This window comes from Pseudomonas sp. A-R-19, from assembly GCF_019956575.1.
Classification (GTDB): Bacteria; Pseudomonadota; Gammaproteobacteria; order Pseudomonadales; family Pseudomonadaceae; genus Aquipseudomonas.
Map to the genome: position 1 here is coordinate 1 of NZ_JAHBDR010000070.1, position 51,749 is coordinate 51,749.

A 51,749-nucleotide genomic window follows, 5' to 3' on the forward strand; every position below is an offset into this window, starting at 1 on the left:
TCGACATGCAAGGGCGCTACCGGGTCAAGTTCCTCTTCGACCGCGACACCTGGCCCGCCGGCCGCGAAAGCAAATGGCTGCGCCAGGCCCGCGCCTACGCCGGCGACACCTACGGCCTGCACCTGCCGCTGATCGCCGGCACCGAAGTGGCCATCGCCTTCGAACAAGGCGACCCGGACCGCCCCTACATCGCCCACGCCCTGCACGATGACCAGCACCCGGACCTGGTGACCCAACGCAATGACCATCGCAACGTGCTGCGTACGCCGGCCAACAACAAGTTGCGCCTGGACGATACGCGGGGGCAGGAGCACGTCAAGCTCAGTACCGAGTATGGGGGCAAGAGCCAGTTGAATCTGGGGCATCTGGTGGATGGCCAGCGGAAGAAGCGGGGGGAAGGGTTTGAGCTGAGGACGGATGATTGGGGCAGTTTGCGTGCAGGCAAAGGCGTATTCATCAGTGCCGACGCGCAGCCCAAGGCGCAGGGCGCGGTGCTGGACATGGACGCCGCCGTGGCCCGTTTGCAACAGGCCGGTGAACAGCTGCAACAGCTCTCGACCGACGCCCAAACCGCTAACGCCGACCCAGCGGACGTGGCCGCGCAGATAAACCTGTTGCGCCAGGACCTGGAACAGCTCAAGTCCCAGGTCCTGCTGCTCAGCGCCCCGCAAGGCATCGGCCTCACCAGCGGCCAGCACCTGCAACTGGCGGCCAAGGACAACCTGATGCTCAACGCCGGTGGCGAAGCCGACCTCAGCGTGGTCAAGCGCCTGTTCATCGGTGTCGGCCAGGGGGTGAGCCTGTTCGTACGCAAGCTCGGCCTCAAGCTGATCGCCAACCAGGGTCCGGTGAGTGTGCAGGCGCAGAACGACAAACTGGAGCTGATCGCCCGGCACGGCCTGGACATCACCAGCACCGAAGACGAAATCCACATCACAGCGAAAAAGAAAATCGTCCTCAACGGCGGCGGCAGCTACCTCAACCTGGAAGCGAGCGGCATCGAATCGGGTACGGCCGGCGATCACAAGGTCAAGTCGGCGCACTTCGAGTACAGCGGTGCAGCGAAACAAATACTCGAAATACCTCAGCTATCCCCATTGACCGAGCACGACCATGAGTCCCTGGGACTTACGGATTTCTCAGGCTGACCCCTGTGCCATTCAAGGAGTGAAAACACATCATGCGCGATTTACTTGTTAGGTTTTTTGGGACTCAGGCGTTTGACCGCCACCCACAATCAGAGCCCCCCGTTACTCCCGCCCAACCACGGCCGACTCAAGCAGCCCCAACGCCAGAACCAGAGCGTGAAGCACTGCAACCGTTGAAAAACTGGAGCCATCCGTTCAAGGACAAACGCGACCCGCTGATGCAACTGACCCACATGGCCAGGGCGAAAGCGGGCTTCTACCCATTGGGTCGAAACGGTCTCTGGCACGGCGGCGTGCATTTTGACAGCGGCACCGCCGGCCCCCTGGATCAATCCAGCGTGCAGTGCCTGGCCGACGGTGAAGTGGTGGCGTACCGCATCGACACCCATTCGCCGACCACACCCTACATCGTCAACAAACAGTCCGTTGAGAAGCCATTCTCGCGCAACTTCGTGCTGGTGCGTCACCGCCTTCAGCCGCCGAAAATCGAAGGCAGCCCGGACACCCCACCCAGCCTGACGTTCTACAGCCTGTACATGCACCTGCGGGATTGGGCGAGTTATGAAGCAGACGCTGCGCTGCAACGTCCAGCCTTTTGGCCAGAACGTAATCTAAGGGTCAGAGCGGACGTCTCCAACACTCGCGTAGGCACCTCGACACCCAAAGGGTTGATAGTGCTCACCAAACCGGCTGAAGGCGGCCATATGCTTCACCTCGACCTGCTGCCACCCGGCACGCCGGTGGTGGTCAGTGGCGAGGGCAAATACCGCAAGCTGGAACACTCCCGGGGCCCGGCTTCACTGTGTAACGCCGATGGCTCTCTGCAAGGCTATGTTGCCTTCCGCAACCTGGAACACGTCAGCGGCGCGACCTATCGGGTCAGTTCTTCCGGTGACCATACGAATGTTCGGTCCCGCTTCGATCTCAACGGTCGTGATTTGCTCATATTGAGGCAAGGAACAGAAATCACCATCAGTGGTGAAGGCGAGTTCCGCAAGCTGGAAAGCATCAGCCAGTACGTGCTGGCCGCGTCGTTGCAGGGTGAACCGGCAGCGTTGACGGATCAGGTGGTGGTGCTCGACCAGCCGGTGCCAATCAAGGCCGGGAATCTGATAGGCCATTTCGGTCGATATCACGAATGCCGTGCCGAGCACCCGGAAGAGAAACTGCACCTGGAAGTGTTCAGTGGCGATGACGTCGATATTTTCATCGAGGCCAGTCGTGCCTGGGCCAAGCGTCTGCCGGATAAAGACAAGACCTGGCTGAAGCTGGCCAAGGGCACCGCGGTCGTGCCTCATGAAGAATATGCCACACCCGCTCGCCTGCAGATGTCGAGTGTCTCCAGCCCACTCAGCGCCGCCGACCTGTTGCTCCCCAAAAGTGTGCTGGATGCTCTGCCGGCTGACCGAAAAATCCAGGTGCCGGCCAGCCCGAGCCACAACGCCCGCACCTGGTATCGCCTGGACGGGCTGCTACACGACGCGGACAACAACCTGCTCGACGGCTGGGTGCGCGAAGAAGTCGGTGTCACACCATGGCTCAGCCCATGGTCCTGGGAAGGCTACGACATCATCTACGACCACGGCACGCCCCGACATGCCCTCGCCTCGTTCTTCAGCAACATCCGCCAATTCAACGAAACGCAACTCGAACACTACCGCCCCATGGCCGACGCTGAAGACAAGGGACCGGTCAAGAGCCGACTGTTCGACATCATCGACCGCAACCGCGACGGCAAAATGACCGCCGAAGAGCTGCAGGCAGCCATCAGCCTGCCGGCCCATGCGCAATCGATCTCGCAACTGATCATCCACAAGGAAAGCGAGTGGTATCACCAGTCACAGAAGTGGGACGCGCTGGATGAGTTGCTCGGCCATAGCGGCTCGACGCCGCATTTGAACTGGTTGGCGGAGAAACAGCGGATCAAGCAGATAAGTTGGTGGAGCGAGGTGGCGGAGAAAGTGGGGTTGCCGTCATGGGGGAAGGTGTATCACTTTCATCCGGTGGGGGTGAGTGGGTTGTTCAAAACTACTGATCGAAGAATTACAGTCGAACTGTTAGAAAAAGTCACGGGGAAATCTGGTAATTGGTTTACTGGACGAGGAGGTGGACGCACCTTTATTGATGAATTTAAGGCGAGACATCCATTAATATATAAACATGATAAGCATGAGTTTGTTGCTAGTTTAAATAAAGCTCTTGAGAGATATAAAATTATAAGCCCGCACCAACAAGCACATTTTATTGCTCAGTGTTTTCACGAATCTGCTGCCTTTGAAACGACTGTCGAATTTGCGTCAGGTGAGCAGTACGACCCTGGCAGGCATGTCAATGCTGTAGCCAGCGGGAATACAGAAATCGGTGATGGTCCTAGATATAAAGGAAAAGGTCTAATCCAGCTCACTTGGAAAAACAATTATGTGGCCTACTCGAGTTACAGAGGAGTTGACTTTGTACGCTCGCCGAACTTAATTGCCGAGAACATGTTTAATGCCATTGATGTCTCGTGTTGGTATTGGCGGCACAACGGGGCGGTTAGCAGAAGGCACAATGCACGCGGGGATATTAATATTCTGATAGATAACGAACCGGATAACGTCAGGCTCGTTACGTTGGCGGTAAATGGTGGTGATAATGGACTGCATGAGCGAGTAAAAATATACGAAGCAATTAGAGACGAGTGGGAACTGAATAGATGAGCATCATGAAATTGATATCGACTACTGGATTTTCATTAGTATTTTGCTTTTTTTCTTTTGAGGTTAGCGCAGAGTCATCTCTACCTGTTATAAAAATTGATGCTCGTACCCCTCTTGCCATTTCGGTTTCCCTACAAGAAAACTCTTATTCGTTGCCATTGCCTGCCGATTTCACAAGGCAAATCGAAGGGCTATATAGCGATGTTTATATTGAGGATATAAATGGCGATGGAATAGGAGAGGTGATTTTTCGTCTGGAAGGAGGAGACGTGAATACTTGCTCCAAGGTACTGCATTACAGGACCGACAGTAACTCCTTAACTGAAATGGACTTCGGCGATGGGGCTTTGTGTAATTTCAAAATTGAAAACGGTTACATCCTTGGATCCTATAGGTACGGTTCGACATGGAGCGAGTATGTATATCGCATTAGAGATGGAATAGTGAAACTTGAAATCCTAGATAGTTGTGTAGGATGTGGAGAAATAAAGAGAAAGGTGTATCACTCGGACGGTTCAGTTACTCGGCTTTTGGTCTCCGATAGCCTTGACCATGAACGAAGAATGCCATTGAGCGCTACAATTTCATCAGCTAGAGCCGTTATTTTTTCCTCGCCAGAAACTTCAAAACATACAAAAAAATATTTAACTCAAGGAGACGAAGTCACACTGCTTGACTTCCTCAAAGACAATGACGACAGGGACTGGATTGAATTTAGATATTCGGGAGCGGCAGTGACCGAAGGCTGGTTGAAGTGTAGTGATCTCGAGAATTGCGATGGGCGTTAAGTAAGCAATGCTATTCCGAACGCCGAGAAAACCTCGAAAGAATACGAAGAGAAAAATGGCTTATCCAATAGAAAAACAACAGGCTTTTTTCTTCGCGAAACTGAGCAACATACCCAAAAATCTGCTTACCTTTAAACATCAGACACTCTACGCCTTTTTCCGAGAGGCAGAAACTCGCTTATTGCGATAACTTTTCTATTAACATCAATTAATATTCGCGCGGACTGGTATGTAATTGACAATTACAAAGGCAGCATTGGACCTTATCAGATTCATATCTCTCTTCAGAAATACGACGATTATGGCAGTGATCAAAATATAAGGGGAGCTATTATTATGACAAGCATCTCGCTTCAATCCCTTTGTACGGGCGATACAATTCATCATCGATTGAGCTATGTGAGATTCACAACAATAAAGAATATGAAACATACCTGAATCTAGGGCGAAATGACGAATTTAACATGCATTCCTGTTCGTTCAAATTGACAAAAAAAAGGAGATGATCTTGTCGGTGTCTGGCAAGGCGAAAAAAAAGCTACGAAGTACTATTAAAACACACCAGTTTATTCGATAGCGAACGCAAGCAGAAAATCACTACAGAAAAAATCGAAATTCCTTTCCGGGGTCAAACTTCCGCACATGGCTTTATTGGTATTTACCAAGAAGATGAAAGCGGAGCTTATATAAACAAAGCAAATATCATAGACAAAACTACCGGAGAGATCGTGCAGACTTTCAATCCACAGTTACACGGATGTGATTTTGGATTCTTCATGACCAGCACATATCAGAATATCGAAAGTAAAAAGGAGCACTCGCAGGTTCGACTTAACTGCCACAGCACTAAATCCGATATTTTTTCGGATTACAGATATGACAGTGAAAATCATCGATATTTATTTATCGACAATCAGTAATGCTAACTAAATATCGATAATACTGCACTCGTGAATTGAAACTCCAAGACGCCATGAAAAGACAGTTAGTACAAACAACAATTTCGCCCCATCATTAATGCTATTGTTTTTCATTGATGACTGGTGCGAATCTTCACTATAGAAGCCTGAAGTATAAATCATGAAACGCTGCCTCGTAATATTACTAGCAATTTCGCTTAACCCCGGAAACTTTGGATACGCTTCAGCTGAATGTATCGAAGTAAAAAAAACATCGTGCATTGAGCGTCTTCAGTATAGCGACCCGATTGGCAAACGATATCGCACCCTGACGATACTTAACAACGACAAAACCATACGAGAACTTCGTGGAGAAATAGACAATGGTGGGACATTTGAAAAAATAGATCCCCCCGAATTGTCACCAGACGGTAATTTCGTGTTACTGAGCCAAATCGAATCCGGCGAAGTAGAAACCTCAAACGGCTCAGTAATACACCACGAGGTCGCCTACTGCGAGCTGGTGGATTTACGCAGTGGTTGCATTATGGCAAGAGAAACTGGTGAATTTTGCGGTGGCACGTTTACGCGGGATGGCAGGTGGGAAAACCAACTCTATCCTGAATTTCACTTAACCGCTGAGATTCCTAGAGCAAAAAAATATGTGGAAGGTATCTTGAAATTTGCAGATTCTCCCGCGTCCTCATTTGACAATCTTCTAATTTGCGACCCGCCTGACGCTAATAACAAAAAAGACTATCGCACTATAATTGAGAACAACACCTTCAATCTGGACAACATTCAGCGTGAGTTCTTAAGACGAAATCTGAATGACAACTAGTGCTTTACGAAGTTTTCACAGCGACATCCTCGCAAAACTGTCGACTGGCGCGAAAGCCAAGCTAAGCGGAGAAGTCAATTACCACAAATCGGGCGCCAATCAACACTTGAATTTTGCGTCGCTCCAAGGCGTGCTGGCCGCTTCGTTGCAGGGTGAGCCGGCAGCGTTGACGGATTAGGTGGTGGTGCTCGACCAGCCGGTGCCAATCAAGGCCGGGAATCTGATAGGCCATATCGGTCGATATCACGAATGCCGTGCCGAGCACCCGGAAGAGAAACTGCACCTGGAAGTGTTCAGTGGCGATGACGTCGATATTTTCATCGAGGCCAGTCGTGCCTGGGCTCAGCGCCTGCCAGATAAAGACAAGACCTGGCTGAAGCTGGCCAAGGGCACGGCCGTGGTGACTCATGAAGACAATACCACTGCCGCCCGCCTGCAGATGGCGAGTGCCTCCAGCCCGCTCAGCGCCGCCGACCTGTTGCTCCCCAAAAGTGTGCTGGATGCTCTGCCGGCCGACCGAAAAATCCAGGTGCCGGCCAGCCCGAGCCACAACGCCCGCACCTGGTATCGCCTGGACGGCCTGCTGCACGACGCGGACAACAACCTGCTCGACGGCTGGGTGCGCGAAGAAGTCGGTGTCACACCATGGCTCAGCCCATGGTCCTGGGAAGGCTACGACATCATCTACGACCACGGCACGCCTCGACATGCCCTCGCCTCGTTCTTCAGCAACATCCGCCAATTCAACGCAACGCAACGCAACTCGAACGCTACCGCCCCATGGCCAACGCTGAAGACAAGGGGCCGATCAAGAGCCGACTGTTCGACATCATCGACTTCAACTATCTGAGCTGCCGCAGGCTTCGATCCATTGGTCTTGATTCTCGGCAATCCCGAGCAAATCTAGAAAAGGTCACAGCTTTCGGCAGCTCAGGTCGCGGCTACCCTGGTGGGTCTAGTTGATCTAGTGCGCGGTTTACCGCCAGTTCACCCAGCATGATCACCTGCGCGATGCCCAACAGCGCATTGCGACTCGACCCTTCCAGATGATCCACCAGATCGTTGGCCATGACATTGGCCGACGCCAGTGATTCACAGGCATGCACCAGCAAGGTTTCAGTGTTGAGTTCAGGATTGACAATGAACATCGTGCCAGGCTTGCGCGGCGTCGCCATGATGTGGGGGCCGGGGTTGAGGTCGAGACTTTCGTACGGAGATGCCGGATCAGTGTCCGGGGGATTGGGTGTGACTTTGAACATAGTGAAACTCCTTGTACCGTAAAAAGGAGCCATCACTCTCACGCTACCAAACGTTGGGTGGTGGCCATACGCAGGTTGGTAGACCGGGTACAAGGAAACCGGCGCGCCCGAAGGCGCCCTGTGCATGGCCACCATGTAGCAGAGCAGAAAAACGCTGCTGATAGTGACGCATTGCACCTTGTTACACCGGGCTACCAAACCCGATCACTGTTGTTTTCCAGCGACCGGCAAACGATAAAACCCAGCCCCAAGGCGCGCAAGCCGGCGGATTCTGGCGTACCTGTAGGCAACGACGCAAGGTGTTGTAGCTTGCGGGAAGTAACGCTGACAGCGCTTAAACACGTACGCCTGAAGGAGGACTCCCGTGTCTTGTTTTCGTTGAAAGCACTCACGAAGAAGCAGGAAATATCCGACGTGTTTTTAGGGTTGGCCTGCGCAAGTGCAAGGTTTATTTTGCAGCTCCTGGCAAGAACTTGAGATGGCAAAGGAGCCTGAATCGGTGCATCTAAACCAGCAGAAAAAAACAGTCCGACATGCCCAAACCTTGGAGCACGCCGTCAACGTGTTTGGCAGCCAGCAATTGGCCGAGGACTGGCTGAAGAAACCTTGCAAGTATTTAGACGACCAAATCCCGCTGGAACTGATCGGCAATTTGCATGGATTCCAGAAGGTAGAAAATTATCTGAACCGGATTGAGCATGGGGTTTATCAATGATCGTTATGCCATACGTCTACTGAAACACCTCAACGACTCCCCTCCTATCCCCCAAGGGATATATACACCGCAAAACCCCCATTGCTAGTTTGGCCCCCGACGCACTGATTCATCACTGCAAGGGAGCCCGCCTCGTGAACAACACCCCGCCAAGCGATATCGAATTCTGCAATGTGGTCAAACGCTATGGCGAGGTGCAGGCCGTCAGTGGTCTGGATTTTGCGGTGCGGCGTGGCTCGTTTCATTCCTTTCTCGGTGGTTCGGGCTGTGGCAAGACCACCACCCTGCGCATGATCGCCGGCTTCGAACAGCCCACCAGCGGCGAGGTGCGTCTGGCCGGTAAAAACGTGGCTGGTGTGCCGGCTTTCGAGCGGCCGGTGAACATGGTGTTCCAGCATTACGCGCTGTTCCCGCATTTGACCGTGGCGCAGAACATTGCCTACGGCCTGCGCTATCGCACCCCGCGCCCGGACAAGAAACAGCAACTGCGCATGGCCGATGAGGCGCTGGAGATGGTGCGCCTGAGCGGCTTCGGCCAGCGCAAGCCGAGTGAACTGTCCGGCGGCCAGCAACAGCGTGTCGCCCTCGCCCGCGCACTGGTCAACAAGCCGACGGTGTTGCTGCTCGACGAGCCCCTGGCCGCGCTGGATCGCAAACTGCGCAAGGAGATGCAATCGGAATTGCTGCGTTTGCAGCGCGAGGTCGGCATCACCTTCGTGCTGGTCACCCACGACCAGGAAGAAGCCCTGTCGATGAGCGACAGCATCAGCGTGATGCACAACGGATCGATCATCCAGACCGCCACCCCGGAGCAACTCTACGAAGCCCCGGCCAGTCGCTACGTGGCTGACTTCATCGGCGAGTCCAACCTGTTCGACGGCACCGTGCGCCAGCTCAACGGCAATTCGGTGGTGCTGCGTACCGAGCAGGGTCTGGAGCTGACCAGCCCCCTCACCCCTACCGGCAAGGGCCTGAGCGCCAACGCCGCCGGGTGCATCGCGGTGCGCCCGGAGCTGATCAGCATCGCCGGCGCCAATGCCGAGTTGAGCCGCGAAGTGAAGCTGCCGGGCTGCGTCGAAGACCGCATCTACCTGGGCAACTCCACCGAATACCGCGTGCGCACCCAGGCCTTCGGCGTGGTCTGCGTGCGGGTGCCGCGCCAGCAGGATCACGGCGCCAATGCATTCGAACACGGCGCAGCGGTTCGCGTCGGCTGGGATCACGCCAATGGCTTGGCCATGGCGTTGTAAATCATCGATTCGTTTCATCAACCGGATGTGGAGCGTGCTATGGACCAGAAGACTTTTATAAAAACCCTGCGCAGCTGGCAGAACGGCTCGATCAGCCGCCGCGAGTTCCTTGGCCGCACCGGCCTTGGGATTGCCGCCGCCGTGGTCGCGACCAACATGCCCGGCCTGCTGACCTCCAGCGCAGAGGCTGCCGAACAGGCCAAGCTGGGTGATCGCCTGTCGCTGGCGACCTGGCCGAACTACCACAGCCAGGAAAACCTCGACGCTTTCGCCAAGACCACCGGCGCCCGGGTGTCGATGAGCGTGTTTGGTTCCAACGAAGAAATGCTCGCTAAACTGCAGGCCGGCGGCAGTGGCTGGGACGTGCTGGTGCCGACCAACTACACCATCAGCACCTACGTCGGCTTGGGGCTGATCGAACCGCTGGACCTGTCGCGCATTCCCAACTTCGACGCCTCGGCGTTCCAGCAGAAGTTCATGGCCCAGGGCACGGTGGACGGCAAGGTCTACGCGGTGCCGAAAAACTGGGGCACCACCGGCATGCTCTACGACACCGGCAAACTGAAAAACGGCCCGACCAGCTGGAAGGAGTTCTGGGCCGCCGCCCAAGGCCCCGCCAGTGGCCGCACGATGGTTCACGACTACCAGTTGACCGCCATCGGCAACGCCCTGAAAAGCTTCGGCTACAGCTTCAACTCCCTTGATCCGAAAGAACTGGCCGACGCGGAAAAGCTGCTGATCGAGGTCAAGCCGCACCTGTTCGCGATCAACTCCGACATCCAGCCGTCGATGCGCAGCGGCGATGCCTGGCTGGCGATGTCGTGGACCGGCGACGCCTCGCAACTGCACCGCGACAACGCGCAAATGCAGTTCGAACTGGGCAAGGAAGGTGGCGAGCTGTGGAGCGACTTCTTCGCGATTCCGAAAAGCTCGGAGCACAAGGACGCCGCCTACGCCTTCATCAACTACCTGCTCGACCCGCAGCACAACAAGCTGGAAGTGCTGAGCCACGGTTACCCGAGCGGCGACAAGCGTGTCGACGCGCTGCTGCCGGTGGCGATGCTCGACGATCCGATCATGTACCCGGCCGCCGAGGCCCTGAGCCCGCTGGAGTTCGGTGCCGCCGCGACGCTGACCAGCCCGGCGCGCGCCGAACTGATGGCGCGTTTCAAGTCCGCCTGATCGCCTGACCATGGCCAATGAGGAGTCACCCATGAATGCCGCCGCCCACCCGCAAACGGTGCAGCCGGGCCATGCCCTGGCGGTCGAGGTTCGCCAGCGGCGCAGCCTCGGCCGACGCATCACCCTGCTGATGCTCTTGCCTTCGACCCTGTGGTTCCTGCTGCTGTTGTTGATGCCGCTGGTGATCATCATGGTTTTCAGTTTCGGCGAGCGCAGCGCCGTGGGTGGTTACGCCGGTGGCTTCACCCTGGCCAACTACCTGAACCTCGGCTCTCGCGGCGCGGCGTTCAGCAACACGCTGATGCTCGCGCCGCTGGGCACCCTGGTATGCCTGGTGGCGGCGTATCCGCTGGCGTACTTTCTTGCGGTCAAGGTCAGCAGGAATCGCTCGCTGCTGCTGACGCTGGTGATCGTGCCGTTCTGGACCAGTTTCCTGATCCGCACCTATGCGTGGATTTTCATCCTCAGCGGCAAAGGCATCCCGGCGCTGCTGGCCAGCCTGGGTCTGGAGGATGTGCGATTGATCAACACGCCGTGGGCGGTGCTGATCGGCATCGTCTACGGCTATCTGCCGCTGATGGTGTTCCCGATCTACGTCAGCCTGGAAAAACTCGACAAGCGCCTGCTCGAAGCCTCGGCGGACCTGGGTGCCAGCGCCTTCGAAAGCTTCCGCCGGATCACCTTGCCGTTGTCCGCGCCGGGGATCATCACCGGGGTAATGCTGGTGTTCATCCTGCTGATGGGCGAGTTCCTGATCCCGGCCATTCTCGGCGGCGGCAAGGTGTTCTTTGTCGGCAACGCGCTGGTCGACCTGTTCCTGCAATCGCGCAACTGGCCGTTCGGCAGTGCGCTGGCCATGACGCTGGTGGCGATGATGCTGCTGATCATCGGCGTGTATCTGAAACTGGTGGCGCGCTACGGCGGCCGCCCTGCCGACGGAGGCCTGTGACATGTGGCTGCGCAGCTATTCGACTTCGCTGTACCTGTTCCTCTATGCGCCGATTGCCTTGATCGTGCTGTTCAGCTTCAACGCCGGGCGCAGTGGCCTGGCGTTCCAGTGCTGCTCGGTGCAATGGTTCGGCACCGCGTTCGGCAACCCGTTCATCATGGAAGCCCTGGGCAACAGTGCGCTGATCGCTTTCAGTTCGGCGGTGATTGCCACGTTGTTCGGCACCCTCGCGGTGTTCGGTTTGCAGCGCTGTGGCGCCAAAGTGCGCCTGCTGTTCGATGCACTGACCTATTGCGCGATCATCGTGCCGGGCATCGTCATCGGCATCTCGACACTGATCGCCTTTATCAGCCTGTTCGACCTGATCAATCCGCTGCTGGCAAGCTGGCTGCCGACGGTGCCGAAGTTGAACATGGGGTTCTTCACGGTGATCGCCGCGCACTCGCTGTTTACCATGGCCCTGGTCATGGTGATCGTGGGCAGCCGCGTCGATTCGCTGGACAAGGCCCTGCTGGAAGCCTCGGCGGACCTGTACGCGCCACCGATGGACACCTTCTGGCGGGTGACCCTGCCGCAGATCAGCCCGGCGATCATGGCCGGGTTCCTGCTGGCCTTCACCTTCAGCTTCGACGATTTCATCATCGCGTTTTTCGTCGCCGGCTCCGAAACGACGCTGCCAATCTACATCTTTTCCTCCATCCGCCGCGGCGTGACGCCGGAGATCAACGCGATTTCCACGGTGATCATCTGCGTGTCGCTGGCCCTGCTGTTCACTTCCCGCCATCTGCAAAACCGCCGCACCGGCGTCCAGGAGTCGCACCATGCGTGATCAGCTCTACATCAACGGCGAATGGGTCAGCCCGGACCTGGGTGGCTATCTGGACGTGATCGACCCCGCGACCGAACAGGTCTTCCACCGGGTGGCGGCCGGCACTGAAGAAGACGTCGATCATGCCGTGCGTGCGGCCCGTCGCGCCTTCGACAATGGCTGGGGCCAGACCAGCGGCGCCGAGCGCGCGCAGTGGCTGGAGGCATTGGCCGATGAACTGGAAACCGGCAAACAGGCACTCTCGGAACTGGAAGTGCGCGACAACGGCAAACCCTTGCCAGAGGCGCAGTGGGACATCGGCGATGCCATCGCCTGCTTCCGTTACTACGCCGGTCTGGCCCGCGATCTGGACCAGCAGCAGGATCAGCCGCTGGCCTTGCCGGATGAGCGTTTCCGTTGCCGCATCCGCCACGAACCGATTGGCGTGGCCGGGCAGATCATCCCCTGGAACTATCCGCTGCTGATGGCCGCGTGGAAGGTCGCGCCAGCCTTGGCCGCCGGGGCCACCGTGGTGTTGAAACCGTCCGAGCTGACGCCGCTGACCGCCCTGGAACTGGCGGCTGCCGCCGATCGTATCGGCTTGCCGGCCGGGGTGTTGAACGTGATCACCGGCCTTGGCGCTGACGCCGGCAGCCCGCTCACAGAACACCCGGGCGTGGACAAGCTGGCCTTCACCGGCAGCGTGCCCACCGGGGCGAAAATCATGTCGGCGGCGGCGCGGGACATCAAGAACATCAGCCTTGAACTGGGCGGAAAGTCGGCCTTCATCGTGTTTGATGATGCTGATGTCGAGGCCGCCGTGGAGTGGATTCTGTTCGGGATTTTCTGGAACCAGGGCCAGGTGTGCAGCGCCACCTCACGCCTGCTGGTGCAGGAAAGCATCGCCCCGCGCCTGATCGAGCGGTTGGTGGAAGAAACCCGCAAGATCAGCATCGGCCCCGGTATGCAGCACGGGGTTCTGCTCGGTCCGCTGGTCAGCCAGGGCCAGTACGACAAGGTGCTCGGTTTCATCGACCAAGGCCTGGCCAGCGGCGCCCGCTTGCTCACCGGCGGACGACGCCCGGCGCACTTGCGCGAAGGTTACTTTGTCGAGCCGGCGATTTTCGATGAGCCGGGGCACAGCAGCATTCTGTGGCGCGAGGAAGTGTTCGGCCCGGTGCTGTGCATCAAGCGCTTCAAGACCGAAGAACAAGCGGTGCAAATGGCCAACGCCAGCCGGTTCGGCCTGGCTGCTGCGGTGATGAGCGCGGACCTGCAACGCACCACCCGGGTCGCCAACCAACTGCGCGCCGGGATCGTCTGGGTCAACTGCTCGCAACCGACCTTCGTCGAAGCGCCCTGGGGCGGCATGAAACATAGCGGCATCGGCCGGGAGCTGGGGCAATGGGGGCTGCACAATTACCTGGAGGTCAAGCAGGTGACTGAGTACGTCAGTGACCAGCCTTGGGGGTGGTACTTGAAGTAAAGGCCTGTCTGGCAGACCGTGGCGCCTGCATCGCCAGCAAGCCGGCTCCTACAAAAGCGATGCCAGCAAACCTGTAGGAGCTGGCTTGCCAGCGATGGGGCCATCACATCCAGAATGAATGGCGCCTGACCCACCGCTTTCGCGAGCAAGCCCGCTCCCACAGGGATTGTGGCCGGCCGCAGGATTGGCATTCACTGAAGATCAAAACTGTGGGAGCAGGCTTGTGACAACAGGTTATCAACGGGTAATTTGAACGGTCTGCCCTTCAAGACACGCCGGAGTCGACCCATGCGCATCGCCTTGCTGTCCGACATGCACCTGTCCGTCAACGCGGTCCCTTTCCCCGCCGTGGAGGCCGATATCGTCGTGCTCGCCGGGGACATCGCCCGGCCGGCCAAGGCCATCGAGTGGGCCAGTGCGTGTCCGGTTCCACTGTTGTACGTGGCGGGCAATCACGAGTTTTATGGCAGCGACCTGGTCTCCACCTACGAACAGTTGAACAGCCTGGCGCAAGGCACCCGGATCCACGTTCTGGAACGTTCGGAGTACGTCCACAATGGCGTACGTTTTCTCGGCTGCACCTTGTGGTCCGACTACCGCCTGCTCGACAGCCCCGAGGATCGGACGCTGGGCATCGACCTGGCGACCCAACTGATCCGAGACTTCAGCCACATCAGGATCGCCCCCGATTTCCCCGACCTGTTCACGCCGGCGATTTCCCAGATGATTTTTCTGCAAACGGTCGCCTGGCTGGAAGACTGCTTCACCCGCGACAACAGCACACCTACGGTAGTGATCTCTCATTTCGCCCCGACCCGGTCGAGCATCAGCCCGACCTTTGCCGGTTCGCCGATCAACTCAAGCTTTGTCTCGGACCTCGAAGCACGTATCAAACATTGGCAGCCGACACTGTGGCTGCATGGCCACACCCACGGCAGCTTCGATTATCGGGTGGGCAACACCCGCGTGGTCTGCAACCCCCGGGGCTATGCCAAGAACGGCATCAATGAAAATCCTGATTTCGATGCGGCCTTCGTCATCGATCTGGATTTCTGAGGTAACTCTCGGGTCAACAGCACCGCGTATTGCACTTGCCCCGACCAAATCGCGCTTCCTGGCGCTCGCGGAAAAACACCTCATAGCTCATGACCGGCTCACCCGGACGGTTGCGGGCCATTTGCGCCACGTAGTTGTCGTATTCGGGAACGCCGACCATCAATCGGGCGCTCTGGCTGAACAATCTGACGAACTGCTGCAGTTTGCGGAACATGGCTGATCTCTCTGTGAGCGTGGGACCTGGCCCATGAAAACGCGCACATGTATCTACAATGTGTCCACATTTGGCGCCTTTGTATGCTCAAGTATCCAGGCTCGCGCCCGATGCAACGCTGGCAACCCGCTACACTTTCCTCGCTCCGCCGCTGCACCCGAGCGGCCATGACCCCTGACTTCTGATCTGGAGGTATCCCATGAGCGACAGCAGCGAACTCACCACTTTTACCGGCTGGGCCGCCACGGCGGCAGGCGCGCCACTGGAGCGCTACAGCTACGATCCCGGTCCGTTGGGCAACGATGAGGTCGAAGTCGCCGTGGAGTATTGCGGCGTCTGCCACTCCGACCAGTCGCTGATCGACAACGATTGGGGCATCAGCCACTACCCGTTCATTCCCGGCCACGAGGTGGTCGGCCGTATCGTGCGGATGGGCGACCAGGTGCGCGGCCTGGAAATGGGCCAACGGGTGGGCATTGGTTGGTACAAGGGCAGTTGCATGCATTGCACGTCGTGCATCGAGGGCTCGCATAACCTGTGTCGCACCGTGCAACCGACCATTATTGGCAGCAACGGCGGCTTTGCCGACCGCATTCGCTCGCACTGGGCCTGGGCCCTGCCGATCCCGGCCGGGCTCGATCCGGCGATGGCCGGGCCGTTATTCTGTGCCGGCTCGACCGTGTTCAACCCGCTGGTGGAATTCGGCATCAAGCCCACCGACCGGGTCGGTGTGGTGGGCATCGGCGGTCTCGGTCACCTGGCGCTGCGCTTCCTCAACGCCTGGGGCTGCGACGTCACGGCCTTCACCTCATCGCTGAGCAAACAGGACGAAGCCAAGCGCCTGGGTGCGCACAAGGTGGTCGCCTCGACCGACACCGATGCGCTCAATGCCATTGCCGGTACCCTGGACTTTCTCCTGGTCACCGCCAACGCCAACCTCGACTGGACGGCCATGCTCGCCACCCTGCGCGGCAAGGGGCGCCTGCACTTTGTCGGCGTCGTGCCCGACGCCATACCGGTGCACGTGTTCAACCTGATTCCCCAGCAGAAAGTCATGTCTGCCTCACCGGTCGGCTCACCGGCCAACACTGCGATGATGCTGGAGTTCTGCGCCCGCCATCAGATTGTGCCGCAGGTCGAGATGTTTCCCATGAGCCGGATCAACGAAGCCGTCGATCACTTGCGCAGCGGCAAGGCGCGCTACCGGGTGGTGCTGGACGCGAGTCAGTGACAGTCGACGAACGCGGCGAGGGTCGTCAACGATAACGTGTGTGAACCGGATAAACGCGGCGCATTCGAATCCATCGCCAGCAAGCCGGCTCCTACAGCTCCCCGGGAAGTACGCGATCACCTGTAGGAGCCGGCTCGCTGGCGATGGTCGTCAACGATAACGCGTCTGAACTGGATAAACACGGCGCATTCGAGTCCATCGCCAGCAAGCCGGCTCCTACAGCTCCCCGGGAAGTACGCGATCACCTGTAGGAGCCGGCTCGCTGGCGATGGTCGTCAACGATAACGCGCCTGAACTGGATAAACACGGCGCATTCGAGTCCATCGCCGGCAAGCCGGCTCCTACAGTTCCCCTCAGGGATTGGCTGCCTGCACTGGCGCCGATGGCATATGCGGGTCATTCCAGCTGAACCGGTAGGCTTTGCCGGTCTCTTGCGGCAGGCATTTGCCGTTGTCGGCATCCACCCCCACGATCGACCAGTTCGCCCTGGCGTTTTCCCCCAGTTCACGGGCCGCTTCGGGTTTGAAGCACTGGTTCAGCACTTCATCCGGCACCAGTGCGTAGGCCTTGGGGTGTTCGCGCAGGTACTGCGCGGCCTTTTCGATGGTCGAATAGTCCATGCCGAAATGCACGATCGGCTGCCGGGCAAACAGCCAGTGCCCCTCCTCCCAGTTGACCAGCACCAGATCGGCACCCTGGGTCATGGTCGCGGCCTTCGCCATGAGCACCTGATCAATGTTGGTGCCGTCCTTGAGCGGTTCGATGAAACCACGGGCGAACCACAGCACGAACCAGGTCGCTACCAGTGCCGGGAACGCCCGACGCAAACGCGGGTGCCGTTTGAACCAGCGCTTGAGCAGCCACGGGATCAACGGTGCGGCGACCAGCACCAGCCCAGGCAGCGCCGGGTAGATGTACAGCTTGCGCTTGCCAGTGCTGAAGCAGAAAAACAGCACCACCAGCGCCACCCACCCGAGCAACACCAGGACCCGGCCGTCGCGTTTTTGCAACTGCCGGCGCCAGGCCGGCACCAGCCATGGCAACACCAGCACCAACGGTAGCCAGTACTGCGGAATCACGTTGGTGAAGAAGTACCAGAACGGTTCGCGGTGATGCCACGCCGCAGCATAGCGCCCCGCGGTCTGGTGCAGGAGGATCTCCCGTGCGTAGGCGATTTCGTCTGCGCTGCCATTCAAAATGATGGACAAGGCCAGGGGCAACAGCCAGATCGCAATGGCACCCAGCATGACTGCAAGCCCCAGCAACCACTTGCGTGCCTCACCGGGCATGGCCACCACGCCGGGCCAGCCTTTGCGCACCGCATAGGCGTACGGAATCAGCATCAGCGCCGGCAGGAAGCCCACGCCCTTGGTGATCACGCCGATGCCCATGGCCGCGCAGCCCGCGTAGAACCAGCGCCACGCCGGACCAAGCAGCAGGTGCCGCGCCAGACCGTACAGACCCAGGGAGGTGAACAGAATCAGGAAGCTGTCGATCTGGCCGGTGCGCAGGATGCTATAGGTCTGGTACGTCGCCAGGTACAACAGCGCGGCGTTGCGCCCAGTACGTTGGGTCCACAGGCGACGCCCCAGGTCATAGACCATCGCCGTGACCGTCACCGCGGAAAACAGTCCCGGGATATAAAGGGCGATGTTCGGTTTGCCGGTCAGCCAGGTGAAGAACGCCACCGTCCACATGAAAATCGGCGGCTTGTCGCCGTAGATCTCGGCGGCACGGTGCGGGATCAGCCACGAGCCGTTTTGCAGCATCTCCAGCGCGACACCGAGGAAGCGCTCCTCATCCACATTCTGCGCCTGACGCAGGCCCATGCCCGCGCCGATCAGCAACAGGGCAAGCAGCATCAAGCCCAGGCATTCAACCCTGGGCGACAACGATCTACGCATGCTCATTCCTTTACGCTTCTGCTTTTGGCAATCAATTGCAGGTTGCGAAAATAGACGATGGAACCAAAGGCCTGCCCGACGATGAACACCGGGTCCTGGCGATAAATGGCATAGGCCAGCAACAAGGTGCTGCCGACGATGCTCAGGTACCAGAAGTTGGTCGGGATCACGCTGCGTTTTTTGTACTCGCTGTACAGCCACTGCAGGACAAACCGCCCGGTAAAGGCAACCTGCCCCGCAAAGCCGACCAGCAGCCAAAGGGTTTCACGGGTCAGCATCATCCTTCGAGCTCCTGGGCAGTGGTGTTCAGGCGCGTGCGTTTGATCAGCCACCAGACACCGATCAGGTCAAGAATGCCGACCAACGCGCGATCAAGGTTGCCGTATTTCGATACCCCGGCCGTGCGTGGCCGGTGGTTGACCGGGTGCACGATCATGCGCCCGTTGTGGCGCTGGATCAGCGCCGGAATGTAGCGATGCATGTGGTCGAAATACGGCAGGCGCAAGAACGCCGCGCGCTCGATCAGCTTCAGGCCGCAACCGGTGTCCGGGGTGGCGTCCTTGAGCAAGCGCCGACGCAGGTTGTTGGCGAACCGCGAGGCGTAGCGTTTGCTCGCGGTGTCGCGGCGATTGACCCGGTGCCCGGCGACCAGTTGCACATCGACCTTGCCCGGTTCGCCGCGCACCAGCGCGAGCATGCCGGGGATGTCCGCCGGGTCGTTCTGGCCGTCGCCATCGAGGGTCGCCAGCCACTGCCCACGGGCTTCACGGGCGGCGTGGTACAGCGAAGTGCTCTGCCCCAGCGACCGTTCGTGGTGGAGGATGCGCAAGGTGTTCAAGCCGTCGTGGCGGATCTGCCGCAGTTCATGCAGGGTCGCGTCGGTGCTGCCATCGTCGACCACGATGATTTCGTAGGATTCATCAGCCAGCGCCACGCGGATTTCCTCAAGCAATGGCTTGAGGTTGTTCGCTTCGTTCTTGGCGGGAATCAGTACGGATACAAAAATGTCTTGGCTCATGGAGTCTCTCTCGCCCTTTTTGATTATTCGAGATCAGAGGCGAACGCTTCAAATCCGGTAGAACTGCCGATACCACTTCACAAATTCACTTACGCCGGTTTCCAGCGTCACCTGCGGGCTGAAGCCCACCCACTCGGCCAGTGCCGAGACATCGGCCCAGGTCTTGACCACATCGCCGGCCTGCATCGGCAGATAGTTGCGTCGGGCTTGCAGGTCCAGGGCGGACTCCAGGCACTCGACGAAATCCAGCAACGCCACCGGCATGCCACGCCCTATGTTGAAGAGCCGGTTGACCCCGGTAGCCAAGCCTTGCGGCAGCGGAGGCTTTGGGCGCAACCGGGCGATGCCTTCGACAACGTCGTCGACATAAGTGAAATCCCGCGACATCTGGCCCTGGTTGTAAATGTCGATGGGCAGGCCTTTGAGGATGGCCTCGGTAAACTTGAACAGCGCCATGTCCGGGCGGCCCCATGGGCCATAGACGGTAAAAAAGCGCAGGCCGCTGGCTTTCAGGCCATACAAATGGCAGTAACTTTCGGCCAGCAGTTCATTGGCGCGTTTGCTCGCGGCATAGAGCGAAACGGGATGTTCGACCGGGTCCTCGACACTGAACGGCAGCTTGCTGTTCGTGCCGTACACCGAGCTGCTCGAGGCGTAGATCAGATGCTCGGGACGATGGTGCCGACAGGCCTCCAGCACATTGAGGAAGCCGACCAGGTTCGATTGCCCATAGACATCCGGGTTGTCCAGCGAGTAGCGCACCCCCGCCTGGGCGGCCAGGTGTACCACCTCGGTAAAAGCGTGCTCCTGAAACAGGCTCATCAAGGCCGGTTTATCGACGATGTCCATTTTCCGGAAGCGAAAACCCGGCAACGTCTCCAGCACCTTGAGGCGCGCGTGCTTGAGTTCCACGTCGTAGTAGTCGTTGAGGTTGTCGATACCGACGACGTCCAGACCCTCGCGGCACAAGCGCTGGACCGTATGAAAACCGATGAAACCGGCCGCGCCGGTGACCAGGACGGTCATAGGGCGTACGCCGGCGACTGCGCCGTGATCGGCGCGAGATTACTGATCCAGACCCTCGTCAGCTTCATGTTTGGTTCCTGCTTATCGCGTCATTCGCGCACCGTTGCGTGATGAAGCTTATAAAACAGAAACATTTCAGTTTCGATAACGCCTCGCGCGACCTCAAAAAAATAAAATATTTGGCCGAAATCACCGCTGCTATCTGGCCGATCCGTCATGGGGTTTGTAAAACCGGAACAAGCCGATATCCACGGTCTTGATGTATTCCTTGGCCCAATCCGGCTTGACCGTACGGTCATGGAAATACAAGGCACCCTGAGTACGATCCGGCAATTCCTTGTTCAGCGCCTTGCGCGCGATTTCCTTGGCCATCGCGTAAGGCACTTCTTCCTGGACCGAGTCGGATTTGCCGTCACACCACCAGGAGAACTGGCAACTCTTGGTCTCCGAGCCTTGTTTGACTACTTTGCACACCGTGTCCGGAAAGCCTTCGTGGCCCAGGCGATTCATTACCACGTTGGCCACCGCCTCCATGTCGGCGGCATTCTTGCCCTTGGCTTCCCAGTAAATCGACCGGGCCAGGCAGGTGATTGCATCGTCCAGCGGCGCGGCACCCGCCGGGTCAACGGCCTGGACTTCGGATGGAGTAATGGCTTCAGCCTTGGTCGCCGATGCGGGGCTGTTGCTCTCGGCGGCTTTGTGTTCCAGCACCTCGGCCTTGTTCTCGGCCGATTGCTGTTTTTGTTGTTGATCGGTTGCGAATACCGGGCCGGCAAGCACTGTGAAGGCGAGGCAGATGGCGATCCAGTCGGGGCGCATGATCGGGGTCACTCGGTGAGCGATTCGATTCAGTGTAGTAGTGAAATGATTTCACCGGCCCCACTACACTCTGGATAAATCCGTTGTCTTAGAAGGGGCAACTTCGCGCATCATGGGTGCCATCTGCTCAAGGGGGATTTTCATGGGATTCATCTCATCCGCAATGCGTTTTGCCGGTGTGTCACTGGGCCTGGTATTCGCCGCCAACGCCGTGGCGGCCGACGAAGCGCAATTGATCGAATCGATCAACGTCTACCGCAGCCAACCGCAGCGCTGTGCCGGCCAGGTCTCATCGGAGCTTCCACCGCTGTCGGCCGACCCGCGCCTGGTGCTGACCGCCCCGAGCATCGGCAACCTGCAGCAGGCCATGGCCACTGCCGGTTACCCGATGAAGAATGTGCAGGCCATCAGCCTGTCCGGGCCTCGTGATGCGGCGTCGGCGATGAAAGCGATTCAGGAGAGCTTTTGCCAGATAGTGCTCGACCCGCAATTCGTCGATGTCGGCGTCAGCCGCCAGGACCGTGAATGGCGCATCGTGGTCGCACGGCCATTGTTGAGCGCACGCCTGGGTGACGCGCAAGCCGAAGGCCAGAAGCTGCTCACCGAACTCAACGCAGCCCGCACCCGGCCACGCCAGTGCGGTGCACAGTCCTTCGCCGCCGCACCAGCGCTGGCCTGGAACGCCACGCTGGCCAGCGCCGCCGAAGGCAACTCGCGCTCCATGGCCAACAACAACTATTTCGACCACAAGGACCGCGACGGCCGCACCCCCGGCGACCGCGCGGAACTGGCCGGGTATAACTTCCAGCAGATCGGCGAAAACATTGCCGCCGGGCAGGACACCGCGCACAAGGTGGTAGAAGGCTGGCTGACCAGCCCCGGCCATTGCGCCAACCTGATGAACCCGCAGTTCCGCGAACTGGGCGCAGCGTATGCGACCGATCCGAAGAGCGATGCGGGGATTTACTGGACGGCGATGTTTGGGGCGCAGTGAGAGCCATAGCCCCCGAAGTGATTGCATTGGGGGCTATTTGTGGTCGACGAACACGTCGAAGAGCGAAGTAACTTTACAAAAAGAAAGATCCTTCTGAAGGAAATTTCTGAAATATGAAAAACCACACATGAAGTCTTGAAATTTCAAAGCTCAATAAATATACCTACCCCTTACGACACCAATTCGAATAATAATTTCGACTTCAAAGAAAGGGCCCTATGAAAAACGCAATATCACCTACAAGAAATGAAAACTTTTCTGACTGGTATCAACAAGTGATTATACAGTCGGAAATGGCTGAGAACTCTCCAGTTCGAGGCTGCATGGTTATCCGTCCTTGGGGGTATGGCATATGGGAGCAGATTCAACGAGAACTTGATAAGAAAATCAAAGACACAGGACATTCAAACGCCTATTTTCCACTTTTGATTCCGTTATCCTTTCTTCAAAAAGAAGCCTAGCATGTAGAAGGCTTTGCCAAAGAGTGCGCAGTGGTAACCCATTACCGTCTCGAAAAGTCGACGGATGGAGCGCTTGTTCCCGCAGGAACACTAGAAGAACCGTTGATCATCAGGCCCACGAGTGAAACGGTCATCGGTGCATCCTTTTCACGATGGGTACAAAGCTATCGGGACCTACCTTTGCTTATCAATCAATGGGCGAACGTACTGCGCTGGGAAATGCGTCCCCGGATTTTCCTGCGCTCATCGGAGTTTCTATGGCAGGAAGGTCACACCGTTCACGCAACTCATGATGAGGCCTTGGTCGAAACGCTACAGATGTTGGATATCTATGAGCGTTTTACTACCGAGCACCTGGCCATACCAGTAATCAAGGGCGAAAAGTGCTCCTGGGAACGATTTCCAGGCGCCGTCAGCACCTATACCATTGAAGCGATGATGCAAGACGGCAAGGCCCTGCAAGCAGGTACTTCTCATTTTTTAGGCCAGAACTTCGCACAGAGTTCAGACATCCGCTTCGTGAACAAAGAAGGGATAAAAGAACTGGCATGGACCACGTCTTGGGGAGTATCCACGCGACTGATCGGCGCGATGATAATGGCCCATGGTGACGATGATGGACTAGTACTCCCGCCCCTCGTGGCACCGACGCAGGTCGTCATTATCCCAATCGTGCGCAACGAACAAAATGCAGATGCCATCCATGACTACTGTAAAAAACTGCAAAAGCAGATCTGCCGGAAAAAACTCAAGGGGCAAAACCTTCGGGCCAGCGTTGCTTGGCGGGACATGAACAGTGGCGAAAAAAAGTGGTACCACATCAAGCGTGGCGTCCCTGTCCGGATCGAGATTGGCATAAAGGAACTGGAGCAGAATGTGGTGTCCTATTCCTGTCGAAACAACTCCAAAACCATTCTCAAAATTGACGTTGGAAATTTCGTTAACAACATCTCGAAAACACTGAATGCCCTTCAAAAAGACATGTTGGAGATGGCACAGAAAAAACTGTCAGACAACACCACAACGGTCACAACTCTGGGCGAATTCAAAGAGCGATTCAAACAGAATGCAAAACTTAACGCCTTTGTTCTCGCCCCCTTCACAGAAGATGAAAACGTTGAAAAAACTATCGGAGAACTTGGAGCAACCGTTCGCTGTATTCCGCTAAAACAACCTGGAATCTCCGCAACCTGTTTATTCACCGGCCGTAAAACGAACACGTGGGCACTTTATGCAAAGTCATATTGATCCCTGACCACCTACAGCCCCGCTATTGCGGGGCTGTATTGTTTCCAGAGAAGCCAACTTTCCGCCTGCGCTGTAAAAAATCACACCGCCTATCAACCAAAAACCCAGAACCCTGTGCGTAGACTCGGGGGTGATCGCTTTGCCTAAGAGCCCGGTTTGCCGGCGATAGCGACCGCAAGTGCCTCATCGCAGTTCGAACTTGCTCGCGAAAAACGTCTGAACAACGCGATCATTCAGACAGTACGCGTTATCGTTGACGTCCATCGCGAGCAAGCTTCGCTCCTACAGGGAACGAGTTCATTTGCGATCAGGTCGGCTGTAAGGCCGCCTCGCTTTTTCTTTTGCTTTGGCTTTTGATCTTCTTGCCCCCTCGAGAGGCCGAGCGCAGGTTCTGCGCAGTGGGCAACCCGGCATGGATGCCGGGTTAGCTGCCCTCGGCCATGGATGGCCGATGGCGGCGGGCCCACGGAGCAGGACCGGAGCGAGGGCATGCCGAGCCTAGGCGAGGCACCGAACGAAAGGGGCAAGAGCCCTTTGGTTACTTTGGGGCTTTTCCAAAGTGACCCGCTGTAAAAGCGGAACCATAGGTGGCCGTTACCAGAGAAATGGATATTCACCCCACCCAACCCAATCCATACATACGCCTCAAAGTGAACCGGAAATGACCTGCCGTCAGTGGCTACTCATCCCGGCCGCATGCATCAACATCCGCAACGCCCCCGCCACCACCCCCAACGCAACCACACTGCCCAGCCAGTTCTTGGTAACAGCGATCAGCGCGCCCCAACCAGCGGCGGCACCTTTGTAGGGTTTGTAGCGGTCGACTTGAGACATGGTACTTCTCCGTGACAATGCACACAGGCTTGGACCGGATTCAGGTCATTGCTCGAATTGACGGAGAAAGCATATGAATGGCGTTTAAATATTGTCTAATCGCTATTTATGACAGCATTATCGAAACACCCCATCACGATTTTTTACCTTTATTTTCAATTAGTTGAAATAACTTTAGGCTCATTTATCACAAAATAAAGTTCACCATAGAGCCGGTCGATCACCCGGTCATCAATAGTGATTGGACGCCCGCTAAAGTTGCTCTTAGCCTGCGTTCAACAAGTCCGTAATTAACGGAATTCGTAACTGTAGGAGCGAGCCTGCTCGCGATGAGCCCAAGGGCACCGCGTTTAACCAGAAAGCCCGCGTAATCGTTAACGACCATCGCGAGCAGAGCTCGCTCCTACAGATTTTTCGGTGCCAGGAGAAAAAGTCATGTCAGAACGAGTCCTGATCGATGGGTTTGCAAGGCGCGTGGACTATCTGCGGATGTCGGTCACCGACCGCTGCGATTTCCGTTGCGTCTATTGCATGGCCGAGGACATGCAGTTTCTGCCGCGCCAACGGGTACTGACCCTGGAAGAGATTTTTCAGCTGGCACAAAGCTTCGTCGCACTGGGCACCCGCAAGATCCGCCTCACCGGGGGCGAACCCCTGATCCGCCCGGGCGTGGTGCAACTGTGCGAGAAGATCGCCGCCCTGCCCGGCCTGCGTGAACTTTGCATGACCACCAACGGTTCGCAGTTGGCCAAACTGGCCGGGCCGTTGTTCGACGCCGGGGTCAAGCGGCTCAACATCAGCCTCGACTGCCTGGACCCGCAACGTTTTCGCGAACTGACCCGCACCGGTGACCTGGCGCAGGTGATCAAGGGCATCGACGCGGCCAACCAGGCCGGCTTTCGCAACACCAAGCTCAATTGCGTGGTGATGAAAGGCCGCAACGACCACGAGATCAATGATCTGGTGAGCTTCGCCATCGACCGCAACCTCGACATCTCCTTCATCGAGGAAATGCCGTTGGGCACCATCCACGAACACAGCCGCGCCGAGTCGTTTTTCGCAAGCAGCCAGGTCCGCGAGCGCATCGCCGAACGCTACACTTTGATTGATTCCGCCGAGTCGACCCAGGGCCCATCGCGCTACTGGCGCCTGGCCGAGGCGCCGCAGATTCGCCTGGGGTTCATCTCGCCCCACAGCCACAACTTTTGCGGCACCTGCAATCGGGTGCGGCTGACCGTGGAAGGACGTCTGCTGCTGTGCCTGGGCAATGAGCACTCGGTGGATCTCAAGGCTGTCCTGCGCAGCCACCCCGGACAACCCGAGCGTCTGGAAAAGGCCATTATCGAGGCCATGAAACTCAAGCCTTATCGACACAACTTCGAAGTGAACGACGACGTTCAGGTCGTTCGCTTCATGAACATGACGGGCGGCTGAAACCCATGATCGTGAGACCCAAACCCAACCTGATCGGCGTCCTGACGTCTCTCAAGGGTTCGATTGCCAAGCGCATTGCCTGGCGCAGCCTGATGGTGAAGCTGCTCGCCTCGGCCATCGTGCTCATCGAAACCCTGCACCCCAGTTACTTTTCCAAGGTCAGCGCCACGCCCTTCACGCTGCTGGGTTTGTCGTTGTCGATCTTCATGAGCTTTCGCAACAACGCTTGCTACGACCGCTGGTATGAAGCACGCAAGGCCTGGGGCGATGTGATCGTCGAGGTCCGCTCGATGATTCGTGAAACCCTGGTGATCAAGGACACCGATGAGCGATACACAATCCTCAGCAACCTGTGTGGCTTTGCCCATGCCCTGAACGCACGGCTGCGCCAGGAAAACGAAATGGCCGCCAGTGGCGACTGGCTGCAGCCGATGCCCAAGGGCAACTCCACGGACGTCACCGGGCAAATACTGATGCAAGTCGGTCAGCAGTGCTCGACACTCAACGAGTCCGGGGTGATCAACAACTGGCGCTACACGCTCATGGCCAATCATCTGACCAGCCTGACCCATGCCCAGGCCGTCTGTGAACGGATCAAGAACACCCCGCTACCCTTTCCCTACACCCTGTTGCTGCACCGCACCATCTACCTGTTCTGCATCCTCCTGCCATTCGCCATGGCCGAACCCCTGGGCTGGTTGACACCGATCTTCACCGCGATTGTCAGCTACACCTTTTTCGGCCTGGATGCGATTGCCGATGAACTGGAAGACCCGTTCGGCCGCGACGAAAACGACCTGCCCACCGACGCCATCGTGCGCAACATCGAGCGTGATGTGCTGGCGGCATTGGGCGTGACGGAGTTGCCGCCACAACTGGAGCCGGTGGATTTTGTGTTGACCTGATTTTCAGGAAACACACAAAACCTGTGGGAGCGAGCCTGCTCGCGATGGCGGTGGGTCTGCCAACACGCGCCGCCAGGGCCCGATGGCACTGGCACAAACTCCGCCTGAAGCGTCTATCCAACGCGCTCGCGCGTAGCTACAGTCACGGGTTCAAAGCTTATCTGCGCAAGGAATTTCCGCTTGAGCCCGATACCCTCCCCGATCACCGGACAGGCTGTGCCACCACCGCGCACTATCAGCCTGCGCGAAGCCTTCCTGTTCTGGCTCAAGCTCGGTTTCATCAGCTTTGGCGGGCCGGCAGGGCAGATTTCGATCATGCATCAGGAACTGGTCGAACGCCGGCGCTGGATTTCCGAGCGGCGCTTTCTGCACGCGCTCAACTACTGCATGTTGCTGCCCGGACCCGAGGCCCAGCAGTTGGCGACTTACATCGGCTGGCTAATGCACCGGACCTGGGGCGGCGTGATCGCTGGCGTGCTGTTTGTGTTGCCGTCGCTGTTCATCCTGATTGCGTTGTCCTGGGTGTACATCGCCTTTGGCGAAGTGCCCGTGGTCGCCGGATTGTTCTACGGGATCAAGCCGGCAGTCACGGCAATCGTGGTGCAGGCGGCCCACCGGATCGGCTCGCGGGCGCTGAAGAACGGCTGGTTATGGGGCATCGCCGCCGCGTCCTTCGTGGCCATCTTCGTGCTCAACGTGCCGTTTCCGTTGATCGTGCTCGGCGCGGCAATCGTCGGTTACTTCGGCGGACGCCTGGCACCGGAAAAATTCAGGACCGGAGGCCACAGCGCGGCGAAAAAGTCCTTCGGTCCGGCCGTGATCGACGACGACACCCCAACTCCCGAACACGCCCGCTTCAGTGGCTGGAAACTGGCGCGCCTGGCCATTATCGGTGCGATCTTGTGGACGTTGCCCATGGCCATGCTCATCGTACTGTTCGGCTGGGAAGGCACGCTGACCCAGATGGCCTGGTTCTTCACCAAGGCCGCACTGTTGACGTTTGGTGGCGCCTACGCGGTGCTGCCGTATGTGTATCAGGGCGCGGTCGGTCACTACGGATGGCTGACGCCGACACAGATGATCGACGGCCTGGCACTGGGCGAAACCACGCCAGGTCCGTTGATCATGGTCGTCGCCTTCGTCGGTTTCATCGGCGCCTACGTGCATCAGGTCTTCGGCCCGGATCAGGCCTTTGTCGCCGGCGCCATCGCCGCCACGCTGGTGACCTGGTTCACCTTCCTGCCTTCGTTCCTGTTCATCCTCGCCGGCGGGCCGCTGGTGGAATCGACGCACAACGAACTGAAGTTCACCGCGCCGCTGACGGCCATTACGGCCGCCGTGGTGGGCGTGATTCTCAATCTGGCCTGTTTCTTTGCCTACCACGTGCTCTGGCCCAAAGGTTTCGAGGGACACCTGGACTGGCCCTCGCTGCTGATCGCCCTGCTGGCGGGCATTGCGCTGCTGCGTTTCAAGCGCGGGGTGATCGAGGTGTTGATCGGTTGCGCACTGATCGGCCTCGGGATTCACCTTGCAGGTTGAAGGACGACCCCCTACTATCCAGCATCCCCGGAGGCTTCGGCCTCCAACGATTTCCGCAGCCGGAAACACGCGCATGAAGCGTATCGTCAACCTGCCCATGGCCCTGCGCCGCTCGAAACTGCGTCATTCCGCACGTCCGCCGGATAGCGCCCTGCTCGCCTGATTGGTGAGCCCCCTCCTTTCGCTATCCCGGTCCGCGTGAACCCTGCTCAGCCACACACAGAACCTGTGGGAGCGGGCTTGCTCGCGAAAGCGGTGTGTCATTCAGCAGTGATGTCGGCTGAAAGTACGCTTTCGCGAGCAAGCCCGCTCCCACCCTGACTGCGCTCACCTGGCCGGCATTGGCTTCTCCCAATTCTGCCTGGACACCGACATGACTCAACGTTGCAATTCCTACTACACCGCCACCCTCAACCAGGACACCGATTACCCGACGCTGCAAGGCCGGCACCGGGTTGATGTGGTGATCATCGGCGGCGGGTTCACCGGCGTGGCCACCGCCGTCGAGCTGGCGGAAAAAGGCCTGAAGGTCGCCATCGTCGAAAGCCACAAGATCGGCTGGGGCGCCACCGGGCGCAACGGCGGCCAGGTCACCGGCAGCCTGTCGGGTGACGAGGCCATGCGCAAACAGATGCGCCGCACCATCGGCGATGAAGTCGACGACTTCATCTGGAACCTGCGCTGGCGCGGGCACCAGATCATCCAGCAGCGCGTGGAAAAATACGGCATCGCCTGCGACCTCAAGCACGGCCACCTGCACGCCGCGTACAAACCCGCGCACATGGTCGGCTTGCGCAAGGACTACGACGAGGCGGTGCACCGTGGCATGGCCGACGAAGTCAGCCTCCTCGACCGCAGCCAGGTCCGCGACCTGTTGCAAAGCGACCTCTACCACGGCGCGATCAAGAACACCCGCAACATGCACCTGCACCCGCTCAACCTGTGCATCGGCGAAGCCCGCGCGGCCGAAAGCCTGGGCGCACTGATCTTCGAAAACAGCGAAGTGCTGGAGATCATTCACGGAGACACGCCCGGAGTGCGCACTGCCCACGGGCACATCGACGCCAACCAGGTACTGCTGGCCGGCGACGTCTACCACAAGCTGGAACCGGGCAAACTCAAGGGCAAGATTTTCCCCGCCATGGGCGGCATCGTCACCACCGCGCCGCTGGGCGAACTGGCCAAACAGATCAACCCCGAAGACCTGGCGGTCTATGACTGTCGCTTCGTGCTCGACTACTACCGCCTCACCGCCGACGGTCGCCTGTTGTTCGGTGGCGGCGCCAACTACAGCGGCAAGGATTCACGCGACATCGCCGCCGAGCTGCGCCCGTGCATCGAGCAGACCTTCCCGGCGCTCAAAGGCGTGACCATCGACTACCAGTGGAGCTGCGCGATGGGCATCGTGATCAACCGCATCCCGCAACTGGGCAAGCTGTCGGACAACGTCTGGTATTGCCAGGGCTACTCGGGCCACGGCATCGCCACCACCCACATCATGGGCGAAATCATGGGCCGGGCGATCACAGGACAACTGGAACAGTTCGACACCTTCGCCGCCTGCCAGCACATCCGCGTGCCCATGGGCGACCTGCTCGGCAACCCGATGCTCGCCGCGGGCATGTGGTACTACCAGATGCTTGAGCGATTGCGCTGATCCATTCGCTGCACATCCGGCATTGATGTTGTTTGTGCCGGCCTCATCGCGGGCAAGCCCGCTCCTACAGGGATCTTGGGTGACCACATTTTTGCGGTCACTGAAAATCAAAATGTGGGAGCGGGCTTGCTCGCGAAGGGGCCGGAACATTCAATACACCCGCCAGCCAAAATCGCTCAGACTTGCACCACCTCAATCCCCAGCCCCCGATAATCCTCGACATTCCCCGAAGCCACATGCCGCTCGGTGATCAGCGTATGCACGCGCTGGCAAGGCGCGACGACAAAGGGTTCCACCGCGCCGAGCTTGTCCGCCGTAGTGACCGCAATCACATGGGACGCACAGTCGAGCATCGCCTGCTTCACCGGCACTTCATCAAAATGCAGCGAGCTCAAGCCCACCTGCGGGTGGATCGCGCAGACCCCGGTAAACAGCAAATCGGCCTTGATGCCCGCCAGCAGCCGCAGGGTTTCGTGGCCGCTGGCCGACATCGTCGCCGGGTTGAGCTGGCCGCCCGCCAGGATCACCTTGATGCCTTTGTATTCGGACAGCGTAATGGCGGTCATCGGCGACGCGGTGATCGCGGTAATGGCGATGTCCTCTGGCAACGAGCGCGCGATCTGCAAGGTGGTAGTGCCGGAATCGAACACCACGATCTGACCGTCCTGCACCCGTTGCGCGGCCAATTGCGCCAGATGGGTTTTCACCTCGTCGGTTTCACTGATCCGGGTGAAGTAGTCCTTGCCCGTGTCTTTGGGTCGCGGCAACGCCCCGCCGTGCACCCGCTGCACCAGGCCGGCGCTGGCCAGTTCCGCCAGATCGCGGCGGATGGTGTCTTCGGAGACCGCGAAATGCTGGCTCAACTCCGAGGCCATGACCTTGCCATCACGTTCGAGGATCAACAGGATTTTTTGCCGGCGCACTGACGGCAGCTCGGCGGCAGAATGATTGTCGTGCATGTTTTTGCTCGTTTATGCGTAAATCTGCGTGTTTGTGCGAGATTAGCCAAAGCACGGGATAAACACAAACGGGCGGCCGGGCGAACAGGTTGAAGTATCATTTTTTTCGATCTTTCAAATCATTACACCGAATTTTTTATTTTCCTGTGACCTGTTCAAGATGGCGCCGTCACTCATGCTTTGGATGGAAACTTCATGAATATCAATTTTGCTTTTGCGTGCATGATCGTGGTCTCGTTCACGATTGCACTGGTTCACGCTTGACCGGTGCCGGTCGTCCAACCAATCGGTAAAAGCCTGACAAATCAGGAATATGCTCTATAACCAGTGGTGACGCGATTTCCGATCAGGGGAACTGGAGTTCCTCCGGAAGTTGATCTCTCAAAAAGCTGCGGACAATTGAGTGCCCGCCAGGAGACACCACCCCATGAAAGCCCTGAAAATCGCTGCCAGTGAAGGCGCATCCGAATGTTTCCTGAACGCCCGGGAGGTGGTTCCGCTCGGTCACACCGACTTCACCGACGTGGCCGTGGCCGTGGTGTCGGTCAATGATGTGTTGGCCGGAGCCCTCGACGCCATCCAGCGCACCGGTTTTGATGTGCCGATTTTCCTGGTGGCGTCCCCCGGCACCAGCACCCACCCGCGAGAAGTCTACAAACACCTGAATGACGTGCTGCTGCAGGTCAATGGCATCTTCGACCTGTCACCGAGCAACGTCGAATACCATGGCAACCAACTGGAAACCGCCGCCAAAGCCTACGAAGAAAGCCTGCTGCCGCCGTTCTTCGACGCCCTCAAGCACTACACCGAAGCAGCCAATGCGACCTTCGCCTGCCCCGGTCACCAGGGCGGCCAGTTCTTTCGCAAGCACCCGGCCGGTCGGCAGTTTTTCGACTTCTTCGGCGAGACGCTGTTTCGCGCCGACATGTGCAACGCCGACGTCAAGCTCGGCGACCTGCTGATCCACGAAGGCCCGGCGCTGCTGGCGCAGAAACACGCGGCGCAAGTGTTCAATGCGGACAAGACCTACTTCGTGCTCAACGGCACCTCGGCGTCCAACAAGGTGGTGACCAACGCCCTGTTGACCCCCGGCGACCTGGTGCTGTTCGACCGCAACAACCACAAATCCAACCACCAGGGTGCGCTGCTGCAGGCCGGCGCGACGCCGGTCTATCTGGAAACCGCGCGCAACCCCTACGGCTTCATCGGCGGCATCGACGCCCACTGTTTCGAAGAAGACTACCTGCGCGAACTGATTGCCGAAGTCGCCCCGGACAAGGCGCAACTGCCACGGCCATTTCGCCTGGCGATCATTCAACTGGGCACCTACGACGGCACCGTCTACAACGCCCGGCAAGTGGTCGACCGCATCGGCAAGCTGTGCGACTACATCCTGTTCGACTCGGCGTGGGTCGGTTACGAGCAGTTCATCCCGATGATGAAAGACTGCTCGCCACTGCTGCTCGACCTCGACGAAAACGACCCGGGCATCTTCGTCACCCAGTCGGTGCACAAGCAGCAGGCCGGTTTTTCCCAGGCCTCCCAGGTGCACAAGAAAGACCGCCACATCAAAGGCCAGGCCCGTTATTGCAACCATCACCGGCTGAACAACGCGTTCATGGCCCAGGCGTCCACCAGCCCGTTCTACCCGCTGTTCGCCTCGCTGGATGTGAATGCGCGCATCCACTCGGGCCGTAGCGGCCTGCGCCTGTGGGAAGACTGCGTGAAGTTCGGCATCGAAGCACGCAAGCTGATCCTCGAAGCCTGCACCATGGTCCGCCCGTTCGTGCCGTACACCATCGAAGGGCGCGCCTGGGAAGACTATCCCACCGAAGAAATCGCCAATGACATCCGCTTCTTCGAGTTCCATCCCAAGGATCGCTGGCACGCCTTTGGTGGCTATGCCGAGAAGCAGTACTTCATCGACCCGTGCAAATTGCTGTTCACCACCCCGGGCATCGACCCGGTCGACGGCAGCTACACTGACTTCGGCATTCACGCCGGCATCCTCGCCAACTTCCTGCGCGAGAACGGCATCGTTCCGGAAAAATGCGACCTCAACTCGATCCTGTTCCTGCTCACCCCGGCCGAAGACTGGGCGAAGATGACCCACCTGGCCGCACAGATCGCCCGCTTCGAACGCTTCATCAGCGATGACGCGCCGATGAGCCGGGTACTGCCGGCGATCTACGCGCAGCACCAGGAGCGCTATCGCAACTACACCATCCGCCAGCTCTGCCAGGAAATGCACGACCTCTACCGCCATCACAACGTGCAGCAACTGCAGAAGGACATGTTCCGCAAGGAACACTTCCCGAAAAAGGCCATGAACCCGCAGCAGGCGCAAATCGAGTACATCCGTGGCAACGTCGAGTTGGTGGCGTTGGCGGATGCGGATGGGCGGATCGCGGCCGAAGGCGCGTTGCCTTATCCGCCGGGCGTGCTCTGCATCATCCCGGGCGAAGTCTGGGGTGGCGCGGTGCTCAAGTACTTCCTGGCGCTGGAGGAAGGCATCAACCGCCTGCCCGGTTTCACGCCGGAGTTGCAGGGGGTTTATCTGAAGGAGCATGAGGGGCGTATTCGCGCTTATGGATATGTGATCAAGGCTTGAACCCTGTGCAGGCGTAGCCGCGGGAACGGACCGCGGCTACGCCTGTATTTCCCTCCCCCTCGCCTACACGGGGCGCTCCTCTGACGCCGTTTGCCCACATGCACCCGCTTGCGGCAACAGGCTGATTTCAACCCGCCGGTTCGCCGCACGCCCGGTTTCGCTGTCATCACTGCTGACAGGCTGGCTAGCGGCAAACCCCCGCACCGCAAAGCAACTGTCAGGAATATCACCCATGCGTTGCATCCAGTCACGCACGGCCGAGGCCCGGGCGTGGGAAAGCTGCTGATTGTGCTGCGCACTGCCTCGACCATCCGTATGCCCGCCAATGACGATCAGCCAGCCGGGCTGGGCCTTGATGTCGACCAGGGCGCTGATCAGGATCTTGGTCGAACCCGGCTTGAGCTCGGCGCTGCCGGCCTCGAACAGCGACAGGCTGTCCAGGCGAACGGGCGCGACAAAAGTGGGTGGCGACTGCAATAGATGCGCCAGGCGTTGCTCGGCAACGCCGGTCGAACCGAGCCACCAAGCGCCGCTGACTAGGCCCGTCACAACGGCTGCAGCGCAAAGCCACCGGGCCACGGGACGCTTCGCCGGCGGCATTTCAGGCATGGGCATGGGGTTAGGCGGCAATATCACCACGGGCATCATCACAGCCGGCGCCGGCTCCCTTGCAGGCGGCGATAGTGTGCCGACCACAACGCTGCTGCGCTGCATGCGCCGGATCAGGCTCTCGATCTGCTGGCGCAAGGCATGCAGGGCAACCACCGACGGTTGCGCCTGCAACTCCAGGCGCTGCTGCAAACGCGCCAGCCCGCTGTCCAGTTGGAGCAGCTCGGGGAAGTGTTGTGCCCCCGGCGCCAGATTGCGCAGCAACGCCTGCCACTGCACGCACAACCAGGCGAGGATATCCAGGCGCACCGACGCCATGGGTGGCCAACAGGCAGCCCACTGGCCGCACAGGGTTTCGATCAGCGTCACGCCTTGGCTCATGCCTTCCACGCCATATCGCTGGCTGCGCGCCAGGGCAAACGCGGCGGCCGTCTGCAGGTCTGCGCCGTTGTGTTCGAACAGTGCCAGGCACCACTGCTCCACTTTCGCCCAATCCACATCGGGACAGGCCGGGTGACCCAACTTCGCCAGCTCTTCGCGCAGCGCAATAAACTCACCATGACCGCGCGGATCACCGCCCAGTCGAATACGCATTTCAAATAGCACCGTCAGCCTCCGTTGCTTTACAGGTTCAGGGTTTCGACAGCCATTGCTGTCGCTTCAGATGGCGCACCAGGACTTTGCCCTCCGCTGCCAGGGTGGTACCGAAGGTCACCTGCCGGCCGCTTTTGAGCTGGACGTCGAGGCTGTACTCCAGATGGCCCGGCAAAGCCTGCTCGAGCAACGCGATGTGCACCGTCGCCAGGCGCGGCTCGTACTTGACCAGGGTGTTTTGCATGGCCCTCATCAACACGTGCGCCGAGCCCGGCAGGCCCTGCAGGATCTGGCCCATGTCGGGAAGACCATAATCGGGTAAGTGCGCGAGTGTTCCGGCCCGGCTGTTGAGGATGCGTTGCAGGTTGTCCAGCACCGACAGCGTGTGCTGGTCTTCTTCATTGACTTGATGCAGGTCCAGGTCACCGTCGAAATTCTGCAGCAGTGTTTCGTAAAGCGAAGGATTGAGGTCAGGCATGGTCAGTCCCGGGCCAATGCGCGCAGGGTCAATTGGTTGTCCCCCAGCTCGATGACCCGCGCACGATCGGGGTCGAGGTCGTCGCGGTTCAAGGTCAGGCGCCAGGTATTCTTCTGCACGTCGGGATCGCGAAACAATGCGACCACCGTGACGAAACGCGCGTCCTTGTCCAGCGGCACATCCAGTTTCGCGCCCTCGCCCGGCTTGATCACCAGTGCCCGGGTATCGAGCAATTCGCCGGCCAGCGCCTGCTCGTCGCCACCGAGCAGGCTATCGTAGGAAGCCCTCTGCAGCGCCTTGCTGTCGCTCAGTTGATAGACCCGTACCAGCGTCGGGACCGACATCGCATTCATGTCCGCAACATCAGTGTTGATGGCCGTGCGGGCACTGAAATCCAGGCGCAGGTCTTTCACCTGCTTGTAGAAAATCGATCGGGTGGCAGACGCCGTGCCTTCCGAAACAGTCTGAGTGACACCACAGCCGGCGAGCACTACCGCCAGCGTCGTCAGGATCAATGAATTACCAACGGTACGCGACATGCTGTGCTTCCCTATTCCGAGTGTTTTTCAACAAGCCCTGGTAGCGGCCCAGATTAATGGTGATGGTGTCGTGTTCCGCGCCCTGCCAGGTGTCACTGCCCGAACCCAGCATGCCGGTCATGCCCAGGCGGATCGGCGCCCGCCCCAGCACCGGTTGCGGCAGGCTGCGCACTGGCAGCGAGAGCTGCAATTTGGCGGTGCATCGCCAGCCCAGGTACACCCGCAGCAACACCAGCAGGTCGTTGTACAACTGGCCATCTGGCAACCAGCCCCGTGCTTCGTCCCGGTCCCGGGTGAACAGCGCCAGGTGCAGCTGGCTGTTGGCATCGAACCCGTTGTTCCCCAGCGGCGTGCCCTGGGACAGGCTGACCGGACGACTCGCGGACAGACTCGCCGGATGGGCCAGGGGGATTTTCTGCGGCCAGTGCGGCGTGATCCGGGCCCGGGTCTCTGGAGCCAGCAGCGACACCAGAGCGGTGATGCCCTCGGCGTTGCGGGTGGGCATGCGCATTACGCTGAGCAGTGCGAGAAACCGCGAAACCGGCGTGGCAATGCGCTTGGCCGTGCCGGGAATCCCCAGCCCGACCAGGCCCAGCAGACACTGGGAAGTCGCATCACTGCCGCCGGCTTCGAAGGTCGCCGGGTAGGAATACTTGCGCCAGATCCGGTAGAACTGGGTGAAGATCCGGTGATTGAAAATATCCAGGAACGCCTCAAGCGCCTCATGCCCGTCGCGGCGCTGGGCAATGTCGTCGACAAAAGCCGTCGGCAATGGCGAGTCCACGCCATACAACCCCAACAGCCGCGTACGCACCGTCGCCGGGTTCAGCGGTTGCCGGTCATCCATTTCTATGGACTTCAGCTCACCAGCAGGAAAGCCCATGCCAGGGTCCGGGCGAAAGCGTACCGGGTCGTCCGCCGGGTGGCTGGTGCTGCCCAGCGGCGGATGGCCTGGCAGGGCTTGCTCGAGCAACTGGCAGAACCGGTACAGACTCGCTTCGGCCACCCGCCCTTCCAGCGCTTCGAGCAATCCGCCGGCTTTCAGCCGGGAATACGCTGACTGTGGTTCTCGTTCCATCGCAGGCACTTTCCAGTAGGTTGAAGGATCAGCGTGAGCTGGTTGAACAGGTGAATGTCGGCGTACAGCGCGAAGAAGCGATGAAGCATTTCGCCAAACAGGCTGATGTCGCCCTCGCCGCAAAAACCATGGGTGTCGAGGGTCACTTCGATATCCACGCCGCGCAGCAGAAAGCCTTTTTCGAACCGCTGCACCAGGTGGTGCCTGACGTCGACGATGGCCGCCAGGCGACGGCGGTTCAGCTCGCTGCCGCTCCAGTCGTACAACGCCAGGGTGCCGCGCAGCACTTCGGCGTTATCGAGCATCGGCAGGAAGTTGGAACCCAGGTGACTGAGTACGCGCCAGTGGAAACGATCGCGGTTCGGCGGATAGCACGGCAAGGTCGGGGCGCTCAAATTGCGCACGCGCAAGCCGCTCAAGGCGGTGTTGACCAGCCCATCAAGCAGGGTGCTTTGCAGCGCCTTGCGTGGCAGCAGGCCGTGGGTCCCGGTCAGTTGCAGGGACAGGCTCTGGCTGCCCTGCAAGCGATCCTGATCGAAGCCGTCGCCCCCGAGAATCAGCCAGGTATCGTGCAGGCCATTGGCACCTCGCTTGAGGCGGGTATGGAAGTAACGCTCGGGCGCCTCGTCGCGCAACATTCCGCCCTTGTGACGAAAACTGCTGAACGGTACATAGTCCAGACGCTCGGTGTTCTTCGATGCGGTGACCCGATCCACCGAGTAAATTTCCGTGTGACCGTCCTGCAGGCGCATGGGACGCAACAGGTAGTCGGTTTGCAATGGATCCAGCGGCATCGGATCGGCTTCCAGTGTGAACAGATTGATCACCGGTACCGCATGCAGGCGAAGGTGTTCGGCGCTCAGGTTAAATGCCTGCGGCCACGACTCGCGCAGGACCACCTCCAGTTCGAACCAGGGCATATCCGCATTGATACTCACCTGCTCCAGGCCATGGAGGGTGACGAACATGAACTTCTCGCGGAAGGTGAAATATTCCAGCAGCAACTGATAGCCGCTGAACGCGCTGTCACCCTTTGGCCACAAGCGGTCCTCATCGGCAAAGCCCTTGGGCGCGAAATGACCTGCCAGTGCAACTCGTTGCGCCTCGCCCGGCAGGCGCACATACAACGCCTGGGCATTCAGGGTCAGGGCCTGATGCAGCGCGCTGGCCAGGGGGGCATCGGCGTTCAGGTACATCGGCACGCGGCTGAGGTCGATCTGGCTCCAGTCGATCGCCGTTGCGCAGGCAAACCGCAGGCGCAGCAGCGAGCGGCCGTCGGGCTCATGGGCCAGGCGCAAGGATTGCAATTCGATGGGTTGCAGCCGCAGGTCCTGGGTGGTGGTGTAACGGCATACGGTACGCTGCGGCCCGATGGGTTGCGAGAGCACCTCCTGGCCGGCGGCGATCAGCTCGCTGCGCCTGATCTGTGCCAGTTGCACCTGGAACTCGACGATCGACAGCGAGGGAATGGTGCGCAGGTAATGGGGCCACAACAGGCTGACCAGGCCTTCGGTCAGTTCCGGCAAGTCGTCGTCGAGCTTTTCGCGCAGGCGCCCCATCAAGAAAGCGAAGCCCTCGAACAGGCGCTCCACATAGGGATCGCGGGCGCCGGGTTTGTCCAGGTTCAACTGCGCCGCGCGGTCGGGAAACGCTTGCGCAAACTCCTCCCCGGCTTCGCGCAGGTAGCGCATCTCGGCGTCGTAATAACGCAGTGTCAGATTGTCCATGCTGTAAATAATCCTGATAAATGGAGTTCAACCGCACAATACGGCGGCGCGTACCGGATCGATGGCAACCAACGCCGCCAGCAACGTCTCCATGCGTCTGTCCAGGGCCGGCTTGTCGACAGCGTTGCGCTGCGCCTTCAGGCGCGTCAGCTTGAGCAGGCGGGCCTTGACCTCGAAATGCAATTCCGGCTCCCAGTCCGCCAACGCCTGGCGCTCGGCCGTGGCATCCAGTTCACCGAGCAGGTGCAGGGCCAGGTCGTTCTTGCCACATTGCTCGGCCACCCGCGCCATCAGCAGGCGCAGCAGCCAGCGTTGGCGGCCGGTGTGAATGTCCGGGCGCGCGGCCAGCCAGGCCAGTGCATGTTCGACGCCGTCGCTGTCGGCCTGGGCCAGCGCCTCGCTTTCCAGGGACAGAATTTCGCCATCGGCCATGATCGCTGCCGGGGCCGCTGCGGGCAGGAGTTGGCGCGACTGATTGGCGCTGACGTGCTGAGCGATCCATTCACGGGTGGCCTCGTCGGCGAACGGTGTACCGTCGTTCCACCCCAGCGCCTCCAAGCCCGGCAGCCGCTCGAGGAACATGCCCAAGTCGCGTTTGACCATGTCCGCCCAGCCGTCCTGGGGCGGCGGTAGTTTGCTCAAGGCCTGCACCAGGTACCACTGCAGGTCCAGCCAGAAATGGTTGACCCCCTCGGCGAACGTGCGCTCGACCTGATCGAGCAATTCGCTCCAGTTCTGCTGCTGATACAGGCGCTTTAGTTGCGCCCGGGATTCGCCCCGGGGCGGCGCCAGGCGCGTGGTGCCGATGGCGTCCTGCAGGGGCGGCTCGTGCAAGGTGTCCCAGCGCAGGCTTTTCATCAGGCGGTGCGCCGCCAGCCAGCCTTGTGGCTGGTCGCGCAGGTAACAGGCCAAGGTCCGGCCGCTGTCCAGCAGGTCGCGCCCGGACTTGATGGCCTGGCTACCCGGGGAGCTGGCCTGGCTGACGGACTCGTGGCTGGCGCTGTGCTGCGGCACCACCGCATCGACTCCGCCGGACTGTGCCAGGCGCGCCGACAACGCGCCATGCAACGCATCCAGCTGCGGCCGCTGATCCTCGGGCCAGGCTTGCAACCCATGTTCAAGCCAGGCCAATGCCGCCACCGTGCGTTCCGCCTCGGCCTTGACCACCTCCGGGTACAGCGACAGGCTGTCCAGCACCTTGGCGCCGGTCAACCACTCCAGGGCCATCTTGCGGCTGTTGGCCCGCACGGGAAGCACATCGCCTGCGTACCGCTCAACCAGCGCCGCCAATAAACCAAGGCCATCGGCCAACCCGGTCTCACCGTCCTTCTGCAGGCGTGCCCACAGGTAGTAAGTGGCGACGCGAAGATCCTTGCAGCGCTGGCCGAGCAACTTCTCCGCCAGCTGAATCACCTCGTCGACGTTCGCGCCGGAGAGCTTGTTGACCTCTTCACGCATGCGCTGGAAATCATCGTCGTAACCCGGGTCTTCACCGACCGGCGACTGCGCACTGATGGGCTGCAACCAGGATTGCCAACAGTCGGCCTGGGTACGGGCAAGGGCCAGCGGGTCACGTTCGCCGAGGCAACGGGTGATCAGTTTGAGCAGGCTCATGGGTAACTTCCATTCTGCGCATAGGGCTGTGCTTGAGTGCCTTCGCCGAGAAAGATCTGCGCCGGCAATTCAAAGCCGCGCAACTTGAGCAACGCCAGCGGCCCTGCACCCAGTTCAGTGCGCAGGTACCAGGTCAGGTCGAGGCCGTCGGGGGCACGAAGCTGCACGCGGTACTGGCTGTCGGTGTCGTTCAGCGGGGTGACCTTCGCTTGTTCGAGCAGGCGGATCAGGCCCCAGGTGCCTTCGTAATCGCCGTAGAGGCGTTCGTTGGCCAGCACGCTGATCCACAGCAACCGCGTGCCCGGGTGCTGGCTGAAACCCGGCCAGCTGAAGCGCTGCCAACGTTCCTTCTGGTTGAAGTACTCGTGTTTTTCGCCGTTAAGGATGAAGGTGGTCTGCACCACGTCGCGCACCGGCTTGCCACGCAACTCGAAGCTCAGGCCCATGCCGCCGTCGGTGTAGAGCACGTCGGCGAGATGGCTGAGCTGGTTGATCGCCGTCAGGAACTTCGGGTTGAAGTGCAGGCCCTGGCTGTGCCGCGAATCGGCCACCCAGCGGCTGCCTTCCTTGCGCAGCACGCCGCCCAATTGCTGCTGGAGGAACTGGTCGATGCGCCCGGCGTCGGCGCGGATCATCTGCCCGAGCATCGGCAGCGAGGCGTCACTGCCAGTGGCGGCAAAGGGGTAGCGCCCGGCAAACGCGCCCTGCCAGTCGCGTACGATCGCCCGCTGCCACTGGCTGTTGAGGCCGGCCACCGAGGGTTGCAGGACTCGCTGCCAGGCCTGCTCCAGCGGTTGCACGAACAGGGTCTGGCCGATGCCATCCCACTCGGCACCGAGGCTGGCGGCGAGCAGGCTGCCGTAGGCCTGGGTGTCGGTGAGGTCGACGCTGTGGCCTTGGAAAACTGATTGCGCCAGGGCCTGGGTCATCGCCTGGGGATTGGGTGCGTTGCTCACCTGCTGCAACTTCAGGCGCACCCGGGTGACGCGGTTGAGGAAGGCTTGCAGGCTCAGGCGTTCGTTGTCGTTCTGGTTGTCGACGTCTTTGCCCAGCAAGGTCAACAGCGGGCCAAAGGTGGCGTCCAGCGGGCTGCTACTGGCGGGCATCGACTGGTCAATCAGCGGCGCTTTTTCCTGGCCAAGCAACTGCTGCGCCGACTGCACCAGCGAGTCGGCCAGGGCCTGACGACGGGTGCCAGCCTGGCCCTGATAGGCCAGGGTGTTCATCAGCGCGATCAGCGGCGACTGACGCACATCGCTCATCAGCGCCAACTGGTCGATCACCTCGCCGAGGCTGTCCACTGGTTGCCAGCGCAGTTGGTTGAGAAAATCCAGCCAGGCGTGGGCGTAGTCCTGGAAATAGCGTTCGGTCAGGCGCTGCTTGAGCTGCTCCGGGCTCAGGTCGGCGGCGAGACGCGCCGGGTTGTCGCTGAGCACCCAGTCGATTTCCTCGCGACGCGCCTCGGCGATAGCGTCGATGGCCGGGCGCACCTGGCCTTCCCAGGCCTGGCGGGTGAACACGCCGGGGACCTCGGCTGAAGTGGCAAACAGCGCTGCGGCCTCGGTGTCGCCGACCATCTGTTGCAGGGCCAGCGCCGGGGCGTGGTTGGCCGAGTTGTCGAGCACGGTTTGGTACAGGCTGGCTTCGCCGTTGCGCTGGCCCAGCTGGCTGATCAGGACCTGGCGGACCTGGGCGACCAGCTTGGGATCGGCGTCGATGCGCCAGTTTGGGTGGGCGGCCAGTTGTTCGGCGTAAAAGGCCCACAGGGTCGGTGACAGCGCGTGCCAGAGGCCTGGTGAGTAGCCGGTGCTTTGCGGTTCGACTTCCACCAAGGCTTGGGTGAGAAAGGCCGGATCGGTTTTTTCCGGGCGCGCCAGCATCAGGTAGGCCTTGAGCTGCGCGTAGGCGGCCGGGGCGCGCTTGGCGCGTTCGGGGTTGTCCGGTGGCAGCTTGACCAGGGCGTTGAGACGGGCCTTGAGGGTGGCCGCTGCCGGGTCGCGCAGCAGGCGCTGGTTGGCTTCGACGTAACGCGGCCAGAGCATAGCCAACAGCGCGTCGTTCTGGTTCAGGCCGAAACGCTGATGCCATGGTGAGCCGTGGCTGGCGCGGTAATCCAGGCGGCCGAGTTCGCGGGTCAGTTCGTTGAGAGCGCTCAGTTGCGCGTCGCCGGGTGTGGCTTGTTGCAGTGCGGTCAGCGAGGTTTGCAAATGGTGAATCTGCACGCGGTTGCTGATGAACGACAGCAGCAGGCCGGCGCCCCAGACCAGGGCCACGGTCAAAACCAAACCGTAGGCGATGCGCTGGGCGCTCCAGCCCAGGCGACGGTTCCGCCGTTTTGGCTCGCCGAGCACGCCTTGCCAGGCAGGGTCCATGGGCCAGAAGTGCTCTTCCTTGTTCAGCGTTGTATTGGACAACGGCAGGCTGAACCACAGGCCGCGCAACGGTACATCCTGCCTGGAACTGCCGAACCACGGGGCCAGTGCCTTACGCCAGCGGGCCACGCCTTCAACTTGCAGGTCCCGCGCCAGGCGCACCAGAAAATCATGCGCCATCGTCAGGTTCATCTGCGCCCAGCCTTCCTGACGCATGGGGCCCAGTAAACTGTGCAGCGACGTTTCCAGGTCTGATGCGGTGAGGCGTGACGGCAGTGCGCAACCCACCGCCTGGCTCGGACGTTTGTCCTGCAACCAGTGACTGGCGCAGACCTGCCACAGGTGCAGCGGCAGCGACCAGCCCAGCGTACTTGCGAGGTCTTGCAGGTGCCGTGCGCCTTTACCCATGTGGTAGTCGTCTGCGCTTTGCTCGGTATTCAACGCCCAGACCACGCCATCAAGGGCCCGCCAGCGGGTCAAGCGGCGATAGCGCTCGATCACCACATCGTCCAGCTTGTTTTGCACACTGCCGCCCCAGAGCAACACGGTGTCATCATCAATCAGCCAATGGTCCCGGGTCAGGCCGGGCGCGATAGCCTGGATTTGTTCGGGTTCACCGACGATGAGCAGAAGGCGGACCTTGTGACGCCAGAAGAGGCTTGGGCGTGCCCGCAAAGAGGTTTTAACCCTGGCCACCCATGGCCTGGCTTGAACATCATTGGAATCAGGTCGGAGGGCTCGCGCAGGTACAGGAATATCATCCTTTTCGCGCCGGTTAAATGCCGAGTGGCCCATCTGCCTTCCCAACAAATGATATCCACCCAGGAATATCGATGCGATGAAGGTGATCACCGAGGTCACTGAAAGCCACACCGTTTGCTGAACACTGTCGGCGGCAATCCCCAGTGACTCCGGGTGACGCCAGAGCAGTACACCCAACACCACACCGGCCAGCACCAGCATGCTCACCAGCCCACCTATTCCTATAGAGCGTCGAAACTGCATTCCAGATTTCCTATTCCGAAAGGGGTGACACGGGCATCAACACCGTGTTCCAGAGTCCATCGGCGACAGCGCCGCCACTGAAAATGAACTGCGGCCCCGCGCCGTGTTCGATGTTCTGCGCAGCGGCGGCGATGGCCACCCACGGGGCGGCTTGACCGGGATGTCCAAGCAAATCATCGAAATTGCAACATCCCTGGTTGGGTCTGGCCGGCAGAGCCACGTCAGCCGACACCGTCGACAAGGCGGCACGGCGTTGCGCATGGATACCCACTCTCCAGACCTGTTCGATGGACTCTGCTGGCAGCGGTACCCATGCGAGGGCCTGACGCACGGCATATAGCAATGCGGCGTCGGTGGGTGCGCGCTCCTGTTCAGGGCGATGCAGGTACGCCATTGGCGCCAGGGTGGATTGCGTCAGAAGATTGCCGAACAACAAGCCAACGGCGACTTCCGCCGTGCCTTCGGGCTGCTCCGGAGCTAAGTGCAACGCCACCACCAGCAGCAACGCCTGATCGTCTATGCGCTGATCGAGCCAGCAATCCACCGCCGCCAACCCACTGCCCTCGACAGGTGCTGTCGATTGCCGGATACCCGACAGGCGCCACGCCTCTTGCCACACACGCCGCAACACACCCTCTGGCAACCCGCTTTCGATCTCCAGCGACAACGCCAATGGGTTGCTGTCCGGCAACTGCGCCAAAATCGGGGCGAAGTCACCCAGCACTTGCTTCAACACCCCTAGCAGCAGGTGCTCGGGGTCCTCCCTGTCGCCAGGAAAATGAGTGTGGCGCAGCGGCGTTTCACCCTTCCCTACGGGTCGAGCCTCAAGTGCGACGGCTCCATTCAGTAAAGAATCCAGCTGGGCAGCCGGCTTATCACCGGGCTTCCGAAGTGCGGTGTAGAGACTGGCACCCAACAATTGCTGAGTGCGGCGCCCCTGGCGGGTTTTGCAAAACACATCGTTTTCCCGTGCTTCATCCCAACCATCAGCAGCACTTTGTTGGCCTATGTAAAGCAATGCCCGGCCGAACCCCAGCACGCACCAGACACCCAAGGGCACGCCCAAGGCCAGCGCCCAGAAGTCGGCTGACTGCTGGCTCAGCGGCACCGTGCTGGACAGCCATGCCAACCCCGCCCCCAACAGTAACAAGAGAGGCAACAAGCCGGCCCAAAGCCAGGCACGGGGACGCGTAGGCCTCACCGCCTGCGCAGGGACCTTATCCAATCTGACCGGCATGGCTTAGCTCGCACCTGCTACAGGTAACGAGGAAATCAGCGCACACCCGCACGCACAGCGATGTCCGTCAAATGCAACCGGAACACCGTTGTCACGAAACGCCGGATGCCCCTCGGCGATCACGGTGCGGCCGTGACCTGGAACCGGACAGCGCACCGGATCTCCTTCACGCGCCACACCTATCCCGTCGAACCGCATGACGGCGGAACCCGACAGTACGGTGCCGCCTCCGGTGGTTTTGTCGCCAATACGAATGATGCCTTTCATTTCTCGTCCCTTTTTAATGAACCTGTGTTCGAACTTTCTTGAATCAGTACGTCTTGCCGAAGGAACCCTCCGTCATGCGGCACAAAATTCGAACGCTGCAATGACTGACCGGCAACATTTACATTCTCGAACCACGCAATGGAAAAACCCGCTGAACTCCACCGTACCGACGAGAAGTCCAAGTCTTGCTGCTGTGCGCCGGAGTTCTGACTTTCAGTCGAGATCGATCGCAAACAGCTGCTTACCAATACTTTGGTACTTTCAACGAGACCTGCACTCTTGACTTGATAGACATAAAGCCAGACTTCGTTTCCCGAGCCGCATAAGCCTGAAGGATGCGCAGGGTTCGAGGGTACGATCTGGAACAGCGAAACATATTCACTCGCCCCGACCTTGTGTTTATCGTTGTCATAAAGCACAGCGCCGGCATCGACCATCAACTTCACTTGATAGGTCGCGCTATCGGTCATTCGAAGTTGTGCCTGCCCACTGACCTTTATTACCTGCGTTATTTCAGCACTGGCATAAGCAGCCGAAACTAAACAAAACAGCAAGCAGAACAGTATTCTTGCGAATTTATTTACCCAGCACATGATCTGCATAACAGACTCCCTGGTATTGCCACGGATGATCCTCCGACTGCCCCTTAGTGCCCTTCGAATAAGTTTCCTTGTCCCTCTCTCGTAACTGCGCCTGAGTTCTATCCTTATTCTTTTCGTTATCCATCGACCAACCAATATTTCCAGTATTGCTATCGCACAGAAGATTTTTCTTTCTGACCCAGGAAGCAGAAACCGTGTCCCATTCGTGATAAGAGCCACCGTTCCAGCGGCTGAACACTTCATGCTGCAATTGGTCTTCGGTATAGGTCCTGCCAGCCTGCCCAAGGTATTTTTTGGCGATGCGCACCTTGTCTTTGTAAATCGAAGATCCAGCGAGAATGTTGGCTTTCCAGTTCCAGACCTGTTCGTAATTCGGCGCCGGATTGGTCATTTGGGTAATGCCGTAGCCTTTGTCGAAGGCGACAATGGGTTCTCCATCGAAATCGATGAAGTGTTTGGAGCGACTCTCCTGTTCCAGCAACTTTTCGAAGCCGGACATGTTGTCCAGACTGCCTACATAGCTGGCGATGCTCTGCCTTGTCGGGTTTTGTCCTTGTATGACAATATTTCTGGTCAAGGACTTATCGCCGACACTGACGCTAACTGTCAAAAAGCCACCAAGCACTTGTTCAGCAAGATTCACCGACCATGTTTTTTTATCGCTGACAAACGATCCGGACGCTTTAAAGGTTTGCAGAACGTCGTCTTTACGAGCGCGTTCCCTCAAGCCACTGGCTTTCGCCTCCCATTCAATCGTCCACGACCAAGTGTAAAGCCCGAAAACTTCAGTGTGAAACTCAAAAAAAATATCGGGCAACAACGCGTCCTGCGTAATCTTGAATACGGCGTTTTCTGCTGGCGACAACCAAGTCAAAGCATTGTCTGCCGACACGACTTTGATCACAGTGTCATCAGTGTTATTGGTACTGCCTGCAAAAATCACTTGCTGCATATTATTGACATCCTTTTGAAATTTTGGGTGCAGTAGTCCTTTGGCTTAAAAAGCCAACTACACGAATACTTAACTAGCGTTTACCAGGAGCCATAAGGAATTCCGTGCGCGTCAACATAGGCTTTGTTCTCAGGCTCTATCGGTACGTATTGCCCGTTACTCTTGCCGCGATACGGTCCTAATGGTTCGATCTCCGCCTGAAACCGGCCAACTTCCTTGTAATCCAGACACGCGCCCCCCACCCAAACCTTGACGATGCCACCAGGGGCCATACCCAGGGTGATGGAGTCGCGATAGTCGTCTTTCCACTTTTTGGAACCTTGGCAAAACACCCGCTCCGGCTTGACCATCTCATCACGCACCCATTCTGGGATCGTGATCCTGATCTTGTAAGCCTGAGGTTCCACCAGCGATTGCCAGCGCAAGAAAAGTCGCTCGGGCAGGTCAACATTATTAATTGCCATCATTGCCCCCCGCCTTGGTGCCATCCTTCCGGCTTCCGGGTGTAGCCGGCGACGCCTCCATGAACGTTAAAAAAAGCAAACCCGCGCTGATCGAGTACATCCACCGTCTCGACCCAGACTTCCATGAAACGTGGCGCCGCCAGGCCGACGTACCAACTGTCATAAGGCAAGTTGGCCGGTGCCGGTGGCCGAGTCTCACCAGCACAGGCGCACAAGCTCAGCAGCAGTCCGGTGAGCAGAATTAATCGCTTCATTGCGGGTAACCCTTCACCATGTGCCATAGGGAATACCGTGCGCATCAACATAGGCTTTGTTTTCAGGCTCGATAGGAACGTATTGCCCGTTGCTCTTGCCTCGATAAGGGCCAAGCGGCTCGATCTCGGCCTGAAAACGCCCGACTTCCTTGTACCCCAGACAGCCCGCCCCCACCCAGACCTTGACGATTCCGCCAGGCGCTATTCCCAGATTTACTCTATTGCGATAAAGCGTTACCTCCTTTTGATCTGCTGCACAAAACACCCGTTCAGGCTTAACCATTTCATCACGCACCCACTGCGGGATTGTGATTCTGATTTTGTACGCCTGAGGTTCCACCAGCGATTGCCAGCGAAGAAAGAGCCGCTCCGGCAGGTCGACGTTGTTCACTGGTTTGGTTTTCCCACCGCCCTTGTGCCAGCCCTCCGGCTTGCGGGTGTAGCCGGCAACCCCGCCATGCACGCGAAAAAAGGCCAACCCGCGCTCATCGAGCACATCCACCGTCTCGACCCAGACTTCCATGAAGCGCGGCGCGGCCAGACCGACATACCAGCTGTCATAGGGCAGGTTGGGCGGTTGAGGTGACTGCGGCCCGTTGGCGCAGGCACACAAGCTCAACAGCAGGCCGATGAGCAGGCTCATACGCTTCATGGCGGATAATCCTTCACCATGTGCCATAGGGAATGCCGTGCTGATCGATATACAACTGGGCCTCGGGCTTCAGCGCCCGGTAGTAAATGCCTTTACCGTTCAGGTAAGGTCCGCGCGGCTCGATCTCCGCCTGAAAGCGGCCGACTTCCTTGAAGTCCAGACAAGCCCCTCCCACCCAGACTTTGACGATGCCACCGGGGGCCATGCCCAGGGTGATCATTTTTCGATAGTCGACCTTCCACGACCTGGACCAGTGGCAAAACCCACGCTCCGGCTTGACCATCTCGTCGCGCACCCACTGGGGGATCGTGATCCTGATCTTGTACGCCTGGGGTTCCACCAGCGATTGCCAGCGGAGAAAGAGCCGCTCCGGCAGGTCGACGTTATTAATTGGCATCATTTTCCCACCGCCCTTGTGCCAGCCTTCCGGCTTACGGGTGTAGCCGGCGACGCCTCCATGAACATCGAAAAACGCCAACCCACGCTGATCGAGCACATCCACCGTCTCGACCCAGACTTCCATGAAACGCGGCGCGGCCAGACCGACGTACCAGCTGTCATAAGGCAGCTTGGGCGGCGCGAGTGATTGAGGTTCATTGGCACATGCACACAGGCTCAACAGTAACCCGATGATCAAGCTCAAACGTTTCATTGCGGATACCCTTTTTGCGGCTGATTGGGGTAGACGTTGCGTTTTTTATTCGGTGCCGGTTTGTTGATCAGCAGACCCGCACGAGGGGTCCAGTGAGCGGATTGGTGAATGTAGCGACTGCGTAACAAATACTCCTCAGCGGGACCCAATTTCACTTCGTTGTCCGCCAGGGTTTGCGCCAGAATTTGCTCGGCGATGGGTTGCAGCTCTTCAGGCAAGCGCAAGCGTTGGTCTTCATCACTGATAGCGTCAAACGGCACGCCATGGCGCACACCCAGTTCACGCATCAATCGCAGGGCAATCAGCGCCAGTTCCCCGCGTACCGACCGGTCGAGGACGATCACTAACCAATATTCATCCACTTTGGCCTCAGTCTTACCACGCGGAACTGAGGGGATCGGCCAAGCCTTGACGTCAAGGCTGCCAGCGCCAGCCAGGCCACTCTCACGCAGGGCCCGCGCCTTAGCGTGCAGTTGCATCCACTGCGGGTGCGACTCCGGTCGCTGGTGGGCTGGCACGCTGATCCGCTGCGGCGCCGTGACCCATAACCGCTCCTGGGCGTTCGGCAAGTAGCCGCCGCCGACGTCCGAGTGCACGCCGGGCAGGCTGATTTGCCGATGACCGTGGACCACACTGTTGAGGGCGAAATTCACACGGTGCTCGTCCCGGGCCTGCAACTGGATGATCTGGCGGGCGCAACCGGGGGGCAGGTACAGGTTGACCCCCGGGTTGTCGTCGTTGGCCACGCTGAGGTCCGCCCCCATGATCGCCGCGACGGTGTCGAACAGTCCGATCAGGTTGAGGCTGACGTCCATCACAGGATCAAAATTGGTCCGCAGGGCTGAGCGACCCGCCTGCAGTAAATCGCCGAACACACCCCGCCCCGGTTTGAGCAGTTCGTTAGCACAGTGCCGTGCGGCGGCGGCACCACGACTGAAGCCGAAAATGTCGAATTCGATATTCCGGATATATGTGCCAGGGTTGGTTTTCTGAAAGAGCTCCATCTGCTCTGCGATTAGGCGCGGCGCCTGCTCAACTCGCGCCACCACCCCGGTTTCCCTGCGTCCCGTGGCCTGGCCCGCAAGCGAGTCCTTGCCGCCACTGCGAGTGCCGATGCCCTCTAGATAAACCGGTGCAAAGCCAATATCAGCCCCTGGCGGGAGACTATCGGTGGCATTGTCGGGATACAGCCTGAACAAATGCACCACATTACTCGGCGCATTGCCGTAACTGTTATCCGGAGTACTGGCAAAACCACTGCCATCAAACCCGTCAAACCCATGCTGCTTGCACAGTTGCACAATGCTCGCCAGGTCACTCTGCTCGAACAGCTCAAGATCTTCACGTCGGCACTGTTGGGTCGCGGCCGCATTGCTCAGGTTGTTACCCGTGCCATCGAAGAACAGCCCCAGGCGCAAGGTGATACCTTCGAGTTCTTCCTCCTCTTCCTCTTCTTCCATGTCGTAGATGAGCGACAGCGCTTCGGGCTGGGCGGTGTACACCCGTTCGGTGAAGCCCTGGCTGTCGGTGATGCCTTTCCAGACCTTGCCGGAGGCGGCGGTGATCTTGTAGGGCATGCTGGCCAAGGGTTGTTCGCCATTGCTGGCAAACAAGCGGAACTGCTCATGGAACTCCAGGGGTGGGTCGATGCGTGTCGGTACGGTCAGGATCTGTGGCGCTTGTTGAGCTGCACCGCTGTACTCGAAGTGCGCCGCCTTGACCTTGTGATCCCCCACCGTGCCCGATTCGATACGGCATTCATCCAGGCTGAGGTAACTGCCACCGCCATTGAGGACGATTTTCTTCTTCGCGGTGATGTGGATTTCATCTTCGGTGCTGGTGATGTCCAGACCATGCCGGGCGATCAGCTCCAGGCGATCGTTCTGCGCCTGCACGCTCACCGGGCCCTGGTTGGCGATCAGCTTGATGCCGAGCTTGCGCACGAACAGGCTCAGGCCTTGGCCGACGCCGACGAACAGGCGCTTGATCACACTGAGGTCCGCCTCGCCGCCGGCGTTGAGCATCAGGTTGTCCTTGGCCGCCAGTTGCAGGTGTTTTCCGCTGGTGAGGGCGATGCCTTGCGGGGCGCTGAGCAGCAGGACCTGGGACTTGAGCTGTTCCAGATCCTGGCGCAGCAAATTGATCTGCGCGGCCACATCCGCTGGGTCGGCGGTAGCGGTTTGGGCGTCGGTCGAGAGTTGTTGCAGTTGTTCGCCGGCTTGTTGCAGGCGGTCGACGGCATCCGCCATGTCCAGCACCGGCCCCTGCGCCTTGGCCTGCGCATCGGCACTGATGAACACGCCCTTCCCTGCACGCAAACTGCCCCAATCATCCGTCCTCAGCTCAAACCCTTCCCCGCGCTTCTTGCGCTGGCCATCCACCAGATGCCCCAGATTCAGCTGGCTCTTGCCGCCATACTCGGTACTGAGCTTGATGTGCTCCTGCCCCCGCGTGTCATCCAGGCGCAACTTGTTGTTGGCCGGTGTACGCAGCACGTTGCGGTGGTCGTTGCGCTGGGTCACCAGGTCGGGGTGCTGGTCGTCGTGCAGGGCGTGGGCGATGTAGGGGCGGTCCGGGTCGCCCTGTTCGAAGGCGATGGCCACTTCGGTGCCGGCGATCAGTGGCAGGTGCAGGCCGTAGGTGTCGCCGGCGTAGGCGCGGGCCTGGCGCAGCCATTTGCTTTCGCGGCCGGCGGGCCAGGTGTCGCGGTCGAAGAGGA

The 51,749-nt window shown here is 59.4% G+C and carries 45 protein-coding genes and 1 pseudogene; 21 read left to right on the forward strand and 25 right to left on the reverse strand.

Translation table 11 applies throughout. The annotated features are described in order from the left end of the window. From KGA88_RS19825 to KGA88_RS19845, 5 genes are all read left to right on the forward strand, one after another. On the forward strand, positions 1-1,148 hold a 1,148-nt coding region (locus tag KGA88_RS19825; RefSeq protein WP_223593744.1), incomplete at its 5' end, for a DUF2345 domain-containing protein. 32 nt (positions 1,149-1,180) lie between these two features. Continuing rightward, positions 1,181-3,847, forward strand: a complete 2,667-nt coding sequence (locus KGA88_RS19830) for a glycoside hydrolase family 19 protein (RefSeq protein ID WP_223593746.1) — start codon at positions 1,181-1,183, stop codon at positions 3,845-3,847. Continuing rightward, positions 3,844-4,635, forward strand: a complete 792-nt coding sequence (locus tag KGA88_RS19835) for a hypothetical protein (RefSeq protein WP_223593749.1) — start codon at positions 3,844-3,846, stop codon at positions 4,633-4,635. Before KGA88_RS19830 ends, KGA88_RS19835 begins: the two co-directional genes overlap by 4 nt. Before the next feature lie 1,080 nt (positions 4,636-5,715). Then, entirely contained in the window at positions 5,716-6,375 is a 660-nt protein-coding gene (locus KGA88_RS19840) for a hypothetical protein (protein WP_223593751.1), read from the forward strand. A gap of 181 nt (positions 6,376-6,556) precedes the next feature. After that, positions 6,557-7,225, forward strand: coding sequence for a hypothetical protein (locus tag KGA88_RS19845; RefSeq protein WP_223593753.1), 669 nt, complete (start codon positions 6,557-6,559; stop codon positions 7,223-7,225). A gap of 91 nt (positions 7,226-7,316) precedes the next feature. On the opposite strand, the gene KGA88_RS19850 is transcribed toward KGA88_RS19845, so the two are convergent. Then, a complete protein-coding gene (locus KGA88_RS19850) occupies positions 7,317-7,634 on the reverse strand; it encodes a DUF6124 family protein (RefSeq protein WP_223593761.1) in 318 nt (105 codons plus the stop codon). Between the two features lie 478 nt (positions 7,635-8,112). On the opposite strand from KGA88_RS19850, the gene KGA88_RS19855 reads away from it, so the two are divergent. The 7 genes from KGA88_RS19855 to KGA88_RS19885 all read left to right on the forward strand — a co-directional run bounded on the left by KGA88_RS19855 (position 8,113) and on the right by KGA88_RS19885 (position 15,080). After that, positions 8,113-8,349: an MbcA/ParS/Xre antitoxin family protein gene (locus tag KGA88_RS19855; RefSeq protein ID WP_223593763.1), complete on the forward strand. Its 237-nt coding sequence runs from the start codon at positions 8,113-8,115 to the stop codon at positions 8,347-8,349. Positions 8,350-8,483: 134 nt separating this feature from the next. Then, complete coding sequence (locus tag KGA88_RS19860; protein ID WP_110659220.1) at positions 8,484-9,599, forward strand: ABC transporter ATP-binding protein; 1,116 nt, start codon at positions 8,484-8,486, stop codon at positions 9,597-9,599. Positions 9,600-9,638: 39 nt separating this feature from the next. Beyond that, positions 9,639-10,781: a PotD/PotF family extracellular solute-binding protein gene (locus KGA88_RS19865; RefSeq protein ID WP_110659221.1), complete on the forward strand. Its 1,143-nt coding sequence runs from the start codon at positions 9,639-9,641 to the stop codon at positions 10,779-10,781. A gap of 31 nt (positions 10,782-10,812) precedes the next feature. Continuing rightward, a complete protein-coding gene (locus KGA88_RS19870; protein ID WP_110659222.1) occupies positions 10,813-11,730 on the forward strand; it encodes an ABC transporter permease in 918 nt (305 codons plus the stop codon). A gap of 1 nt (position 11,731) precedes the next feature. Continuing rightward, entirely contained in the window at positions 11,732-12,559 is an 828-nt protein-coding gene (locus KGA88_RS19875; RefSeq protein ID WP_223593765.1) for an ABC transporter permease, read from the forward strand. Next, positions 12,552-14,024, forward strand: coding sequence for an aldehyde dehydrogenase family protein (locus tag KGA88_RS19880; protein WP_223593767.1), 1,473 nt, complete (start codon positions 12,552-12,554; stop codon positions 14,022-14,024). Before KGA88_RS19875 ends, KGA88_RS19880 begins: the two co-directional genes overlap by 8 nt. Positions 14,025-14,312: 288 nt before the next feature. Continuing rightward, positions 14,313-15,080 carry a metallophosphoesterase gene (locus KGA88_RS19885; RefSeq protein ID WP_223593776.1) on the forward strand — a complete coding sequence of 256 codons (768 nt, stop codon included), beginning with the start codon at positions 14,313-14,315 and terminating at the stop codon, positions 15,078-15,080. A gap of 13 nt (positions 15,081-15,093) precedes the next feature. Here KGA88_RS19885 and KGA88_RS19890 read toward each other — a convergent pair whose 3' ends face one another. Then, the gene (locus tag KGA88_RS19890; protein WP_007992067.1) at positions 15,094-15,294 is read right to left on the reverse strand and encodes a YbdD/YjiX family protein; all 201 of its coding nucleotides are present in this window, start codon (positions 15,292-15,294) and stop codon (positions 15,094-15,096) included. Between the two features lie 199 nt (positions 15,295-15,493). On the opposite strand from KGA88_RS19890, the gene ahr reads away from it, so the two are divergent. Continuing rightward, complete coding sequence (gene ahr, locus KGA88_RS19895) at positions 15,494-16,525, forward strand: NADPH-dependent aldehyde reductase Ahr (protein ID WP_223593779.1); 1,032 nt, start codon at positions 15,494-15,496, stop codon at positions 16,523-16,525. A 353-nt stretch (positions 16,526-16,878) separates the two neighbouring features. Here ahr and KGA88_RS19900 read toward each other — a convergent pair whose 3' ends face one another. The 5 genes from KGA88_RS19900 to KGA88_RS19920 all read right to left on the reverse strand — a co-directional run bounded on the left by KGA88_RS19900 (position 16,879) and on the right by KGA88_RS19920 (position 21,292). Beyond that, positions 16,879-18,429: an ArnT family glycosyltransferase gene (locus KGA88_RS19900; RefSeq protein WP_223593781.1), complete on the reverse strand. Its 1,551-nt coding sequence runs from the start codon at positions 18,427-18,429 to the stop codon at positions 16,879-16,881. Positions 18,430-18,431: 2 nt separating this feature from the next. Further along, positions 18,432-18,710: a lipid-A-disaccharide synthase N-terminal domain-containing protein gene (locus KGA88_RS19905; RefSeq protein WP_085729405.1), complete on the reverse strand. Its 279-nt coding sequence runs from the start codon at positions 18,708-18,710 to the stop codon at positions 18,432-18,434. After that, positions 18,707-19,447, reverse strand: coding sequence for a glycosyltransferase family 2 protein (locus KGA88_RS19910; RefSeq protein ID WP_223593783.1), 741 nt, complete (start codon positions 19,445-19,447; stop codon positions 18,707-18,709). The genes KGA88_RS19905 and KGA88_RS19910 overlap by 4 nt, the downstream gene beginning before the upstream one ends. 48 nt (positions 19,448-19,495) lie before the next feature. Then, complete coding sequence (locus KGA88_RS19915) at positions 19,496-20,473, reverse strand: NAD-dependent epimerase/dehydratase family protein (protein ID WP_223593786.1); 978 nt, start codon at positions 20,471-20,473, stop codon at positions 19,496-19,498. Positions 20,474-20,671: 198 nt separating this feature from the next. Then, positions 20,672-21,292 (reverse strand): cell wall hydrolase, encoded by a 621-nt coding sequence (locus KGA88_RS19920; protein WP_223593788.1) that lies wholly within the window; start codon positions 21,290-21,292, stop codon positions 20,672-20,674. 142 nt (positions 21,293-21,434) lie between these two features. On the opposite strand from KGA88_RS19920, the gene KGA88_RS19925 reads away from it, so the two are divergent. The 3 genes from KGA88_RS19925 to KGA88_RS19935 all read left to right on the forward strand — a co-directional run bounded on the left by KGA88_RS19925 (position 21,435) and on the right by KGA88_RS19935 (position 23,995). Continuing rightward, entirely contained in the window at positions 21,435-22,286 is an 852-nt protein-coding gene (locus tag KGA88_RS19925) for a CAP domain-containing protein (protein WP_223593790.1), read from the forward strand. Between the two features lie 218 nt (positions 22,287-22,504). Further along, positions 22,505-22,747 (forward strand): hypothetical protein, encoded by a 243-nt coding sequence (locus KGA88_RS19930; protein ID WP_223593793.1) that lies wholly within the window; start codon positions 22,505-22,507, stop codon positions 22,745-22,747. A 30-nt stretch (positions 22,748-22,777) separates the two neighbouring features. Continuing rightward, on the forward strand, positions 22,778-23,995 hold the full coding sequence (locus KGA88_RS19935) for an aminoacyl--tRNA ligase-related protein (protein WP_223593795.1): 1,218 nt from the start codon (positions 22,778-22,780) through the stop codon (positions 23,993-23,995). Positions 23,996-24,667: 672 nt separating this feature from the next. On the opposite strand, the gene KGA88_RS19940 is transcribed toward KGA88_RS19935, so the two are convergent. Continuing rightward, complete coding sequence (locus KGA88_RS19940) at positions 24,668-24,829, reverse strand: DUF2474 family protein (protein WP_110663354.1); 162 nt, start codon at positions 24,827-24,829, stop codon at positions 24,668-24,670. Between the two features lie 435 nt (positions 24,830-25,264). Between KGA88_RS19940 and moaA the strand changes: the two genes are divergently transcribed. From moaA to KGA88_RS19960, 4 genes are all read left to right on the forward strand, one after another. Continuing rightward, positions 25,265-26,263 carry a GTP 3',8-cyclase MoaA gene (gene moaA / locus KGA88_RS19945; RefSeq protein ID WP_223593804.1) on the forward strand — a complete coding sequence of 333 codons (999 nt, stop codon included), beginning with the start codon at positions 25,265-25,267 and terminating at the stop codon, positions 26,261-26,263. A gap of 5 nt (positions 26,264-26,268) precedes the next feature. Continuing rightward, positions 26,269-27,168 (forward strand): bestrophin family protein, encoded by a 900-nt coding sequence (locus KGA88_RS19950; RefSeq protein WP_223593806.1) that lies wholly within the window; start codon positions 26,269-26,271, stop codon positions 27,166-27,168. Between the two features lie 180 nt (positions 27,169-27,348). Next, a complete protein-coding gene (gene chrA, locus KGA88_RS19955) occupies positions 27,349-28,707 on the forward strand; it encodes a chromate efflux transporter (RefSeq protein ID WP_110662616.1) in 1,359 nt (452 codons plus the stop codon). Between the two features lie 373 nt (positions 28,708-29,080). Next, positions 29,081-30,364: an NAD(P)/FAD-dependent oxidoreductase gene (locus KGA88_RS19960; RefSeq protein WP_223593808.1), complete on the forward strand. Its 1,284-nt coding sequence runs from the start codon at positions 29,081-29,083 to the stop codon at positions 30,362-30,364. Between the two features lie 176 nt (positions 30,365-30,540). Here the strand turns inward: KGA88_RS19960 and KGA88_RS19965 are convergent, their stop codons facing one another. Then, on the reverse strand, positions 30,541-31,323 hold the full coding sequence (locus KGA88_RS19965) for a DeoR/GlpR family DNA-binding transcription regulator (protein ID WP_110663038.1): 783 nt from the start codon (positions 31,321-31,323) through the stop codon (positions 30,541-30,543). Between the two features lie 427 nt (positions 31,324-31,750). On the opposite strand from KGA88_RS19965, the gene speF reads away from it, so the two are divergent. Continuing rightward, entirely contained in the window at positions 31,751-33,934 is a 2,184-nt protein-coding gene (gene speF / locus KGA88_RS19970) for an ornithine decarboxylase SpeF (RefSeq protein ID WP_223593810.1), read from the forward strand. Between the two features lie 63 nt (positions 33,935-33,997). Here speF and KGA88_RS19975 read toward each other — a convergent pair whose 3' ends face one another. From KGA88_RS19975 to KGA88_RS20050, 16 genes and pseudogenes are all read right to left on the reverse strand, one after another. Then, entirely contained in the window at positions 33,998-35,137 is a 1,140-nt protein-coding gene (locus KGA88_RS19975) for an OmpA family protein (protein WP_223593812.1), read from the reverse strand. A 37-nt stretch (positions 35,138-35,174) separates the two neighbouring features. Next, positions 35,175-35,615: a type VI secretion system baseplate subunit TssE gene (tssE, locus tag KGA88_RS19980; protein WP_223593814.1), complete on the reverse strand. Its 441-nt coding sequence runs from the start codon at positions 35,613-35,615 to the stop codon at positions 35,175-35,177. 2 nt (positions 35,616-35,617) lie between these two features. Then, complete coding sequence (gene tssJ / locus KGA88_RS19985) at positions 35,618-36,154, reverse strand: type VI secretion system lipoprotein TssJ (protein WP_223593816.1); 537 nt, start codon at positions 36,152-36,154, stop codon at positions 35,618-35,620. Continuing rightward, positions 36,135-37,232 (reverse strand): type VI secretion system baseplate subunit TssG, encoded by a 1,098-nt coding sequence (gene tssG / locus KGA88_RS19990; RefSeq protein ID WP_223593817.1) that lies wholly within the window; start codon positions 37,230-37,232, stop codon positions 36,135-36,137. Before tssG ends, tssJ begins: the two co-directional genes overlap by 20 nt. After that, the gene (tssF, locus tag KGA88_RS19995) at positions 37,196-38,959 is read right to left on the reverse strand and encodes a type VI secretion system baseplate subunit TssF (RefSeq protein ID WP_223593818.1); all 1,764 of its coding nucleotides are present in this window, start codon (positions 38,957-38,959) and stop codon (positions 37,196-37,198) included. The genes tssG and tssF overlap by 37 nt, the downstream gene beginning before the upstream one ends. Positions 38,960-38,986: 27 nt before the next feature. Further along, the gene (gene tssA, locus KGA88_RS20000; protein ID WP_223593819.1) at positions 38,987-40,573 is read right to left on the reverse strand and encodes a type VI secretion system protein TssA; all 1,587 of its coding nucleotides are present in this window, start codon (positions 40,571-40,573) and stop codon (positions 38,987-38,989) included. Then, complete coding sequence (locus KGA88_RS20005; protein WP_223593820.1) at positions 40,570-43,950, reverse strand: ImcF-related family protein; 3,381 nt, start codon at positions 43,948-43,950, stop codon at positions 40,570-40,572. Before KGA88_RS20005 ends, tssA begins: the two co-directional genes overlap by 4 nt. 10 nt (positions 43,951-43,960) lie before the next feature. After that, a complete protein-coding gene (locus tag KGA88_RS20010; protein ID WP_317851676.1) occupies positions 43,961-45,109 on the reverse strand; it encodes a hypothetical protein in 1,149 nt (382 codons plus the stop codon). Between the two features lie 81 nt (positions 45,110-45,190). Further along, positions 45,191-45,454 (reverse strand): PAAR domain-containing protein, encoded by a 264-nt coding sequence (locus tag KGA88_RS20015; RefSeq protein WP_223593822.1) that lies wholly within the window; start codon positions 45,452-45,454, stop codon positions 45,191-45,193. Further along, positions 45,451-46,056 carry a hypothetical protein gene (locus KGA88_RS20020; RefSeq protein WP_223593827.1) on the reverse strand — a complete coding sequence of 202 codons (606 nt, stop codon included), beginning with the start codon at positions 46,054-46,056 and terminating at the stop codon, positions 45,451-45,453. The genes KGA88_RS20015 and KGA88_RS20020 overlap by 4 nt, the downstream gene beginning before the upstream one ends. Next, on the reverse strand, positions 46,031-47,008 hold the full coding sequence (locus KGA88_RS20025) for a hypothetical protein (protein WP_223593828.1): 978 nt from the start codon (positions 47,006-47,008) through the stop codon (positions 46,031-46,033). Before KGA88_RS20025 ends, KGA88_RS20020 begins: the two co-directional genes overlap by 26 nt. Positions 47,009-47,088: 80 nt before the next feature. Further along, on the reverse strand, positions 47,089-47,475 hold the full coding sequence (locus KGA88_RS31450) for a DUF2931 family protein (RefSeq protein ID WP_263296193.1): 387 nt from the start codon (positions 47,473-47,475) through the stop codon (positions 47,089-47,091). Further along, a complete protein-coding gene (locus KGA88_RS31455; RefSeq protein ID WP_263296194.1) occupies positions 47,472-47,726 on the reverse strand; it encodes a DUF2931 family protein in 255 nt (84 codons plus the stop codon). Before KGA88_RS31455 ends, KGA88_RS31450 begins: the two co-directional genes overlap by 4 nt. A 13-nt stretch (positions 47,727-47,739) precedes the next feature. Continuing rightward, positions 47,740-48,378 carry a DUF2931 family protein gene (locus tag KGA88_RS20035; protein ID WP_223593830.1) on the reverse strand — a complete coding sequence of 213 codons (639 nt, stop codon included), beginning with the start codon at positions 48,376-48,378 and terminating at the stop codon, positions 47,740-47,742. Between the two features lie 13 nt (positions 48,379-48,391). Continuing rightward, positions 48,392-49,030 carry a DUF2931 family protein gene (locus KGA88_RS20040; RefSeq protein WP_223593832.1) on the reverse strand — a complete coding sequence of 213 codons (639 nt, stop codon included), beginning with the start codon at positions 49,028-49,030 and terminating at the stop codon, positions 48,392-48,394. 1,684 nt (positions 49,031-50,714) lie between these two features. After that, a pseudogene (locus KGA88_RS20050) lies at positions 50,715-51,749 on the reverse strand (DUF2345 domain-containing protein); the annotation flags it as partial.

Coding starts and splice junctions, on each gene's coding strand:
- moaA (WP_223593804.1), top strand. CDS start 25,265: ATGTCAGAACGAGTCCTGATCGATGGGTTTGCAAGGCGCGTGGACTAT.
- KGA88_RS19965 (WP_110663038.1), bottom strand. CDS start 31,323: ATGCACGACAATCATTCTGCCGCCGAGCTGCCGTCAGTGCGCCGGCAA.
- KGA88_RS31450 (WP_263296193.1), bottom strand. CDS start 47,475: ATGATGGCAATTAATAATGTTGACCTGCCCGAGCGACTTTTCTTGCGC.
- KGA88_RS19880 (WP_223593767.1), top strand. CDS start 12,552: ATGCGTGATCAGCTCTACATCAACGGCGAATGGGTCAGCCCGGACCTG.
- KGA88_RS19915 (WP_223593786.1), bottom strand. CDS start 20,473: ATGACCGTCCTGGTCACCGGCGCGGCCGGTTTCATCGGTTTTCATACG.
- KGA88_RS20015 (WP_223593822.1), bottom strand. CDS start 45,454: ATGAAAGGCATCATTCGTATTGGCGACAAAACCACCGGAGGCGGCACC.
- KGA88_RS19885 (WP_223593776.1), top strand. CDS start 14,313: ATGCGCATCGCCTTGCTGTCCGACATGCACCTGTCCGTCAACGCGGTC.
- KGA88_RS20020 (WP_223593827.1), bottom strand. CDS start 46,056: ATGCAGATCATGTGCTGGGTAAATAAATTCGCAAGAATACTGTTCTGC.
- KGA88_RS20040 (WP_223593832.1), bottom strand. CDS start 49,030: ATGAAACGTTTGAGCTTGATCATCGGGTTACTGTTGAGCCTGTGTGCA.
- KGA88_RS19905 (WP_085729405.1), bottom strand. CDS start 18,710: ATGATGCTGACCCGTGAAACCCTTTGGCTGCTGGTCGGCTTTGCGGGG.
- KGA88_RS19830 (WP_223593746.1), top strand. CDS start 1,181: ATGCGCGATTTACTTGTTAGGTTTTTTGGGACTCAGGCGTTTGACCGC.
- KGA88_RS31455 (WP_263296194.1), bottom strand. CDS start 47,726: ATGAAGCGATTAATTCTGCTCACCGGACTGCTGCTGAGCTTGTGCGCC.
- KGA88_RS19900 (WP_223593781.1), bottom strand. CDS start 18,429: ATGCGTAGATCGTTGTCGCCCAGGGTTGAATGCCTGGGCTTGATGCTG.
- KGA88_RS19835 (WP_223593749.1), top strand. CDS start 3,844: ATGAGCATCATGAAATTGATATCGACTACTGGATTTTCATTAGTATTT.
- KGA88_RS19950 (WP_223593806.1), top strand. CDS start 26,269: ATGATCGTGAGACCCAAACCCAACCTGATCGGCGTCCTGACGTCTCTC.
- KGA88_RS19960 (WP_223593808.1), top strand. CDS start 29,081: ATGACTCAACGTTGCAATTCCTACTACACCGCCACCCTCAACCAGGAC.
- KGA88_RS19855 (WP_223593763.1), top strand. CDS start 8,113: ATGGCAAAGGAGCCTGAATCGGTGCATCTAAACCAGCAGAAAAAAACA.
- tssG (WP_223593817.1), bottom strand. CDS start 37,232: ATGGAACGAGAACCACAGTCAGCGTATTCCCGGCTGAAAGCCGGCGGA.
- KGA88_RS19870 (WP_110659222.1), top strand. CDS start 10,813: ATGAATGCCGCCGCCCACCCGCAAACGGTGCAGCCGGGCCATGCCCTG.
- KGA88_RS19890 (WP_007992067.1), bottom strand. CDS start 15,294: ATGTTCCGCAAACTGCAGCAGTTCGTCAGATTGTTCAGCCAGAGCGCC.
- speF (WP_223593810.1), top strand. CDS start 31,751: ATGAAAGCCCTGAAAATCGCTGCCAGTGAAGGCGCATCCGAATGTTTC.
- tssJ (WP_223593816.1), bottom strand. CDS start 36,154: ATGTCGCGTACCGTTGGTAATTCATTGATCCTGACGACGCTGGCGGTA.
- KGA88_RS20025 (WP_223593828.1), bottom strand. CDS start 47,008: ATGCAGCAAGTGATTTTTGCAGGCAGTACCAATAACACTGATGACACT.
- KGA88_RS20035 (WP_223593830.1), bottom strand. CDS start 48,378: ATGAAGCGTATGAGCCTGCTCATCGGCCTGCTGTTGAGCTTGTGTGCC.
- KGA88_RS19850 (WP_223593761.1), bottom strand. CDS start 7,634: ATGTTCAAAGTCACACCCAATCCCCCGGACACTGATCCGGCATCTCCG.
- KGA88_RS19925 (WP_223593790.1), top strand. CDS start 21,435: ATGGGATTCATCTCATCCGCAATGCGTTTTGCCGGTGTGTCACTGGGC.
- ahr (WP_223593779.1), top strand. CDS start 15,494: ATGAGCGACAGCAGCGAACTCACCACTTTTACCGGCTGGGCCGCCACG.
- tssF (WP_223593818.1), bottom strand. CDS start 38,959: ATGGACAATCTGACACTGCGTTATTACGACGCCGAGATGCGCTACCTG.
- KGA88_RS19940 (WP_110663354.1), bottom strand. CDS start 24,829: ATGTCTCAAGTCGACCGCTACAAACCCTACAAAGGTGCCGCCGCTGGT.
- tssA (WP_223593819.1), bottom strand. CDS start 40,573: ATGAGCCTGCTCAAACTGATCACCCGTTGCCTCGGCGAACGTGACCCG.
- KGA88_RS19975 (WP_223593812.1), bottom strand. CDS start 35,137: ATGCGTATTCGACTGGGCGGTGATCCGCGCGGTCATGGTGAGTTTATT.
- KGA88_RS19875 (WP_223593765.1), top strand. CDS start 11,732: ATGTGGCTGCGCAGCTATTCGACTTCGCTGTACCTGTTCCTCTATGCG.
- KGA88_RS19910 (WP_223593783.1), bottom strand. CDS start 19,447: ATGAGCCAAGACATTTTTGTATCCGTACTGATTCCCGCCAAGAACGAA.
- KGA88_RS19865 (WP_110659221.1), top strand. CDS start 9,639: ATGGACCAGAAGACTTTTATAAAAACCCTGCGCAGCTGGCAGAACGGC.
- KGA88_RS19840 (WP_223593751.1), top strand. CDS start 5,716: ATGAAACGCTGCCTCGTAATATTACTAGCAATTTCGCTTAACCCCGGA.
- KGA88_RS20005 (WP_223593820.1), bottom strand. CDS start 43,950: ATGCAGTTTCGACGCTCTATAGGAATAGGTGGGCTGGTGAGCATGCTG.
- tssE (WP_223593814.1), bottom strand. CDS start 35,615: ATGCCTGACCTCAATCCTTCGCTTTACGAAACACTGCTGCAGAATTTC.
- KGA88_RS19930 (WP_223593793.1), top strand. CDS start 22,505: ATGAAAAACGCAATATCACCTACAAGAAATGAAAACTTTTCTGACTGG.
- KGA88_RS19920 (WP_223593788.1), bottom strand. CDS start 21,292: ATGCGCCCCGACTGGATCGCCATCTGCCTCGCCTTCACAGTGCTTGCC.